The organism is Pseudomonas sp. RIT-To-2 (genome assembly GCF_029623465.1).
GTDB lineage: Bacteria > Pseudomonadota > Gammaproteobacteria > Pseudomonadales > Pseudomonadaceae > Aquipseudomonas > Aquipseudomonas silvicola.
The window spans coordinates 1-52,575 of the sequence record NZ_JAPYKM010000043.1; the positions used below are offsets into that span (position 1 = coordinate 1).

50 protein-coding genes and 1 pseudogene are annotated in these 52,575 nt (G+C 61.5%); 36 read left to right on the plus strand and 15 right to left on the minus strand.

Features of this window, described 5'->3' with window-relative positions:
• From QBK88_RS26785 to QBK88_RS26800, 4 genes are all read left to right on the plus strand, one after another.
• The coding region (locus QBK88_RS26785) for a hypothetical protein (protein ID WP_277964420.1) at nucleotides 1-372 on the plus strand (372 nt) is incomplete at its 5' end.
• A 10-nt stretch (nucleotides 373-382) separates the two neighbouring features.
• On the plus strand, nucleotides 383-829 hold the full coding sequence (locus tag QBK88_RS26790; RefSeq protein ID WP_277964421.1) for a hypothetical protein: 447 nt from the start codon (nucleotides 383-385) through the stop codon (nucleotides 827-829).
• Nucleotides 830-1,162: 333 nt separating this feature from the next.
• The gene (locus QBK88_RS26795) at nucleotides 1,163-1,408 is read left to right on the plus strand and encodes a hypothetical protein (protein WP_277964422.1); all 246 of its coding nucleotides are present in this window, start codon (nucleotides 1,163-1,165) and stop codon (nucleotides 1,406-1,408) included.
• Between the two features lie 234 nt (nucleotides 1,409-1,642).
• Nucleotides 1,643-2,074, plus strand: a complete 432-nt coding sequence (locus tag QBK88_RS26800) for a hypothetical protein (protein ID WP_277964423.1) — start codon at nucleotides 1,643-1,645, stop codon at nucleotides 2,072-2,074.
• A 632-nt stretch (nucleotides 2,075-2,706) separates the two neighbouring features.
• Here the strand turns inward: QBK88_RS26800 and QBK88_RS26805 are convergent.
• From QBK88_RS26805 to QBK88_RS26815, 3 genes are all read right to left on the minus strand, one after another.
• Nucleotides 2,707-3,264 carry an RNA 2'-phosphotransferase gene (locus QBK88_RS26805; RefSeq protein WP_277964424.1) on the minus strand — a complete coding sequence of 186 codons (558 nt, stop codon included), beginning with the start codon at nucleotides 3,262-3,264 and terminating at the stop codon, nucleotides 2,707-2,709.
• A 265-nt stretch (nucleotides 3,265-3,529) separates the two neighbouring features.
• Entirely contained in the window at nucleotides 3,530-3,901 is a 372-nt protein-coding gene (locus tag QBK88_RS26810) for a PilZ domain-containing protein (RefSeq protein WP_268148211.1), read from the minus strand.
• Nucleotides 3,902-3,943: 42 nt separating this feature from the next.
• Nucleotides 3,944-4,393: a methyltransferase family protein gene (locus QBK88_RS26815; protein WP_277964425.1), complete on the minus strand. Its 450-nt coding sequence runs from the start codon at nucleotides 4,391-4,393 to the stop codon at nucleotides 3,944-3,946.
• Between the two features lie 219 nt (nucleotides 4,394-4,612).
• Here QBK88_RS26815 and QBK88_RS26820 point away from each other — a divergent pair, with 219 nt between their 5' ends.
• The 3 genes from QBK88_RS26820 (at nucleotide 4,613) to yjiA (ending at nucleotide 7,993) form a co-directional block, all read left to right on the plus strand.
• A complete protein-coding gene (locus QBK88_RS26820; protein WP_277964426.1) occupies nucleotides 4,613-6,679 on the plus strand; it encodes a carbon starvation CstA family protein in 2,067 nt (688 codons plus the stop codon).
• 18 nt (nucleotides 6,680-6,697) lie between these two features.
• Nucleotides 6,698-6,895 carry a YbdD/YjiX family protein gene (locus QBK88_RS26825; protein ID WP_008371622.1) on the plus strand — a complete coding sequence of 66 codons (198 nt, stop codon included), beginning with the start codon at nucleotides 6,698-6,700 and terminating at the stop codon, nucleotides 6,893-6,895.
• A 141-nt stretch (nucleotides 6,896-7,036) separates the two neighbouring features.
• Nucleotides 7,037-7,993: a GTPase gene (gene yjiA / locus QBK88_RS26830; RefSeq protein ID WP_277964427.1), complete on the plus strand. Its 957-nt coding sequence runs from the start codon at nucleotides 7,037-7,039 to the stop codon at nucleotides 7,991-7,993.
• Nucleotides 7,994-8,052: 59 nt separating this feature from the next.
• Here the strand turns inward: yjiA and QBK88_RS26835 are convergent, their stop codons facing one another.
• Nucleotides 8,053-9,600: an alkaline phosphatase D family protein gene (locus QBK88_RS26835; RefSeq protein WP_277964428.1), complete on the minus strand. Its 1,548-nt coding sequence runs from the start codon at nucleotides 9,598-9,600 to the stop codon at nucleotides 8,053-8,055.
• Between the two features lie 193 nt (nucleotides 9,601-9,793).
• Between QBK88_RS26835 and QBK88_RS26840 the strand changes: the two genes are divergently transcribed.
• From QBK88_RS26840 to QBK88_RS26865, 6 genes are all read left to right on the plus strand, one after another.
• Nucleotides 9,794-10,201 (plus strand): ExbD/TolR family protein, encoded by a 408-nt coding sequence (locus tag QBK88_RS26840; protein WP_268148220.1) that lies wholly within the window; start codon nucleotides 9,794-9,796, stop codon nucleotides 10,199-10,201.
• 2 nt (nucleotides 10,202-10,203) lie between these two features.
• Entirely contained in the window at nucleotides 10,204-10,929 is a 726-nt protein-coding gene (locus QBK88_RS26845; protein ID WP_277964452.1) for an energy transducer TonB family protein, read from the plus strand.
• A 25-nt stretch (nucleotides 10,930-10,954) separates the two neighbouring features.
• Nucleotides 10,955-13,234 carry a TonB-dependent receptor gene (locus QBK88_RS26850; RefSeq protein ID WP_277964429.1) on the plus strand — a complete coding sequence of 760 codons (2,280 nt, stop codon included), beginning with the start codon at nucleotides 10,955-10,957 and terminating at the stop codon, nucleotides 13,232-13,234.
• A gap of 24 nt (nucleotides 13,235-13,258) precedes the next feature.
• On the plus strand, nucleotides 13,259-13,903 hold the full coding sequence (locus QBK88_RS26855; RefSeq protein ID WP_277964430.1) for a MotA/TolQ/ExbB proton channel family protein: 645 nt from the start codon (nucleotides 13,259-13,261) through the stop codon (nucleotides 13,901-13,903).
• A gap of 67 nt (nucleotides 13,904-13,970) precedes the next feature.
• Nucleotides 13,971-15,182, plus strand: coding sequence for a phospholipase D-like domain-containing protein (locus QBK88_RS26860; RefSeq protein ID WP_277964431.1), 1,212 nt, complete (start codon nucleotides 13,971-13,973; stop codon nucleotides 15,180-15,182).
• Nucleotides 15,183-15,262: 80 nt separating this feature from the next.
• Nucleotides 15,263-16,909, plus strand: coding sequence for a bifunctional metallophosphatase/5'-nucleotidase (locus QBK88_RS26865; protein WP_277964432.1), 1,647 nt, complete (start codon nucleotides 15,263-15,265; stop codon nucleotides 16,907-16,909).
• Between the two features lie 161 nt (nucleotides 16,910-17,070).
• On the opposite strand, the gene glyA is transcribed toward QBK88_RS26865, so the two are convergent.
• Complete coding sequence (gene glyA, locus QBK88_RS26870) at nucleotides 17,071-18,324, minus strand: serine hydroxymethyltransferase (RefSeq protein ID WP_158153836.1); 1,254 nt, start codon at nucleotides 18,322-18,324, stop codon at nucleotides 17,071-17,073.
• Nucleotides 18,325-18,460: 136 nt separating this feature from the next.
• Nucleotides 18,461-22,294: a bifunctional diguanylate cyclase/phosphodiesterase gene (locus QBK88_RS26875; protein ID WP_277964433.1), complete on the minus strand. Its 3,834-nt coding sequence runs from the start codon at nucleotides 22,292-22,294 to the stop codon at nucleotides 18,461-18,463.
• Between the two features lie 245 nt (nucleotides 22,295-22,539).
• Between QBK88_RS26875 and ettA the strand changes: the two genes are divergently transcribed.
• The gene (gene ettA / locus QBK88_RS26880) at nucleotides 22,540-24,204 is read left to right on the plus strand and encodes an energy-dependent translational throttle protein EttA (RefSeq protein ID WP_277964434.1); all 1,665 of its coding nucleotides are present in this window, start codon (nucleotides 22,540-22,542) and stop codon (nucleotides 24,202-24,204) included.
• A gap of 56 nt (nucleotides 24,205-24,260) precedes the next feature.
• Here the strand turns inward: ettA and QBK88_RS26885 are convergent, their stop codons facing one another.
• The 4 genes from QBK88_RS26885 to QBK88_RS26900 form a co-directional block, all read right to left on the minus strand.
• Complete coding sequence (locus tag QBK88_RS26885) at nucleotides 24,261-24,707, minus strand: GreA/GreB family elongation factor (RefSeq protein WP_277964435.1); 447 nt, start codon at nucleotides 24,705-24,707, stop codon at nucleotides 24,261-24,263.
• A gap of 103 nt (nucleotides 24,708-24,810) precedes the next feature.
• A complete protein-coding gene (locus tag QBK88_RS26890; RefSeq protein ID WP_277964436.1) occupies nucleotides 24,811-25,161 on the minus strand; it encodes a hypothetical protein in 351 nt (116 codons plus the stop codon).
• A gap of 124 nt (nucleotides 25,162-25,285) precedes the next feature.
• Complete coding sequence (locus QBK88_RS26895) at nucleotides 25,286-27,139, minus strand: Lnb N-terminal periplasmic domain-containing protein (protein ID WP_277964437.1); 1,854 nt, start codon at nucleotides 27,137-27,139, stop codon at nucleotides 25,286-25,288.
• Nucleotides 27,140-27,221: 82 nt separating this feature from the next.
• The gene (locus tag QBK88_RS26900; RefSeq protein ID WP_268148241.1) at nucleotides 27,222-27,710 is read right to left on the minus strand and encodes a DUF3015 domain-containing protein; all 489 of its coding nucleotides are present in this window, start codon (nucleotides 27,708-27,710) and stop codon (nucleotides 27,222-27,224) included.
• 244 nt (nucleotides 27,711-27,954) lie between these two features.
• Here QBK88_RS26900 and QBK88_RS26905 point away from each other — a divergent pair, with 244 nt between their 5' ends.
• From QBK88_RS26905 to QBK88_RS26925, 5 genes are all read left to right on the plus strand, one after another.
• Nucleotides 27,955-30,393: an AAA family ATPase gene (locus QBK88_RS26905; protein WP_277964438.1), complete on the plus strand. Its 2,439-nt coding sequence runs from the start codon at nucleotides 27,955-27,957 to the stop codon at nucleotides 30,391-30,393.
• Nucleotides 30,394-30,554: 161 nt separating this feature from the next.
• Nucleotides 30,555-30,875 (plus strand): PA4575 family protein, encoded by a 321-nt coding sequence (locus QBK88_RS26910; protein WP_268148245.1) that lies wholly within the window; start codon nucleotides 30,555-30,557, stop codon nucleotides 30,873-30,875.
• Nucleotides 30,876-30,965: 90 nt separating this feature from the next.
• On the plus strand, nucleotides 30,966-31,454 hold the full coding sequence (locus QBK88_RS26915; RefSeq protein WP_268148247.1) for a TIGR00645 family protein: 489 nt from the start codon (nucleotides 30,966-30,968) through the stop codon (nucleotides 31,452-31,454).
• A 104-nt stretch (nucleotides 31,455-31,558) separates the two neighbouring features.
• A complete protein-coding gene (locus QBK88_RS26920) occupies nucleotides 31,559-31,864 on the plus strand; it encodes a DUF6482 family protein (RefSeq protein WP_277964439.1) in 306 nt (101 codons plus the stop codon).
• 118 nt (nucleotides 31,865-31,982) lie between these two features.
• Nucleotides 31,983-32,600: an FKBP-type peptidyl-prolyl cis-trans isomerase gene (locus tag QBK88_RS26925; RefSeq protein ID WP_277964440.1), complete on the plus strand. Its 618-nt coding sequence runs from the start codon at nucleotides 31,983-31,985 to the stop codon at nucleotides 32,598-32,600.
• A gap of 104 nt (nucleotides 32,601-32,704) precedes the next feature.
• Here QBK88_RS26925 and QBK88_RS26930 read toward each other — a convergent pair whose 3' ends face one another.
• From QBK88_RS26930 to QBK88_RS26940, 3 genes are all read right to left on the minus strand, one after another.
• Nucleotides 32,705-32,947 carry a PA4570 family protein gene (locus QBK88_RS26930; protein ID WP_268148253.1) on the minus strand — a complete coding sequence of 81 codons (243 nt, stop codon included), beginning with the start codon at nucleotides 32,945-32,947 and terminating at the stop codon, nucleotides 32,705-32,707.
• A gap of 138 nt (nucleotides 32,948-33,085) precedes the next feature.
• Nucleotides 33,086-33,427: a zinc ribbon domain-containing protein YjdM gene (locus QBK88_RS26935; protein WP_277964441.1), complete on the minus strand. Its 342-nt coding sequence runs from the start codon at nucleotides 33,425-33,427 to the stop codon at nucleotides 33,086-33,088.
• 151 nt (nucleotides 33,428-33,578) lie between these two features.
• The gene (locus QBK88_RS26940; protein ID WP_277964442.1) at nucleotides 33,579-34,547 is read right to left on the minus strand and encodes a polyprenyl synthetase family protein; all 969 of its coding nucleotides are present in this window, start codon (nucleotides 34,545-34,547) and stop codon (nucleotides 33,579-33,581) included.
• Nucleotides 34,548-34,786: 239 nt separating this feature from the next.
• On the opposite strand from QBK88_RS26940, the gene rplU reads away from it, so the two are divergent.
• The 6 genes from rplU to QBK88_RS26970 all read left to right on the plus strand — a co-directional run bounded on the left by rplU (nucleotide 34,787) and on the right by QBK88_RS26970 (nucleotide 39,792).
• Nucleotides 34,787-35,101 (plus strand): 50S ribosomal protein L21, encoded by a 315-nt coding sequence (gene rplU / locus QBK88_RS26945; RefSeq protein ID WP_007950961.1) that lies wholly within the window; start codon nucleotides 34,787-34,789, stop codon nucleotides 35,099-35,101.
• Between the two features lie 34 nt (nucleotides 35,102-35,135).
• The gene (gene rpmA, locus QBK88_RS26950) at nucleotides 35,136-35,393 is read left to right on the plus strand and encodes a 50S ribosomal protein L27 (RefSeq protein WP_003281574.1); all 258 of its coding nucleotides are present in this window, start codon (nucleotides 35,136-35,138) and stop codon (nucleotides 35,391-35,393) included.
• A gap of 186 nt (nucleotides 35,394-35,579) precedes the next feature.
• Nucleotides 35,580-36,803, plus strand: coding sequence for an Obg family GTPase CgtA (cgtA, locus tag QBK88_RS26955; protein WP_268148260.1), 1,224 nt, complete (start codon nucleotides 35,580-35,582; stop codon nucleotides 36,801-36,803).
• Nucleotides 36,804-36,970: 167 nt separating this feature from the next.
• On the plus strand, nucleotides 36,971-38,089 hold the full coding sequence (proB, locus tag QBK88_RS26960) for a glutamate 5-kinase (protein ID WP_268148262.1): 1,119 nt from the start codon (nucleotides 36,971-36,973) through the stop codon (nucleotides 38,087-38,089).
• 9 nt (nucleotides 38,090-38,098) lie between these two features.
• Entirely contained in the window at nucleotides 38,099-38,560 is a 462-nt protein-coding gene (locus QBK88_RS26965; protein ID WP_268148264.1) for a CreA family protein, read from the plus strand.
• 470 nt (nucleotides 38,561-39,030) lie between these two features.
• Nucleotides 39,031-39,792, plus strand: coding sequence for a LuxR family transcriptional regulator (locus tag QBK88_RS26970; protein WP_277964443.1), 762 nt, complete (start codon nucleotides 39,031-39,033; stop codon nucleotides 39,790-39,792).
• 80 nt (nucleotides 39,793-39,872) lie between these two features.
• Here the strand turns inward: QBK88_RS26970 and rpsT are convergent, their stop codons facing one another.
• Nucleotides 39,873-40,148, minus strand: a complete 276-nt coding sequence (rpsT, locus tag QBK88_RS26975) for a 30S ribosomal protein S20 (protein WP_027981210.1) — start codon at nucleotides 40,146-40,148, stop codon at nucleotides 39,873-39,875.
• Between the two features lie 252 nt (nucleotides 40,149-40,400).
• Between rpsT and murJ the strand changes: the two genes are divergently transcribed.
• From murJ to ispH, 6 genes are all read left to right on the plus strand, one after another.
• Nucleotides 40,401-41,939, plus strand: a complete 1,539-nt coding sequence (gene murJ, locus QBK88_RS26980; RefSeq protein WP_277964444.1) for a murein biosynthesis integral membrane protein MurJ — start codon at nucleotides 40,401-40,403, stop codon at nucleotides 41,937-41,939.
• Between the two features lie 108 nt (nucleotides 41,940-42,047).
• A complete protein-coding gene (ribF, locus tag QBK88_RS26985) occupies nucleotides 42,048-43,001 on the plus strand; it encodes a bifunctional riboflavin kinase/FAD synthetase (RefSeq protein WP_158153817.1) in 954 nt (317 codons plus the stop codon).
• Between the two features lies 1 nt (nucleotide 43,002).
• Nucleotides 43,003-45,834, plus strand: coding sequence for an isoleucine--tRNA ligase (gene ileS, locus QBK88_RS26990; RefSeq protein ID WP_277964445.1), 2,832 nt, complete (start codon nucleotides 43,003-43,005; stop codon nucleotides 45,832-45,834).
• Nucleotides 45,827-46,342, plus strand: coding sequence for a signal peptidase II (lspA, locus tag QBK88_RS26995; RefSeq protein WP_277964446.1), 516 nt, complete (start codon nucleotides 45,827-45,829; stop codon nucleotides 46,340-46,342). The genes ileS and lspA overlap by 8 nt, the downstream gene beginning before the upstream one ends.
• On the plus strand, nucleotides 46,335-46,772 hold the full coding sequence (gene fkpB, locus QBK88_RS27000; RefSeq protein ID WP_008371575.1) for an FKBP-type peptidyl-prolyl cis-trans isomerase: 438 nt from the start codon (nucleotides 46,335-46,337) through the stop codon (nucleotides 46,770-46,772). The genes lspA and fkpB overlap by 8 nt, the downstream gene beginning before the upstream one ends.
• Nucleotides 46,773-46,805: 33 nt before the next feature.
• Nucleotides 46,806-47,750 (plus strand): 4-hydroxy-3-methylbut-2-enyl diphosphate reductase, encoded by a 945-nt coding sequence (ispH, locus tag QBK88_RS27005; RefSeq protein WP_268148274.1) that lies wholly within the window; start codon nucleotides 46,806-46,808, stop codon nucleotides 47,748-47,750.
• Here the strand turns inward: ispH and QBK88_RS27010 are convergent.
• The gene (locus QBK88_RS27010) at nucleotides 47,730-48,272 is read right to left on the minus strand and encodes a GspH/FimT family protein (protein ID WP_277964447.1); all 543 of its coding nucleotides are present in this window, start codon (nucleotides 48,270-48,272) and stop codon (nucleotides 47,730-47,732) included. The genes ispH and QBK88_RS27010 overlap by 21 nt on opposite strands.
• A gap of 143 nt (nucleotides 48,273-48,415) precedes the next feature.
• Between QBK88_RS27010 and QBK88_RS27015 the strand changes: the two genes are divergently transcribed.
• The 5 genes and pseudogenes from QBK88_RS27015 to QBK88_RS27035 form a co-directional block, all read left to right on the plus strand.
• Nucleotides 48,416-48,880: a GspH/FimT family pseudopilin gene (locus QBK88_RS27015; RefSeq protein ID WP_277964448.1), complete on the plus strand. Its 465-nt coding sequence runs from the start codon at nucleotides 48,416-48,418 to the stop codon at nucleotides 48,878-48,880.
• Complete coding sequence (gene pilV / locus QBK88_RS27020) at nucleotides 48,877-49,371, plus strand: type IV pilus modification protein PilV (protein ID WP_277964449.1); 495 nt, start codon at nucleotides 48,877-48,879, stop codon at nucleotides 49,369-49,371. The genes QBK88_RS27015 and pilV overlap by 4 nt, the downstream gene beginning before the upstream one ends.
• Complete coding sequence (locus QBK88_RS27025) at nucleotides 49,368-50,102, plus strand: PilW family protein (protein ID WP_277964450.1); 735 nt, start codon at nucleotides 49,368-49,370, stop codon at nucleotides 50,100-50,102. Before pilV ends, QBK88_RS27025 begins: the two co-directional genes overlap by 4 nt.
• A gap of 11 nt (nucleotides 50,103-50,113) precedes the next feature.
• Nucleotides 50,114-50,641 carry a PilX N-terminal domain-containing pilus assembly protein gene (locus tag QBK88_RS27030; protein WP_277964451.1) on the plus strand — a complete coding sequence of 176 codons (528 nt, stop codon included), beginning with the start codon at nucleotides 50,114-50,116 and terminating at the stop codon, nucleotides 50,639-50,641.
• Nucleotides 50,631-52,575, plus strand: a pseudogene (locus QBK88_RS27035) (pilus assembly protein); the annotation flags it as partial. The gene QBK88_RS27030 and the pseudogene QBK88_RS27035, both read left to right, overlap by 11 nt.

Sequence of the window (52,575 nt, forward strand, 5' to 3'; positions counted from 1 at the left end):
AAAAGGATTGCTAGTGCAAAAGCGACAGGCCAGATTGTACCTGACGTAATTAGTCCTACTTATCGAGAACTTCAGGGATTAAACAAAGGATTCCAAGCGCATCACACTTTGCCTCAATATTTGGGGAAGATGCTGGGGTATACGAAAAATGACATGCTGGATCACCCAGCGACTCTAATTACCCAGTACTCTCATACGGGAAAGGTGAATCCTGATGCTATGCATAAAGCGATAAGTAAGTATTTGCCTCCCATGGTAGGTGGTAAGCCGGCTACGTATACTTCTGGGCAAATAAGCTCGGGGTTGCAGAAAGCCTATGACGATATAGGGCGGCCCGAATTGTTTGACTCAATCAAGCACTTGATTAAATAGGTATGCAAGCATGAATGATAAGCAGATATATGATTTGGATGTTAATGATCTTGTTTGTTATGGCGTTTGGTACTTTCCTATGGATGAGTCTGCGGAAGATGAGCTAACAGTCCGCCCTCTCCTTGATAAGGAAACTTGTACTGACGCTCAAGTAATCGTTCGCGCTAGTTTTGTTGGGGGGGATGGTTCTAGTTACTTAGGCTATCTGTACTGGGATGGTGGTGGGGAAGTTGAGTATTTAAAGCCTGTCATTCTTCTTGAAGATGGCTCCTTTGTTACATTCTGGAATGGGATGGTTGAGCCGTCTTGGGCAGACTACTCTGCAAGAGCTCAACAGCTAAGGAATGGACTTCCTTTTTCATATGTTTCAGAATGTCTTCTCGAGCTGCCTGAAATTTCAGGGAGGCTTGAGGGACTATATTATTTAGATGAGGATCACATTTCCTGGGTAAGTTGATGGTGCAAAAGAGGCGACAGATAGCCTTTTAGTATCCGCTTTATCGCCGCTCAAAGACGGGCAGGCTATTGCCAGTGCAGGTAGAGCAGTTACTAAGCACCCGGAATATTTTGGATTTGATTCCAGGCAAGAGTTACGCCAAGTCTATCGCTCAGATACTCAGCTAAATGATTTGGCAGAAAAATCTGTTCAAGATATTTTGGAAAATGGAGTAAAAACGACTAGCGCTGGTGGTAGATACCCTAATAGGTGGGTAACCTACTCTTTACCAGACGGGAGGGCTGCTAGCTGGAGCGCTTCTGGTGATTTTATCGGCTTTAGAGGAGTGCAAAAATGATGCGTGAGTTAATCTTTGAAAAAGTTGGCGATGTTCATAGCACCTATCCATATCTTTGTGTATGCCTGCAAGGTGAAGTTGAACCGTTTTTGGAGATTGCAGTGACTGATGAACGAGACCTTGGTTTCACCGTCTACCCTAGAGAGTCCAATGTGGTTTTAGGTGTTCAAGACTTAACCGAAATATTAAATAGGGCGGGCATTTTTTTGCCGCAAGCATTGGAGAATAACGCTTCTGTCTAATTAAGTGGTGCGAAAGGCGCAAGCACTGCGCTGGAAACAACCAATCCCATTGCTGTAAATGGTAGTCGGGCAATCGATAAGGCACAGAGTTACGAAGGTGGTGTGAGTGGGATGTACCGTGCCGCTGCCTGATACACGTCATTTAGACGCGCATATGCCGGGAGGCTTTAGATATAATCCTGGCGGTCCTGGGTCAGCACTTCTAGCATACCCGCCGAAGAAAGGAACTGAGTAATGCATGTCACGCCGCTAGATCACGCGAAGCAGAAGTTAATCTTCTATGTGGCTCAGGATTTGGATCAATCAACTAAGTCTGATGTGCAGCAGCTTGTGAAAGATCTTGCTGCGTCAAGGGTATGGAGCATTGCGCCACCAAGCTTGATTGATGAGATAGACGAGAATGGCTTGGAGGTCGTAGGTGGGATGCTGGAAATTTATTCGGCTTTACCGCCGAGCATACTCCCTCTTGATGTGGACTCGAAGCATCTAGAGGAAGTAGAAGAGCTGATTGGTGCTGTTAGGTACTTATCTGAAAAAGCCAGCCTTTCCTTCCAGTTTCAATTGGATACTACCTATGTTGGTAGTATTGATGATGGCGTCGTTGATCGGGTTCTTCAGGAAGGCTTACTTGCGCCATGGAGAGAAAATCTCAGCGGGAAAAGTTGAATCAAGAGTACAAAGACAATATTCACCTGGCACCGATCTCGCGCCGGTGTTGTTTTACCTGCGGTCAGCACCAGGCGTAAATGCCTGTTGCTTTACGATTGTCAGGTGTTCTCTTTCTGTTGTCTCGTGTTGTTTTTCTGTTCTTTCTCAGTTGCTTATGTGTTTCTTTCGAGTTGCTTGATGGTGAATGTATGTCACGCCGTCTGAACTGCTAATTTTCTAGCTATCTTGCTGCTATCTGTTGCTATCTCTCTGCTATCGAGCTGATTTCTTTCTGCTATTTCCCGGCTACCGCTGCCAGCGGTCAGGCCGCTGGAAAAGGTTTTGACCCTCTGGCCGGTGCCTGTCCTTAAATTTGCGGTGTTTTCACGGTTGTATTCTGCCCTTAAACCCCAGAATTTTTGCGGGTAACGCTGAGTTGTACAAAATGTATTCCAGCCAAGGCCAAGCAGCGCGACATCTCAACATCCATATTATTGTCCGCATGCATACTCAGACGGCCACTCTGATCTATAGCGGAGATGAGGCTTAACGTAGTTGGCCCGCTCCTCAAGCTCTGCGTTAGAGAAGTGATCTAGATACGGACTGCGAAATTTGTTGGTAGCGCCGGCCAGCGCAGCCTTTGGCAGCGGCTACAGAGGGTTGTCCAGCCCCAAGAACCGAGCAGGAACGCTATCCACCAACCACACCCCATTCTCTGCTCGGAAAAACTTGAAGCCCTGCTGCCGCATCGCCTGTGTCTCGATACGCAGCACCACGGGTTTGCCATATCGCTGCCCCACTGCCGTCGCCGTGGCGGTGTCTTCCGCCAAATGCACATGGTGACGCGCGCCCGCGATCAGGCCTTGTTCGCGGATCGAGTCCAGAAAGCGGGTGGCGGTGCCGTGGTAAAGCAGGGCCGGTGGCTCTTGTTCCTGGTGTTGCAGATTGACGCTCGTGGTGGAGTGGCCTTGCACGGCGCGGATGCGCTGGCCGTTGCTGGAAAGGGCGAAGCGTTTTTTGTCGCTGCTGTCGACGACTGTACGAATCAGGTCTCGGTCCAGAGTGCGGCCTTGGCTGGCAGCGCCGGTGATCAGTTGATCGAGGTCGGCCCAGCCTTCGCTGTCCAGGGTCAAGCCGATGGTGTGGGGTTCGTGGCGCAGTACGTAACTGAGGAATTTGCTGAGGTCGTTGAGGGGCTTGCTGGTCACGGGTTGGTTTCCTGCCTTGAAATCGCTGCTCGTATTGGTGGGTCACCTACCAATCTGACGCTGAAAAATAAAGTTCGCGGATAATAAATCTGTGTTTGCTTCGTTCACGGTCGTTGTTGGTGGCCTAGGTTGCGCGACGCCAGTAAAACCCTTAGCCGCTGCGCTCGCGCATTATTGAGCCAATGCGACAACCCTGTCGACTAGCCGCAGCCTGGCTGCCGCGGCTACGGGGTCGCGGGGATGATCAAGGCATTGGCGCGCCGGCTCAAACCTCCACCAGCGCCCCCAACTCCCGCTCCAACTCCTCCATATCCCCCAGATTCAACTCAATGATCCGCCGCAAATGGCCAATATCCTCCAGCCCAATGTGCAGGCACGCAAACCCCAGATGCCCATGCTCTTCATGACGCAGCTCCGCATCCATGCGCACTTCGATCAGGTCGGTGAGGTGAATCTTGATCAGGAAATGCTTCTCGAGGTCGGCGGCTTCCCAATCCGCAGGGCGGTCGATCAGGGCGCCGCGCAGGGACAGGTCGATCAGTTTCGCCGGCCAGGTACGGTCGCCCTGGCTGATTTCGGTTTTGGCGTCGAAGGCGACGCGCTTGAAACGGCGGCGGTCGTCGTGGCTATCGGTCATGGGTGCGGCCCTCTGCGATTCCACTGACTATAGCCTAGTGTCTCAAAGCCATCTTCGAACCCGTCGACAATACTGACGATAGGCGTCGCCAAAGGTGCGCTCCAGTTGTGCCTCGTCAGGGCGGATGACCGCGCGGTTCATGATGGCGATCAGGGCGGGCAGTAACAACCAGGGCCAGATGCTGCTGAGCAACACGCCGATGCCGCAATAGCTCAGGGTATCGCCGAGGTTCACCGGGTTGCGGGACACCGCGAAGGGGCCGCTTTGCAGCAACTGGTCAGGCGTGTCGAAGTTGCTGGCGGTGGTGTGCTGGCGGCGAAAGCGCAGCATGGCCCAGAACGACAGGCCCTGGCCGAGAATGATCAGGGCCGCGCCCGTGGCTCGGGTCCAGCTGGTGTCCGGGATGGGCAAGGGCAGGGCGTAGCTCATGGCGATGGCCACGGCGATGAAGGTCAGGTACAGCAGCGGCGGTGGAAACGGAGCCTTGGGCATGGGGCGTTACCTGTGCGGTGGGCTTACTTATTGCGACCGGCTTTTGGCCGCGGTGTTCACTGGTCTGCTGGTACTTGCCAAGTGCCAGGCAAGGGCGGATAAAAATGACAGTCATCCTGTAAAAGAAGGCTCTAGACCAACGTGGGGGGTGGTCTTTCCCACGAGTGCCGCTAGACTCGCAGGGCTGACTTTCGTATCCACTTGGTTGGAATAAAAAAAATGAACAACAACAATAGTCTGCTGCGCCATCTGCCATGGCTCGTGGTGGCAGCATTAGGAGCGTGCGCCCTCGGCGTCGTGGCATTGCGCCGTGGCGAAGCGGTCAACGCACTGTGGATTGTGGTGGCTGCAGTGGCGATTTACCTCGTCGCTTATCGTTATTACAGCCTCTTCATCGCCAATACCGTGATGCAGCTGGACCCGCGCCGTGCCACGCCGGCCGTGGTCAACAACGACGGTCTGGACTATGTGCCGACCAACAAACATATTCTTTTCGGTCACCACTTTGCCGCCATCGCTGGCGCCGGCCCCTTGGTGGGCCCGGTACTGGCCGCGCAGATGGGTTACCTGCCGGGTACCCTGTGGCTGATCGCCGGCGTGGTGCTGGCCGGCGCCGTGCAGGACTTCCTGGTGCTGTTCATGTCCACCCGCCGCAACGGTCGTTCGCTGGGCGACATGGTGCGCGAGGAGATGGGCCGCATTCCGGGCACCATCGCCCTGTTCGGCTGCTTCCTGATCATGATCATCATCCTTGCCGTGCTGGCGCTGATCGTGGTCAAGGCCCTGGCCGACAGCCCATGGGGTATGTTCACGGTAATGGCGACCATCCCCATCGCGATGTTCATGGGCGTGTACATGCGCTATATCCGCCCGGGCCGCATTGGTGAGATCTCGATCATCGGCGTGCTGTTGCTGCTGGGCTCCATCTGGCTGGGGGGCCAGATCGCCGCAGACCCGCAGTGGAACAAAGCATTCAGCTTCACCGGTATCCAGATTACCTGGATGCTGATCGGTTATGGCGCGGTCTCGGCGGTACTGCCGGTATGGCTGGTGCTGGCGCCGCGTGACTACCTGTCGACCTTCCTGAAGATCGGTACCATCATCGCCCTGGCGATCGGCATTCTGATCACCACGCCGCTGCTGAAAATGCCGGCACTGACCCAGTTCATCGACGGCACCGGCCCGGTGTGGAAGGGCGGCCTGTTCCCGTTCCTGTTCATCACCATCGCCTGTGGCGCGGTGTCGGGTTTCCACGCGCTGATCTCCTCGGGCACCACGCCCAAGCTGCTGGATAACGAAGTCAACGCCCGCTACATCGGTTACGGCGGCATGCTGATGGAGTCGTTCGTGGCCATCATGGCCATGGTTGCCGCGTCGGTGATCGAGCCAGGTGTGTACTTCGCCATGAACAGCCCGCCCGCCGTGGTAGGGACTGATGTGGTGGCGGTAGCGACCGCGGTCAGCAACTGGGGCTTTGCCATTACCCCGGATGCCCTGCAGGCCGTGGCCCATGACATTGGTGAAAACACCATTCTGGCCCGCGCCGGTGGCGCGCCGACCCTGGCGGTAGGTATCGCGCAGATCCTGCACCATGTGCTGCCGGGCGAGAACACCATGGCGTTCTGGTACCACTTCGCGATCCTGTTCGAGGCGCTGTTCATCCTTACCGCGGTAGACGCCGGTACCCGTGCCGGGCGTTTCATGCTGCAGGACTTGCTGGGCTCGTTCGTGCCAGCGCTCAAGCGCACTGAATCGTGGACGGCCAACATCATCGGCACGGCGGGTTGCGTGGCGCTGTGGGGCTACCTGCTGTATCAGGGCGTGGTCGACCCGCTGGGCGGCATCAATACCCTGTGGCCGCTGTTCGGTATTTCCAACCAGATGCTGGCCGGCATCGCGCTGATGCTGGGCGTGGTGGTACTGATCAAGATGAAGCGCCAGCGCTACATCTGGGTGCCGTTGATTCCAGCAGTGTGGTTGCTGGTGTGCACCACGACGGCAGGCTTCATCAAGCTGTTCGACGCCAACCCGGCGGTGGGCTTCCTGGCCCTGGCCAAGAAATACAGTACCGCGCTGGACGCCGGGCAAGTGATTGCCCCGGCCAAGGACATCGACCAGATGCAACACGTGATCTTCAATGCCTACACCAACGCGACACTGACCGGGCTGTTCCTGTTCGTGGTGTTCGCGATCCTGGTGTACGCCATCAAGGTCAGCATCGCCGCGTGGGGCAAGAAGGAGCGTACCGACAAGGAAGCACCTTTCCAGGCGGTGCCTGGTGCATGACCAACGAGGTAGGCAGACATGTTCAATGACCTGAGCCGGCTTGGCAAATACCTGGGGCAGGCCGCCCGCCTGATGGTAGGCATGCCCGACTACGACAACTACGTAGAGCACATGCAGACCAAGCACCCGGACAAGCCGGTGATGGACTACGAGGCGTTCTTCCGCGAACGCCAGGAGGCCCGCTACGGCGGCAAGGGCGGGCCGAAGTGTTGTTGAGTTAAGGACTTTACCTGCTGACCCTTCTGGAACCGGGCGAAGCTCGGGAAACAGACGCTGCGATACCCTCTGGTACACCGCGTCGCCTGTTTCCCGAGCTTCGCCCGGTCCTGCATGTGTAGGCTGAAACCTGGAGAATCGATGTTGTCTTCCCCCATCCCCGTCACCATCCTCAGCGGCTTCCTGGGCGCTGGCAAGACCACCTTGCTGCGCCACCTGCTCAAGGCCGAACATGGCTTGAAAATCGCAGTCATCGAGAACGAATTCAGTGACGCCGGCATCGATACCCAGCTGCTGGGCGATGCGCCGGTGCAGGTCATGACCCTGGCCAACGGTTGTGTGTGCTGCACTATCCACACCGACCTGACCAAGGCGCTGTACCTATTGCTGGAGCGCGTGGACAGTGGCGAGATCGCGTTCGACCGCCTGGTGATCGAATGCACCGGCCTGGCGGACCCGGCCCCGGTGGCGCAGACCTTTTTCATCGATGAAGAACTGCGCGAGCGCTATATCCTGGACGGCATCATCACCCTGGTGGACGCCGCCAACGCCGACGTGCACCTGGCCGAGACCATCGCCCAGGCCCAGGTAGGCTTTGCCGACCGGCTGCTGGTGAGCAAGACAGACCTGGTCACGCCCCAAGCCTTCGAAGCCCTGAGCCAGCGCCTGACCCGCATCAACCGCCGCGCACCGGTACGCGTGGTGGAACACGGCCGTATCGACCTGGCCGAGCTGCTGGATGTGCGCGGTTTCAACCTCAATGGCAGCCTGAGCGTGCGGCCGGTGGTAGCTGCAGCCAGCGTCGACCGCATATCCAGCATGGTGTTGCGCACCGACAAGCCGCTGGATATCGACCGCCTCAGCGACTTCATGAACCAGTTGCTGGAGGACCACGGGCGGCAGTTGCTGCGCTACAAGGGCGTGCTGAGCATCGCCGGGGAAGATCGGCGCCTGGTGTTCCAGGGCGTGTTGAAGCTGTATGGCTTTGACTGGGATACCGAATGGGCCGAGGGCGAGGCGCGTGAGAGCGTGATGGTGTTCATCGCCGATGACCTGCCTGAGGCCAGGATTCGGGAAGGCTTCGAAGCCCTGACCTGACACCGTTGGCGTGTGGGAGCTGGCTTGCCAGTGAGCCAGCTTCCGCAGGTATTGCCACGTCAGGCGTCCTGCGCGCCAGTGCGCCCATCTTCGACGACGAAGCGCTTGAGCGTCGACACCGTCGCCGCCGGATCCCGACAATCCGACACTACCTGAAAGCGCGTCTCCATCTGCCGTTGGCCCAAGGTCACCGACACATAACCCCGTTGCCGACTGTCGAAGAACCGCACATGTGGGTTCAACGGCAGGATCGCTTTGAACGCCTCGTACGGCGGCCCATCCGACGTCACCGAGGTGCCCACGAACTCCGTGGCCACGGTCTTGTTCGCCACCTGCAGGTCGGTGGTCCAGAACGAATGAATATCCCCGCCAAAAAACACGGGGTTGCGTACCCGGCTTGCATCGATATGGTTGAGCAACCGCGTGCGCGTGGCGCTGTAGCCGTCCCAGCCATCGGTCCAGTGGCCCTGGGCGCCGGTCTGCAGGTCTTTCTGGACCAGCGGCGCCACCAGCAAGTCCTGGGCAATGACGTTCCAGCGCGCCGGTGACTGGCGCAAGCCGTCGCGCAGCCAGGCTTCCTGTTCCCAGCCCAGCAAGGTGCGCGTGGGATCATCCAGGTCCGCGCACGTCGCTACATGCCCGCCATGGCGGCCGTCGGGCTGTATGCACGGTTGCTCCGTGCGGTACTGGCGGCCATCCAGGACATGGAAACGCGCCAGCTGGCCGTAGTCCAGGCGGCGGTATACGCGCATATCAGGACCGCGGGGCTGGCTGGCGCGGCGCAGTGGCATGTGTTCGTAGAAGGCCTGGTAGGCCGCGGCGCGGCGCTTGAGGAACAGCGCCGGGTCGACACCAGGGTCCTGGGACCAGCGGTTGGCATAGTCATTCTGCACCTCATGGTCGTCCCAGGTGGCCACGCTGGGGGCCGCGGCGTGCAAGGCCTGCAGGTCGGGGTCGCGTTTGTACTGGGTGTAGCGGTTGCGGTAGCCGGCCAGGTCGCTGATGTCGGTGAGGGCGTGGGCGCGGATGATCTTGTTCGAGCCTGCCGGGTAGGAGCTGTCGTAGATGTAGTCACCCAGGAAGAACACCAGGTCGGGGCGTTCGTCGGCCAGGTGGCGGTAAGCGCTGAAGTACCCGCGCTCCCAGTGGGAGCAGGAAACAAAGCCCAGCGTGAGGGCCCGGTTGGTGGCCTGGTCCCTGGCAGGGGCCGTGCGGGATTCGCCCAGCGGGCTTTGCTCGCCCAGGGCTTCGAAGCGGTACCAGTAGGGCCGGCCCGGTTCCAGGCCTGTCACTTCTACATGCACGGAATGGGCGAAGTTTGTGTCAGCAAGTTTCTGCCCGCGACGCACCACGCGGGTCATGGCTGGGTCGCTGGCCACGCTCCAGCGCACGGGAACCGTGGCCTTCAACTGGCCGGCCAAAGGTGCCAGGCGGGTCCATATCACGAAACCGTCAGGCAGTGGGTCACCCGATGCCACGCCCAGCGTGAAGGGGTATTCCACCCCCGTGCTGCGGGCGAAGGGGCTCAGGATAGACAGTGCCATGCCGGCGCCGATAGCGGCTACCACACGGCGCCGGGGCAGGTCGATAACGCTTGGGTCTGTCATGGGAGATTCTGTCTCCTCGGTCAAAAAAACATGGATCCTGACGCCTGCGCATTGCGGTTCAGTGAACAGAAAATGAACAGTTGAATGGTCATGAAAATGCACTCTGTCCGCCGCGAACCCTTCAAATACGGGTAACCGATCAGTCATTTTCGGCTGCTAGCTTGGCGCCCCTAACTTAAAAGGAGGGGGCACCATGAGAACCTGGGACGAGCCAAAAAAGCGCAAGGCGCACATCGAACTCATACCCATGATCGATGTGATGATGTTCCTGCTGGTGTTTTTCGTGCTGGTCAGCCTGAACGTGATCCCGGCCCTGGGCATGAAGACCCAGCTACCCAGCGCGGCCCACGCGCAACCGCTCAAGCCACAGAACAAGTCGATCCTGACCCTGGGCATCGACGGCCAATTGCAGCTCGACGGCCAGGCCACCACGATCGACGCCCTGGTGCCGGCGCTCAAGGCGCTGGAGAAGCCGGACACCAAGACCACCATCATCGTCAACAGCGACAAGGGCGTGGAAGTGGCACGCCTGGTGGAAGTGATGGACACCCTGCGCGGCGGTGGTTTCACCTCCGTGTCGATCGCTACCCGCAAATCATGAGCCTGTACGCTTTTTACCGTGCGCGCCAGTGGCTGGGCGGGCTGCCCGCACTGGCGGCGCTGGTCATCATTGTGATTGGCGTGCGTACCGAGCCGTTGAAGATCGAGCCCACCTACGACGAGTCGGCCGTGGAGCTGGCGCTGGTCGAGCCTGAGCCCGAGAAGCCCGTGGAGCCGGTGGTGGAAACACCGCCGCCACCGCCGGTGGTCGAGGAAGAGGAAGCGGCCCTGCCACCGCCGCCCAAACCCGTGCCCAAACCGGTACCGCCCAAGCCTGTGCCACCCAAACCAACGCCCAAACCGGTGGTGAAGGCCACCCCGGTGGCCAAGCCGCAACCGGCCCCGGCCGCCACCAACGCGCCAGCGCCGGTGGTAGCCCAGGCAAAACCGGCACCGGCGCCCGTGCCACCCAAGGTCGACAGCCAGGCCCTGGAAGGCGGTTACCTGCAAGGTTTGCGCGGTGAGATCGACCGCTTCAAGCAGTACCCCACCAGCCGCCAGGCCGCCCTGGAACGCCCCACGGGAGAGGTGGTGGTGTGGCTGTTGGTAGACCGTGCCGGCAACGTCCTGGACTCCGGCATCCAGACGCAGGCCTCCAGCATGCTGCTCAACCGCGCGGCCAGCACCAGCCTGCGGCGTATCAAGCAAGTCAAGCCGTTCCCAGAGCAAGCCTTCGGCGGGCGCAGCCAACAGCGCTTTACCGCCACTTTCAACTACAGCGTGCAATAAGCACCGACCGCACAGGAAGCAAGCAATGAGGTATAGCAAGTTACGCCTGGCCTTGATCGCTGCCGGCATGGCCCACGGGGTCGCCATGGCCGACACCAACGAGTCGGACGTCGGCACCATTGGCGTCGAAGGAAAGGCCACGGTTGGCTCCGGCTACATGGTGCCCGAAGAGGCGGCCAAGTCGCGGTCCACGGTCACCAAGGAGGCACTGGACAAGCAGACCGCCACCGGCAATGCCATCGACAAGCTCAAGTATGTGCCTGGCCTGAACATTTCCAGCGAAGACAGCACCGGCCTGTCCGGCTTCAAGTTCACCATGCGGGGCATGAACTCCGACCAGGTGGGCATGTCGGTGGACGGCATGCCCATCAACGACTCGGGCAACTACGCGTTGTACTCCAACCTGCTGGGCGACCCGGAAAACATCGACCAGATATTCGTCACCCAGGGCGCTTCGGAAGCAGACGGCCCGCACATCGGCTCCAGCGGTGGCAACATCGGTATCGTGACCATTCGCCCCACCAAGGAAACCGGGGTGTTCGTCAAGCAGACCGTGGGCAGCAACAGCACCTACAAGACCTTCGCCCGGGTCAACACCGGTGAGGTCAACGGCCTGAGCAACTGGTTGTCGATGTCCCACGAGGAAGGCCAGAAATGGCGCGGCGACGGCGCCGTGCGGGCCGACAAGGTGGAGTGGAACAGCTTCTTCGACGCCGGTGACGGCAACACCGCCAACCTGATCCTCAAGTACCACAAGCAGGAAAACAACAGCTACAGCCAGTTGACCAAGTCGCAGTTCACCCAGTACGGCCGCGACTACGACCCGTACCCCTCGGTGGCCACCAAAAACAGCAGCGGCAAGATCACCAGCTACTACGGGCTGGCGCTGAACCCTTTCGAAACCTTCACGGCGGTGCTGAACACCAACTTCAAACTGGCCGACAACCTGTCGCTGTCCGTGATCCCGTATTACTACTACGGCAACGGTGGGGGTGTGGGCAGTTCCAGCTATGCGCTCAACAGCAGTTCCAGCACCAGTGGCGTATACGACCTGAGCAACCTGTCCACGGCAGCCCAGTACAACGCTGACGGTACCTCCAACAGCGGCGTGTACTACCGTTCTTCCCTGACGCAGACCTGGCGCCCGGGTATCACCACCAAGCTGAACTGGGACCTGGGCGACCACAGCCTGCAGTTTGGCTACTGGTTCGAAGACGCCCGCCAGCGCCAGACCCAGCCGTTCGTGAGCATCAACTCCGCCGGCAAGCCCGACGACATCTGGGCCGACAGCGACTACGTGGTGGATGCCAATGGCAACAAGGTGCAGGGCCGCAACCGCTTCACCGAAACCCCGGCGCAGAAGGTCTGGGCGCAGGATACCTGGTACCTGACCCCGGACTGGACGCTGATCGGCGGCCTGTCGTTCATGAACGTGGAACGCAAGGGCCACAACCTGGGCAGCATTACCGAGGCCGAGGAAAAGCGCGACCAGAGCTACAACAAGTTCCTGCCCAACGTGGGCATCAAGTACCAGTTGGACGAGAACAACCAGCTGTTCTACAGCCTGTCGCGCAATATGCGCATTCCGCAGAACTACGTGCTGTACGACGCCAACGAGACCTCCATCGACCTCAAGCCCGAGACCAGCTGGAACCACGAGCTGGGCTGGCGCTACCAGCAGCCGAACATGAGCCTGTCGGCGAGCCTGTTCTACATGAAGTTCCAGAACCGCCAGGTGTCGTCCAAGGATGAGAACGGCGACTACGCGGACATCAACGTGGGTGAAGTGGACAACTCCGGACTGGAACTGGCGTGGAGCGGCCTGCTGCCGCACAACTTCAATTACTACACCTCGTATACCTACACCAAGGCCGAGCAGAAAGATGACATGGTGGCCTACAACAACGGCGTGGCGGTGACCCTGCCCACCTCGGGCAAGCAGTTCGCCAACGTGCCGCGCAACATGCTGGCGGCCAACATCGGCTATGACGACGGCCACTACTACGGCACCTTCGGCGGCAAGTACACCAGCAAGATCTACGGTGACCTGACCAACGACGAAAGCATTCCCGGCCGTACCGTGTTCAACCTCGGTGCCGGTATCTACCTGCCTGTGGACCACCGCTTCTTCAAGGACGCCACCCTGCGCCTGAACGTCGACAACCTGTTCGACAAGAAGTACCTGGACGGCGTGTACACGGTGAAAACCAACTCGGCCACCTACGGCGGTTACCGCGACGGCGACCCTGCCTACATCGTCGGTGTCGAGCGCACCGTGACTGTGGCCCTCGAAGCCAATTTCTGATGGCAAACCACTGGAGCTGAACCCATGAATACCAACCTGATGCACGACGTCACGTTCTATGTGATGTACGGCGCCCTGGCCATTGCCGTGTTCATCATCATCGAGCGTTCACTGTACTTCGCCTACGTACGCCGCCAGGCCTCGCGCCTGCTCGGTGCTTTGGCCGACAGCCACGGAGTGCGCGAGCTACCCCCCGAGCTGACGGCGCGCAACAGCCTGCCCCTGGTGATGGTCAACGCCGTGCTCAAGCAAAAGGCGGCCATCGGCACCCGCAAGGACCTGGATGACGTGATCGACGGCCAGTACCTGCACACCCGTGCACCGCTGGCGCGCAGCCTGTGGATCATCGAAACCATCACCACGGCGGCACCGCTGCTGGGCCTGCTGGGGACCATCCTGGGCATCATCGACACCTTCAAGGCGCTGGCCAGCGCTGGCGTGTCCGACCCGGGGCAAATCTCGGCCGGTATCGGCACGGCGCTGTATGCCACGGGCCTGGGCATCGCCATCGCGTTGTTCTGCATTATCTTTCACAACCTGTTCCAGGACCGCCTTGAGCGCATCAACGAACAGCTGAAGATGCTGCTGATCCGCGCGGCCATGGGGGCTCGCACCGTCGCCGAAACCGACCTGCTGGAAGCCGACGCCCCCCGCTACCGTACTGCTTGAGTTAAAACGCCGCAGGCCCACGTGTGTCCCACAGGGGGCACGTGGGCCGCATCAGCCTGGAGTCACCATGTTCAACTACTATCTGGGCGCCCTGGCGCTCCTGCTTTCGGTCCCTCAGGCCCACGCCGATTTCAGCATCCCCGGCTTCGAACTGGTGCACACCGTGCCCACCGGCACTGCCCTGGCCACTCCAGACCTGCGCAGCCCCGGGCCGGTGTGGATGCAGCTGTTCGACAACGCCCGCCACAGCATCGACATCGAACAGTTCTATGCCGTTGACCACCCCGGCTCCGTCATGGCGCAAGTGCTCCAGCGCCTGGAAGCTGCCGGCAGACGCGGGGTGAAAATCCGTTTCCTGCTGGAAGACAAGGGCCAGAAACTCTCCGACCCCGGCACCCTCACACGGCTGCGCGCCATTCCCAACCTGACGTTCGCCGTACTGCCGTATGCCAAGCTGACCGGCAACGGCATCATCCACGCCAAGTTCATGGTGGTGGACGGTGCGCGGGCGTTTGTCGGCAGCCAGAACTTCGACTGGCGTTCGCTGGAGCATATCCACGAAACCGGCCTGCTGATCAGCGAACCGCAGATGGCTGCGCAGGTGCAGGCCATCTTCGACCAGGACTGGCGCGCCGAGCAGGCCTTGAGCCAGAACCAGCCGGCGCCACTGCCCGCACCCGCCCAGCCGACACCGCGTACCGGCAATTACCTGGTGGCCAGCCCCGCCCGTTACAACCCGCCCGGCGTGGGGGATTCCGAACAGGAGCTGCCGCGCCTGTTGGCCGAAGCGAAGAAAGAGATCCGCGTGCAACTGCTCGACTATGCGCCGCTGGCCTACGGGCCCGACAACACCCGGCCGTATTACCCGGTCATCGATAATGCCCTGCGCGCCGCTGCGGCACGCGGTGTGCTGGTGAAACTGATGGTCTCGGACTGGAACACCGCGCCACCGGAGCTGGTGTACCTCAAGAGCCTGGCGGTGTTGCCTAATGTGCAGGTGCGTATCGTGACCCTGCCCGAAGCCTCGGAAGGTTTTATCCCTTATGCTCGGGTGATTCATACCAAAACCCTGGAAGTGGACAGGCAGGTAGCCTGGGTGGGCACCAGCAACTGGCTGGGCGGCTACCTGGACAAGTCGCGCAACCTGGAAGTGGTGATGCGCAACCCGGCCATGGCGGCGCGGATCGAGCAGTTGCATGCGCAACTGTGGGATGGTCCCTATGCCCGGCCACTGGACATCAACCGCGATTACCCCAAGCCCCACCCGGGCACACAATAAAGGGCACCGCTATCGGTGCAGGTGCTGGCTTGCCAGCGAGCTATTGGTACCGAACAGCTGGAGAACTCAAGGAGAGTGCGATGTACCGAGTGTTTAAAACCGCGGCCCTGACACTGGCGCTGGCCATCGCTGGCTGTGCATCGGCCCCGCCCAAACCGGTGGCGGTGAACATCGTTGCCATCAATGACCTGCACGGGTACCTGCAGGCCAACGGCTATGCCTACAAGGACGCCAGCGGCAGCGTTCAACGGGTAGAGGCGGGCGGTATCGCCACCCTGGGGGGCATGCTGGACCAATTGCGCAAGCAAGACCCGCAACTGCTGTTCATCGGCGCCGGCGACCTGGTAGGCGCCAGCCCGCCGCTGTCGGCCATGTGGGCCGATGAGCCGACCTTGCTGGCCCTGCGCGGCATGGGCCTGAAGTTCAGCACCATCGGCAACCACGAACTGGACAACGGCAAGGCCGAGTTCCTGCGCCAGGCCAACGGTGGCTGCCAGTCTTCGCGGCCTGACAAGGCCTGTCGGTTCCAGGCCGATTTTCCCGGTGGCGGCTTCCCCTACCTGGCGGCCAATCTGATCGATACCGACACCGGCAAGCCGTTGCTGCCGGCTTACCACATAGAGACCGTGCACGGGGTGAAGGTAGCCTTCGTCGGGGCAGTGCTGCATGACGTGGCCAAGGTGGTCAGCGTCAAGGGCATGCAGGGCCTGAAGGCTACCGACGAAGCGGACGCCATCAATGCCGTGGTTCCCCAGCTCAAGGCCCAGGGCGTCAACGCCATCGTCGCCGTGGTGCACCAGGGCGGCGATACGCCGGAGCCCTACGACAAGCCGAACTGCAGCCACTTGCAAGGCGATATCGTCGACGTGGCCCAGCGCCTGGATCCGGCAGTGGATGTGTTGATCTCGGCGCACTCGCACCAGGGTTACCTGTGCAAGGTGGGCAACCTGCTGGTAACCCAGGGCAGTTCCTACGGCCACCTGCTGACCCATCTGACCCTTGAAGTGACCCCGGGTACCCACCAGGTCACCGCCATCGAGGCACAGAATCTGCTGGCCGACCCGCGCAAGTATTACCCGGACGCCAAGATGGCTGCCTTGCAGCAAGAAGTGGAGGCGCGCAGCAATACGGTGCTGCTGCGCCCTGTCGGCACGCCAGGTGCCCCTGCCATCAGTGCCGCGGCCGATGCCAACGGCGAGTCACCCCTGGGTGACCTGATCACCGATGCCCAGTTGGCCATGACCCGCACGTTTGGCGCACAGATCGCCTTCACCAACCAGGGCGGCATCCGCAACCACCTGATCCTGGTACCGGGGCAGACCCAGCTCACGTATGCCCAGGTCGCCAGCGTGCAGCCGTTCAACAACACCCTGGTGTTGATGAACCTGACGGGCGCGCAGTTGCAGCAGGTGCTGAACCAGCAGTGGCAGGGCAACGACTTCAACCCGTTGCAGGTGTCCAGGGGGTTCAGTTATCGCTGGGCGGATAACAGGGTGGTGCCGGGCAGCCTGATGCTGGATGGCAAGCCGGTGCGGCTGGAGCAAACCTACCGGGTGGTGATGAACAGCTTTCTGTCGGGCGGCGGCGACCGGTTTTCGGTGTTCCAGCAAGGTGCGCAGCGCGAGGATAGCCGCATGGTCGACCTTGATGCGCTGCTGGGGTACCTGGCGCAGCAGCCGAACGCGGGGGCTGGTTCGCCGGCGGGGCGCATCATCCGCGTTCGCTGATTACCGCATCGCTTGCTTCCCGAGCTTCGCCCGGTCCCACAGGGCAGTGCGGCGCGATCACCTGAGGGACCGGGCGAAGCTCGGGAAGCAGGCACTGCCTGTCCCCAGGCATAAAAAAACCCGGCTCACAGAGCCGGGCTTCTCACATCAAGGCTTTGCGATCAGTTGCCGTATACCGGCAGCTTGGCGCACACGGCCTTGACCTTCTCGCGAACGGCGTCGATCACCGCTTCGTTGTTCAGGTCGGCCAGGATGTCGCAGATCCAGCCAGCCAGTTCCTTGCACTCTGCTTCCTTGAAGCCACGAGTGGTGACGGCCGGGGTGCCGAAGCGCAGGCCCGAGGTCACGAACGGCGAACGTGGGTCGTTAGGCACCGAGTTCTTGTTCACGGTGATGAACGCTTTGCCCAGGGCGGCATCGGCGTCTTTACCGGAGATTTCCTGCTTGATCAGCGACAGCAGGAACAGGTGGTTCTGAGTACCGCCCGACACAACGTCGAAGCCGCGCTCGATGAACACGCTGGCCATGGCCTGGGCGTTTTTCACCACTTGTTGCTGGTAGGCCTTGAACTCAGGCTGCAGCGCTTCCTTGAAGCACACGGCCTTGGCGGCGATGACGTGCTCCAGCGGGCCGCCCTGGGCGCCCGGGAACACGGCCGAGTTCAGCTTCTTCTCGATGTCGGCGTTGGCGCGCGCCAGGATCAGGCCGCCACGTGGGCCGCGCAGGGTCTTGTGGGTAGTGGTGGTGACCACGTCGGCGAATGGCACCGGGTTCGGGTAGACGCCAGCGGCGACCAGACCGGCCACGTGGGCCATGTCGACGAACAGGTAGGCACCGACCTTGTCGGCGATTTCGCGGAAGCGGGCGAAGTCCAGGACTTGCGAGTAGGCAGAGAAACCGGCCACGACCATTTTCGGTTTGTGCTCGACCGCCAGGCGCTCGACTTCGTCGTAGTCGATCAGGCCGTTGGCGTCGATGCCGTATTGAACGGCGTTGTACAGCTTGCCCGACGAGGAAACGCTGGCGCCGTGGGTCAGGTGGCCGCCGTGGGCCAGGCTCATGCCCAGGATGGTGTCACCGGCTTGCAGCAGGGCCAGGTAGACCGCGGCGTTGGCCTGGGAACCGGCATGTGGCTGGACGTTGGCGTAGTCGGCACCGAACAGTTCCTTGGCACGGTCGATGGCCAGTTGCTCGACCACGTCGACGTACTCGCAGCCGCCATAGTAGCGCTTGCCCGGGTAGCCTTCGGCGTACTTGTTGGTCAGCACCGAGCCCTGGGCTTCCATGACGGCTGGGCTGGTGTAGTTCTCCGAGGCGATCAGCTCGATGTGCTCTTCCTGGCGCTGAGCTTCTTGCTCCATGGCGGCAAAGAGATCGGCGTCGTACTTGGCAAGGGTCAAATCACGGCTGAACATGGCGGTCCTCAAGGATCGGGCAGGGAAAAAGGTGATCAGGCGCGCATTCTACCCCATCGGGTTTTATCTGGCATATGAAAGGCAGTCATTGCGTTGACGAGCGGGCCTCATGCTGCGTGTGCAGAAGGGCCCGCGCTCAATCGAACATGAACAAGGCGTCGTTGCTGAACTGCGCTTCGAAGCGGCTGGCCTGCATGGGTCGGCCGAACAGGTAGCCCTGCACTTCGTCGCACCCGTGCTCGCGCAGGAAGTCCAGCTGCTCATGGGTTTCCACGCCCTCGGCGATCACCGCCAGGTTCAGGCTGTGGGCCATGGCGATGATGGCACGGGCGATCTGGGCGTCCTGCTCGCCCTCGGGCAGGCCGTCGACGAAGGTGCGGTCGATCTTCAGCACGTCGATGGGGAACTGCTTGAGGTAGTTGAGCGACGAATAGCCGGTGCCGAAGTCATCCACGGCGATGCTCAGCCCCAGGAATTTCAGGCTGTCGAGGATCTGCATGGCTTCGTTCACTTCGCGCATCAGGATACTTTCGGTCAGCTCGAGCTCCAGGCATGCCGGCGGTAGCCCGGTTTCCTTGAGGATATTGGCGATGCGCGTGCCCAACTGGCCGTCGGAGAATTGCCGTGCCGAGATGTTCACCGACACCTTGGGCACCCGCACCTTGGCCTGGTGCCAGGCGCGCAGTTGGCGGCACGCCTCGGTCAGCACCCAGTCGCCGACGTCCACCACCAGGCCCAGTTCTTCGAGCACCGGGATGAAGTCGCCCGGCGGCACCAGGCCACGGCGCGGGTGGCGCCAGCGCAATAATGCTTCGGCCCCGGTCAGGCGCTTGCCGTCGCCGCTGAACTGCGGCTGGTAGTAAAGGATGAACTCTTTCTGCTCCAGGGCGTGGCGCAGGTCGCTTTCCAGTTCCAGGCGCTCCAGGGCGCTGGCGTTCATGTCGGCCTGGTAGAACTGGAAGTTGTTCTTGCCGCGTTCCTTGGCGTGGTACATGGCCGTGTCGGCGTTCTTCATCAACTGGCTCAGTTCGTTGCCATCCTGGGGGCTGAGGGCGATACCAATACTGGCGGTGACGAAGAACTCACGGTTTTCCAGGACGAACGGCCGCACCAGGCTACCCAGGATCTGCTCGGCCACATGGATGGCACGGTTAAGGGCCGCCTCGCGGGTGTTGCGCGGTTGCAGCAGCAACGTGAATTCGTCGCCGCCCATGCGCGCCACGGTGTCTTCGTCGTCGACGCAGGCCAGCAGGCGCGTGGCCATGTCCTTGAGCATGCGGTCGCCGGCGGCATGGCCGAGGGAGTCGTTGATGGGCTTGAAACGGTCCAGGTCCAGGAACATCAGCACCACCCACGACTTTTGCCGCTCGGCGGTCTGCAGCGCGTTGAACAGGCGGTCCTGGAACAGCGTGCGGTTGGGCAGGTGGGTCAGGGCATCGTAATAGGCCAGGCGGTGAATGCGTTGTTCGCTGGCCTTGCGCTCGCTGATGTCGCTGAAGAAGCACACATAGCTGGCCAAGTCGCCTTCATCGTCGAACACGGCGGTAATGCCCACCCACGCCGGGTAATGTTCACCGTTGCGGCGCTTGAGCCACACTTCACCTTCCCAGGTGCCGCGGCTGTGCAACTGCTTGAGCACGTAGCTCAGGTGCGCCTGCTGTTCAGTGTCCACGGTGAGCATGGTGGGCAACTGGTCAAGCACCTCGGCCACCGCGTAGCCACTGACGCGGCTGAAAGCCTCGTTGGCCTGCACGATATAGCCGGCCGGGTCGGTGATCAGGATCGCCGACGTGGAGTGCTCGAATACCGTGGCGGCCATGCGCAGGTCTTTTTCGGCGCGGCGCTGCTGGCTGATGTCGCGGGCCACGCCCAGAATGCCTTCGAAGGTGTTGTTGTCGTCCCACACCAGCACCAGGCGCATCTCGATGGGCACCTTGCGGCCGTCACCGCGCAGGCAATCGAATACGTAGAGTTGGGTGGGCAATTCGTTACGCAGTTCGGCCAGCGCCTCGGGCTTGTCCAGCACCTGGCTGACCTGTTCGATCAACTGGTAGATACCGCTCAGTTGCTGGGGGTTGGCGATGGTGGACTGCCAGCCATTGTCGAAGATCCACTTCACATCGTAGCCCAGCACGGCCTGCACCGATGGGCTGACGTAGTTGAGCGCCAGTTGGCTGTCGGTGGAGAAGATCACGTCGCTGATGCTTTCGGCCAGCATGCGGTAGCGCTGCTCACTGTCGCGCAGTGATTCGCTGGCCTCGATCTGGTCGGTGATGTCCTTGGCCACACCGATGATGCGCGTCACCCGGCCTTCGCTGTCGCGGGCCAGGGCCTGCTCGCGAATGTCGAAGCGCAGCCAGTGGCCTTCCTTGTGCTTGAAGCGTAACTGGCATTGCTGCATTTCAAGTTCGGTGTCCTGGCGCCGGGCCAGGCGCATGCGCTGGTAGTCGCCGGCGTCTTCGGGGTGCAGCAGGATCTCCCAGAAGTACTCGCCCATCTGCGCCAGCTCGGCCTTGCTGAAGCCCAGGGTCTGGCCCAGGTGGTGGTTGCTGTAGATCATGCGCTGGCTGAGCACGTCCTGCACGTACAGGTGGTCGGGGACGGTGCGTACCACGTCCGACCAGAAGCCTTCGCGCTCCACCAGCGACAGCTCCACGCTTTTGCGACTGGTGATGTCGTTGATGCTCAGGATCACCGAGCCATGGTCGCCGGTGGCCTGGGGCAGGCGCAGGGTCAGCCACAGGTATTGGTCTTGGCCCAGGCGGTCGCTGATGCGCATCTCGGTTTCCAGCTCTTGCTGGTCGTCGAGCAAGGTGTCCAGCAACTGCCGGCCCACACTGTTGCCAGCCAGGTGGTCGCTGCCGAACAGGCGCTGCCAGGCGCCCTGGCTGTCGGCGACATTGAGCAGGCCCAGGGCCATCTGGTTCACTTCGGTGATGCGCAGTTGTTGCAGCAAGCGCGTATGCTCGCCGGGGTAGTTCGCCAGCCAGGCGTCGAGTGCTTCGCGGTTGCCGATGGCATTTTCGCCCAGCAGGTCCTGCAGGCCGCGCAGGTCGAGCACGCAGAGGGCCACGCCAGTGCCTTCGAAAATATCATGGTAGCGCCGGCGCCCCTCGTGCAGTTGGCGCTGGCGACGGCGCAGGTTGAACAGCGCCAGCATCGGTAGCAACGAGCAGGTGGCCAGCAGCAGGAATTTGCCGATCAGCGCCGGCAACAATTGCAACTGGGCGTCGTGCTGGTCGAACAGGGTACGCAACTGCCAGTCGGTATTGGGCAGTGGCACGGTGGCCACGCTCTGTTGTTGTTCCTGGCTGGTCAGCGCCGGGCCCGTGGCCGCGCAGCGTGGGTCGCGGCGCAGCACCTGGCCCTGGTCACGGCTTTCCAGCAACCAGCGGGGTGGGGCGCTGGGGTCGACCCGGTGGGTCAGGCTGGCGTAGACCGAGGTGTCCAGGCGCAACAACCAATACCCATCGCTGGACCGTTCGCTGGCGGACAACAACAGGTACACCTGCTGACCGTCGTCACTCTGGCTGAAATGAAAGACTTCACCCTGGCTGCGCTTGACCAGGGCCGGAAAATCGAAAGCGGTTAGCTGGGGCTGGGTGTCGGCCAGCAGGTTGCCCTGCCTGTCCAGCCGCGCCACGCTTCGCAGCGCCGGCAGGTGGGGCTGCATCAGTGCCACCATGGCCTGGGGTGTCTGGGCATCGCCACGGGTGGCGCGGTACAGGGCCTGCTGGCCGACCAGGGCCATGTTCAGCCCCAGGTGCTCGCCCAGCACGCTGGTGTACTCCACGGTGCGCTGCCTTTGGTCGGCTACGTTGTGTTTGAACTGGTCCAGCAACTGCCACACCAACAGCGTCAGCAAAAGCAGGGCAAGCAAGGCCAGGGCGCTCTTCAGCGTACCGCGCGTCGGCTCGCCAGCCGAGTTGACCGGGGAGCGCAGGGATGACGGTTGAGTGAGGTTGGTCAAGCTGTGATCCTGCGGTCTGGCTGGCTGTGGCATGTGGCCGGCAGGGGCCGTTGCAGTGGGGTGCAAACGGTGCCCGGGCCGTTAACAGCGCGCACTATAAGCCGGACGCCCGAAGGGCGGCTAGCATGCCTTGTTTTATGGCTATGTGCCAGCACTGCTTGTCGGTTGTTTGCCCTGCTTCGCGCATTCCGGTAGCTTTGGCCTTCTCGCGGATTCTTCATCTGTCTACTGTTACCAGGTTTCTCATGGCCCAATACGTCTACACCATGCATCGGCTGAGCAAAGTTGTTCCGCCGAAGCGGGAAATTCTCAAAAACATTTCCTTGTCGTTCTTCCCCGGCGCCAAGATCGGCGTGCTGGGCCTCAACGGCTCGGGTAAATCCACCCTGCTGAAAATCATGGCCGGCGTCGACAAGGAATTCGACGGCGAAGCGCGTCCGATGCCCGAACTCAACGTGGGTTATCTGCCGCAAGAACCACAACTTGACCCGGCCAAGACCGTGCGTGAAGTGGTGGAAGAGGCGGTCAGCGTGATCAAGGACGCCCAGGCGCGCCTTGATGAAGTGTATGCCGCCTACGCCGACCCGGACGCCGATTTCGACAAGCTGGCCGCCGAGCAGGCCAAGCTCGAGGCCATCCTGCAGGCCAGCGACGGCCACAACCTGGAGCGCCAGCTGGAAGTGGCGGCCGATGCCCTGCGCCTGCCGGCCTGGGACGCCAAGGTGGAACACCTGTCCGGTGGTGAAAAGCGCCGCGTGGCCCTGTGCCGCCTGCTGCTGTCGGCTCCTGACATGCTGTTGCTCGACGAACCCACCAACCACCTGGACGCCGATTCGGTCGCCTGGCTGGAGCACTTCCTGCACGACTTCCCGGGCACCGTGGTCGCGATCACGCACGACCGGTACTTCCTGGACAACGTCGCCGGCTGGATCCTGGAACTGGACCGCGGCGCTGGTATTCCTTACGAGGGCAACTACTCGGGTTGGCTGGAAGCCAAGTCCGACCGTCTGGCCCAGGAGTCCAAGCAGCAGTCGGCCCATGAAAAGGCCATGAAGGAAGAACTGGAGTGGGTGCGCAAAGGCGCCAAGGCCCGCCAGTCCAAATCCAAGGCTCGTCTGCAGCGCTTCGAGGAAATGCAGTCGCAGGAATTCCAGAAGCGTTCGGAAACCAACGAAATCTACATCCCGGCCGGTCCGCGCCTGGGTGACAAGGTCATCGAGTTCAAGAACGTCACCAAGGGCTACGGCGACCGTGTACTGATCGACAACCTGTCGTTCGCCATGCCCAAAGGCGCCATCGTCGGCGTCATCGGTGGTAACGGTGCCGGTAAGTCGACCCTGTTCCGCATGCTGATGGGCAAGGAACAACCGGACTCGGGTACCATCGAGGTCGGTGAAACCGTGCAACTGGCCTGTGTGGACCAGAGCCGTGATGACCTGGACGGCAGCAAGACTGTGTTCCAGCAGATCTCCGACGGTTCGGACAACATCCGCATCGGCAACTACGAGATCCCGTCGCGCACCTACGTTGGCCGTTTCAACTTCAAGGGCGGCGACCAGCAGAAGTTCGTCAAGGACCTGTCCGGTGGTGAGCGTGGCCGCTTGCACCTGGCCCTGACCCTGAAGGAGGGTGGCAACGTCCTGCTGCTCGACGAACCGTCCAACGACCTTGACGTTGAAACCTTGCGTTCCCTGGAAGAAGCCCTGCTGGACTTCCCGGGCGCCGCCATTGTGATTTCTCACGATCGGTGGTTCCTGGACCGTGTGGCGACCCACATCCTGGCGTACGAGGATGACTCGCAGGCGGTGTTCTTCGAAGGCAACTACACCGAGTATGAAGCCGACCGCAAAAAGCGCCTCGGCGAAGCTGCGGCCCAGCCGCACCGGGTACGCCACAAGAAACTGGCGTAACAGGGATGGGGCCTTCGGGCCCCGTTTTTTTGCGTGCGGTTCGTGGCAACGTGCGCTCAACCCATGTCGATTTCGACGATCTCGATGGTCAGGTCACCCACGGGCCTGCGCCACACCACCCCATCCCCCACGCGCGCTCCAAGCAATGCGCTTCCCAATGGCGAGCCCCAGTTGATCAGCCCCTGGGCCGCATCTGCTTCATCCTCGCCCACCAGGCACACCCGCTGTTCATCACCCTGGGTATCGGCAAAGGTCACCCAACTGCCAATCTGCACTTTGCCGTTATCCGTGGCGTTGACCACCTGGGCGCTCTGCACGCGCAGGGTGAAATAGTGCAGGTCGGCCAGGTGCTGGGGGTCATCGCCGGGGACTTGCAGGTCGCGCAGACGGGCCTTCAGCAATGCCAGGCCCTGGGGGGTGACGTAGTTGGGCTGGTCGCTGACTCGGCGCTCGGCAGCCTGGGTGGGCTGGGCGTGGTCCTCGTTGACGAAGGCTCGGCTCAAGGGGTACTCCTTTTGGTTCAGCGTTGCCCTTTCCCGAACCTTGCCCGGCCCCGCAGGGGAACACTGTGGGACCGGGCGAAGCTCGGGAAAAGAACGACGCGGTTCAAGGGTGATACGCGCGACCTTCACCCTGGGTTTTCTGCTGCTGCCAGGCGCGCTCTCGGTCATCACCGTGCTGCACGCTCCAGTCGCTCTGGTTCGGCTGCGCTGCCGCGCTGGTCTGGCACTGGCGGAAGCCGTCATCCCAGCCCGTGGAATACAGCTTCTCATGCAGATAGCGGGGCACGTTCTTCTCGAACTGGCCGTTCACCCCCGCCGCCTCGCGCCCACTGCCGCAGCCATCCTTGAACCCGTCGGCGTACGCGGGCGGGTAGCCCTGGCTGATCATCTGTTCATGGGTCGACTGGCAACCCACCAACACCACCATCACACTCACCAACGCCCAGCGCCACATGATTCGACTCCCGATCCATGCCCACCGCACCCGTCTGGAAACAGCGACGGTTAAAGGGTGGACCCATGAGTCAAGTCTAGGTTCGATTTAGTCGCGGCCCTGTCAAACCGTTGTGATGGATTTGTCAGTAGTGGTACCACTTCACCTCAAGCATCACTTCGTTACGCGGCCCGGTGAGCTCGCTGAAGTCGCGCTGGGCGCTCAGGCGCAGGCCCAGGTTGCGTGATAGCTCCCACTGCTGGTTGAGGCTCAGTGTGCGGCGTACTTCGCCGTTGAGGAAGTAGTCTCCCTGGGCTTCCAGGCGCAGGTTGCCCAGGCGGTTTTTCCACAACAGTCCGCTGTCGAAGCCGGCGGCGGGGGAGAGCATGGCCGAGAAGTCGTTGTTGTGTTCCACACGCACCGTGGCCAGGGCGAATGCCAGGGTATCGTCGCCCAGTTGCCAGGTGCCACCGCCACCGCCGTTGACATGGCTGACCAGGGTTTCGTCGCCGTGCTTGCCCAGCACGCGTTCCAGGCCGCCGGTGACTTGCCATGACCAGGGTTGCAGCAACGCGTTGCGCGGGGTCATGGAGCGGATGGTGGCCAGGTCCAGGCGCTGTACCTGCCAGTGGTTGCCCTCGTACTGGCGCAGCTTCATGTCGAGGATTTCGATCTGTGCGCCCAAAGGGAAGCCCTGGGCGTTGTCGTTGAGGTCATGGTAAGCCATGCGCAGGCCATACTCGCCGAAGGCCTTGCCATCACGGCTGCCCACGCCCACCTGCCAAGTGCGCGAGTCGTGGCCGTCTTCCGGCAGGCCGGGGCGCTCCACGTTCAGTGGCGGCGGCGGGTTCTGGCTGATGGCCCGCAGCAGTTGGTAGCTGCGCTGGGTGCGGCCCGCCTCGCGGTCCTGGCCGGTAGCGCGGTAGCGCTCCAGGCGGTAGGCAGCGTCCAGGATCAGGGCCCGGCGGTCAGTGGCCAGCGCCTTGAAACCGGGGCTTTGCAGTTGCTCGGTGTCTTCGGCCACCTTGAGTACCCAGTGTTGCTCGTCAGCACTCAATGGCTTGGCGCGGTCGAGCAATTCCCGCTCGCGGGAAGGCCGGTAGTCGATCTCGCCCACCATGCCGGCCTGCTTCACCGCCTTCACGGTATCAGTGGGGATCGCGGTCAGGGGAAACTGTGGCGTGAGGCGCAGGCTGGGGCGCGCCACTTGCAGCAACTCCAGCAAGCGGTACGAGCAGTTTTCGTCGAAGAAGAAATAGTCGAAACGCACCTGCTGCAGTTCCCACACATGCTCGACCATGCGCCCGGTTTCCTCGGGTGTCAGGTTCAGGTGGTATTCCCACAGGTCGCGGTTTTCCAGGCTGCGGTATTCAGCCAGTTTCTGTTGGTAGGGCACCAGCGAGAACATGCCCGGGTAGCCGCCGGCAAGGCCTTTCCAGGCATACAGGATGCTGTTGTCGTTGCCTTCGATGTAGGCCCCGAAGTTGATCGCGTAGCTCAGCAGCGAGGTCTTGTCCTGGCTGGCTTCAGCCTGGTCGATGCGCAGCAGCGTGTGGCCGAACATGGAAGAGGGGCTGTTCAGGTAGGCCGCCGGAAACACCAGCACGGTGTGGTGCGGCGAGATTTCCTTGTACCACTTGTGGAAGTCTGTGCACTCGGCGGCAGGCAAGTCGTTCAAGCCCAGTTGCGCGCGCAGCCAGCGCGTGCGCGCGGGGAACACGCATTGGGCCTGCTGGTCGTCCCTGCTGGCGGGGGCGTACAGCGCCTCGACGGTGGCCGCCAGTTCTCGGTCGGGGTGGTGAGCGCCGTCGGGTGCCAGGAAGAAGCGCTGGTCATCCACATAGCTGCGCCAGCCGCCGAACTTGGCCGGGGTGTAATGGCCCAGCGCAAGCCAATACGGGTCGGCTGCCAGGGTAGCGATTCGGGATGGATCCACGTGAGGTGCGGCATGCAACGGGGCGCACACACAGAGCGCCAGGTAAGCAAGGCGTTTGAGCATCGTTGGCAACTAGGTCAGGTGGACGAAAAGGCGTGCCGCGGTGGCGTGGAAAATCCCGCCCCGAGGGGCGGGCGGTTCGAGCTTAGGCCTCTGCTGCGTACTTGGCCAGGCGTGGGTCGGTCTTGAGCACGTTCATGGTGTTGGCGTGAACATCATCGGCCGTCACGTTGGCGGTCTTGAAGATGTCCTGGAAGTGCTGGTGGGTGACGGATTCAAAGTAGGCGCGGTCCTGAGGCGCAACGCCCAGCACCACCGCGTAGGTGGTCAGCGCTTCGCCTTGGCCCTTGGCCATGTCTTCGGAGAGTTCGTTCATCATGCCGTTCATGGCGATCCACGACTTGCCGCCGTAGGTCAGTGCCGCATTGGTGGAGCAACCGTTGGTGCCCGAGGTCATGCCGAAGGTGGCGTTACCCGAGGTGCCGTTGGTGGTGGACGCAAGGAAGTGAGCCGGTGTGCCGCGCTGGCCCTGGAACAGCATGTTCCCCCAACCGCAGTCCGGGCCGCCAGGGGCCTGGGCCATGGCGTTGAGCGAGACGACGGTGAACAGCGTACCCAGAAGAATCCGTTTCATAGCTTTGTTCTCTTTGTAAGGTGCAAAACCAAGGGTTCAGGATTGCCTGGGACTGCTTCGCTCCAGGACGCAGTTTGGAGTTTAGGCGGGGTTTACTGGTTCCACTGAAAAACTGGCTATTTGCATGCGCTGATTATCTGTGGGGCCCCTCCACCGGCAGCGATCAACTTCCGCAAGCGCTTGCAGCTTGAAGCTTTTCAGCGCCAGAATGCCGTCATCTGCCCCGCCGAAGTAAGGATGCCCGATGCCTGATCCTGTTGCTGCCAGCCTGCGTCTTGCGCCAGAAGCGCTGACCCGTCCGTTTTCCGCTGAACAGTTCAGCTTCTCCACCACCAATGATCTGGAGCCCTTTCGCGGTGTGCTTGGCCAGGAGCGCGCAGTCGAGGCGCTGCAATTCGGTGTGGCCATGCCACGCCCTGGCTACAACGTATTCGTCATGGGCGAGCCGGGCACCGGCCGCTTCTCGTTCGTCAAACGTTACCTCAAGGCCGAGGGCAAGCGCCTGCAGACGCCGCCCGACTGGGTGTACGTCAACAACTTCGACGAGCCTCGCGAGCCGCGCGCGCTGGAGCTGCCACCGGGCACCGCCGGGCACTTCATCGCTGATATCGGCGGGCTGATCGACAACCTGCTCTCGACCTTCCCGGCGGTGTTCGAGCACCCGTCCTACCAGCAGAAGAAGAGCGGCATCGACCGCGCCTTCAACCAGCGCTACGACCGCGCCCTGGACGTCATCGAACGCCTGTCCCTGGAAAAGGACGTGGCGCTGTACCGTGACAGCAGCAACATTGCCTTCACGCCCATGCTCGATGGGAAGGCCCTGGACGAGGCCGAATTCGCGCAACTGCCCGAAGCCGACCGTGATCGCTTTCACCAGGATATTTCCGACCTGGAAGAACGCCTCAACGAGGAGCTGGCCAGCCTGCCGCAATGGAAGCGCGAGTCCGGCAACCAACTGCGCCAGTTGAACGAAGAAACCATCACCCTGGCCCTGCAACCCCTGCTGGCGCCGCTGTCGGAAAAATACGCCGAGAACGCCGCGGTGTGCGCTTACCTGCAGGCCATGCAGGTGTACCTGCTCAAGACGGTGGTCGAGCAACTGGTGGACGACAGCAAGACCGACGCCCAGGCCCGCAAGCTGCTGGAAGAGCAATACGCCCCCAGCCTGGTAGTGGGCCACCCCAATAGCGGTGGCGCGCCGGTGGTGTTCGAGCCGCACCCGACCTATGACAACCTGTTCGGGCGCATCGAATACAGCACCGACCAGGGCGCGCTGTACACCACCTACCGGCAACTGCGCCCCGGGGCGTTGCACCGCGCCAACGGCGGTTTCCTGATTCTGGAAGCCGAGAAAATGCTCGGTGAGCCTTTCGTGTGGGACGCCCTGAAGCGCGCATTGCAATCGCGCAAGCTGAAGATGGAGTCGCCATTGGGCGAGTACGGCCGCCTGGCCACCGTCACCCTGACGCCGCAGATGATTCCCCTGCAGGTCAAGGTCGTCATCATCGGTTCGCGCCAGTTGTACTACGCCCTGCAGGACGCCGACCCGGACTTCCAGGAGATGTTCCGGGTGCTGGTGGACTTCGATGAAGACATCCCCATGGTGGACGAGAGCCTGGAGCAGTTCGCCCAGTTGCTCAAGACCCGCACCTCGGAAGAGGGCATGGCACCACTGACTGCTGATGCGGTGGCGCGCCTGGCCACCTACAGCGCGCGCCTGGCCGAGCACCAGGGGCGCTTGTCGGCGCGCATCGGCGACCTGTTCCAGCTGGTCAGCGAGGCGGATTTCATTCGCCACCTGGCCAATGACGAGATGACTGACGCCGGCCACATCGACCGAGCCCTGAAGGCCAAGGCCACGCGCACCGGCCGGGTGTCGGCGCGCATCCTGGACGACATGCTGGCCGGCATCATTCTGATCGACACCGATGGCGCCGCCGTGGGCAAGTGCAACGGCCTGACGGTGCTGGAAGTGGGTGATTCGGCCTTCGGCGTGCCAGCGCGCATTTCGGCCACGGTGTACCCGGGCGGCAGCGGCATCGTCGACATCGAGCGCGAGGTCAACCTGGGCCAGCCCATCCACTCCAAGGGGGTGATGATTCTCACCGGCTACCTGGGTAGCCGTTATGCCCAGGAGTTTCCGCTGGCGATTTCGGCGAGCATCGCCCTGGAACAGTCCTACGGCTATGTGGACGGTGACAGTGCGTCGCTGGGGGAGGCCTGCACGCTGATCTCGGCCCTGTCGCGCACCCCGCTCAAGCAGTGCTTCGCCATCACTGGCTCCATCAACCAGTTTGGTGAAGTACAGGCGGTGGGCGGCGTCAACGAGAAAATTGAAGGCTTCTTCCGCCTGTGCGAAGCGCGCGGCCTGACCGGTGAGCAGGGGGCGATCATTCCCCAGGCCAACGTCGCTACCCTGATGCTGGACGAGAAAGTGCTGCAGGCCGTCCGTGCCGGCCAGTTCCACGTGTACGCGGTGCGCCAGGCCGACGAGGCCCTGAGCTTGCTGGTAGGCGAGGACGCAGGTGCGCCGGACGCCGACGGCCAGTTCCCGGAAGGCAGCGTCAACGCCCGGGTGGTGGAGCGCTTGCGAGAAATCGCCGAGATGATCAGCGAGGAAGATCTCAAGGAAGCCGAGAAGGAACACGCCGAAGCGGAACTGGCTCAGGTCAAGCCAGCCTGAAACGGGGAGGGCGCCGGATGACCATTCGGCGCCTGACCAGGCAGTCGCACATTGCCAGCGGTGGTTTTCTTCTATCCTCAGGGCATGGATAGCCACGGGTCGCAGGATTGAAACAGTCTTCCATCGAAGGCTGAAGCAGTGTTTTATTGAGGAGCGACGTCATGCCGCGCAACCTCAGCCTTACGCGTCAATGCCTGGGTCTGGTGACCCGAATCGAATGCAGCATACGCCCACTGGCCGGTGATACCGGCATGTGGACTCTGCTTTTCGCCGCTGGCATGGCAGGCGAACAACCTTCCGCCATCAAGTCCCAGGGCCCGTTTCCGGGCCCCACCGTCGCCGAATCGGTGATGGACGCCATTGTCGACAGCCTTACCTTGCACGGCTACCAGGTAGCGGGTGACCCGCAGATCTGGTCGCTGCACCTGCAGGCGCAGTTGCGCAAGATCAATGGCGAGCGATGTCAGCGCTGTTCCTCCTGATGCGGATGTGGCGCAGTGTCGCAGGAGGCGGCGTCGCGACCTGGCAGGTATAATCGGCGCCCCGATTCCTACCCGCCAGGTGCTGTTTCAATGGAACGCTTTATCGAAAGAACCATGTACGCCTCCCGTTGGCTGCTGGCGCCCATTTACGTGGGCTTGTCGCTGGGCCTGCTGGCCCTGGCGCTGAAGTTCTTCCAGGAGGTGTTCCACGTCATTCCCAACGTTTTCTCCCTGGGCGAGGCCGATCTGATCCTGGTGCTGCTGTCGATGATCGACATGGCCCTGGTGGGTGGCCTGCTGGTCATGGTGATGCTGTCGGGCTACGAGAACTTCGTGTCCCAGCTGGACGTTGACGAGGGCCAGGAAAAACTCAGCTGGCTGGGCAAGATGGACTCCAGTTCGCTGAAAATGAAAGTGGCGGCCTCCATTGTCGCGATCTCTTCGATTCACCTGCTGCGCATGTTCATGGACGCGCGCAACATCGAGCCTGAATACCTGAAGTGGTATGTGATCATCCACATGACCTTCGTGGTGTCGGCCTTCGCCATGGGTTACCTGGACAGGCTGACCAAGCACTGACGGCTACCAATCGGACAGGCGGCGCGCCCGCCGCCTTGTGCTTTGCCTGCCGCTGTATGAAGAATGAAGCGTTGAAGTTCATTTGAACGATTCGAGGTGCAGTCATGAATTTTCAGGAACTGACCACCCACGCCAACGCCGGCCTGATCGACGAGCTGAACCTGATTTCGCTGGAAGGCGGTATCTACCTGCTCGAAGCGCGCATGCATGGCAAAGCCCACCCGCTCAACGACGCTACTGGCCACGCCATGCACCTGCGTTCGGTAGAGCATGCCCGCGACTTGCTGCATCTGTTGCCGGAAATGCCCTTCCACCTGATCCACGGCTCGGTGCATGACGAGATGTGCGGCCTGGGCGCCAGCGCCGAGGAAGATCTGCGCGTGCCTATCTCGTTCCGCTCGCGCCACTGACGCCATAAGCTGAACTGCCGTACTCAGTGTGCTAGTCTGCTTGCCCTTTTGGTTTGGGCCTGGAAAGGCAGGTGGCGTCATGGCTGCCCGCTGACGGGCCCTGCAGCGGAGCACCGAGATGTCCGAAGTAACCCTGTCCACCGACGAAACCCGCGTCAGCTATGGCATTGGCCGCCAACTGGGCGACCAGCTGCGCGACAACCCGCCACCGGGTGTCAGCCTGGACGCCATCCTGGCCGGCCTGACCGATGCCTTCAATGCCCTGCCTAGCCGCGTCAGCCAGGAAGACCTGTCTGCCAGCTTCAAGGTTATCCGTGACATCATGCAGGCCGAAGCGGCTGCCAAGGCCGAAGCGGCCGCTGGCGCTGGCCTGGCGTTCCTGGCTGAAAACGCCAAGCGTGACGGTATCACCACCCTGGCCTCGGGCCTGCAGTTCGAAGTGCTGACCGCCGGCGAAGGTGCCAAGCCATCGCGTGACGACAGCGTGCGCACTCACTACCACGGTACCCTGATCGACGGCACCGTGTTCGACAGCTCCTATGAGCGTGGCCAGCCGGCCGAATTCCCGGTCAGCGGCGTGATCGCAGGCTGGACCGAAGCGCTGCAACTGATGAACGCCGGCAGCAAATGGCGCCTGTACGTGCCAAGCGAACTGGCCTACGGTGCCCAGGGCGTTGGCAGCATCCCGCCGCACAGCGTGCTGGTGTTCGACGTAGAGCTGCTGGACGTACTGTAATCATTCCGTAGCCGCTGCCGTCGCGCTGGCCCTGGGTACACTGGAAACTTCCAGCCAGGCGCAGGGCCGGCACAGCCTGGCGGCAGCGGCTACGGGAGTACGGTTCAATGCAGGCTGCTTACCGGGCGCAAGGCTCGGGCATAGCAGAACAGAAACAGGTTTCGCACCAGCTCCTTGAGCACGATCGGCTCGCTTGAACTCAACCCGGACAGGTCCAGGTCACCTTGGTCGCGCAGTTCATCCAGTGCCTCTTCCTCCAGCACCGCACACACTTCCCCGGTTTCGCGGTGCAGAATGCGCAGGTAGGGTTGAGGGCGGTCCAGCCAGGCATCGATCAAATAAGTCATGTCAGTTCTCCTTGAAAGCGTTCAATGAGAATAATTCTTATTCAAGGAATAGCAAGGCTCTATTGGATGATTTTTTCCATTCGGGGAAAGATCAGGGGCCGGAGGCCGCGTCAGCCAGCCTCGCGACCATTCGTCAGGTCAGACCTTGCGGACGAATTCGGACTTCAGTTTCATCGGGCCGATGCCGTCGATCTTGCAGTCGATGTCGTGGTCACCGTCGCACAGGCGGATGTTCTTGACCTTCGTACCAACCTTGACCACCAGGGAGGTGCCCTTGACCTTCAGGTCCTTGATCACGGTGATGGTGTCGCCGTCCTGCAGCACATTGCCTACCGCATCCTTTTTCACCGCGTCATCGCTGCCCGTCTCGGCTTCGCCGCTGGCCGACCACTCGTGGGCGCATTCAGGGCAGACCAGCTGGGTGCCGTCTTCGTAGGTGTATTCGGAATTGCATTTGGGGCAGGCAGGCAGAGTGCTCACGCGGGTTCCTCGGCGGGTGGGCAAAATAAAGGCGCAGATTATATAGGGTTTTTAGGGCAGGCGGGGAATTGCGGGGAGGCTGTCCCGAGCTTCGCCCGGCCCACACGGGAATGTGGGGCCGGGCGAAGCTCGGGAAGCAGGCGACTCGGTATCAGTGGGTGCGCGCTACGGCGAATTCGCTCAGCTCAACCAGCGCGTCGCGGTACTCGCTGGCCGGCAGGGCATCGAGGCAGGCGATGGCGCGCTTGACGTAGTCGCGCGCCAGCTGGGCGGTATAGTCCAGGGCGCCGGAGGCTTCCACGGCGATGCGGATGCTCTCCAGGTCTTCGATGCCGCCTTTCTGGATTGCCTTGCGTACCAGGGCAGCCTGCTCGGCGGTACCTTCACGCATGGTGTAGATCAGCGGCAGGGTCGGCTTGCCTTCGGCGAGGTCGTCGCCGACGTTCTTGCCCAGGGTCTCGGCGTCGCCCTTGTAGTCCAGCAGGTCGTCGACCAGTTGGAAGGCCACACCCAGGTGGTCCCCGAAGGTGCGCAGGGCCTCGGCCTGTTCCGGCGTCGCTTCGGCCAGGGCCGCGGCGCTGTGGGTGGAGGCTTCGAAGAGCATCGCGGTCTTGCCCCGGATGACTTCCATGTACACTTCTTCGGTAGTGCTGGCGTCGCGCACCTTGGACAGTTGCAGCACTTCGCCTTCTGCGATGACGCGGGTAGCCTCGGAGAGGATGCGCATCACGGGCATGGAGCCCAGTTCCACCATCATCTCGAAGGAGCGCGAGTACAGGAAGTCGCCTACCAGAACGCTGGGGGCGTTGCCCCACATGGCGTTGGCGGTGGAGCGGCCGCGGCGCATGCCCGACATGTCGACCACGTCGTCATGCAGCAGGGTGGCGGTGTGCAGGAATTCGATGGTGGCAGCCAGCAGGCGCAGTTCGTCGCCTTCACGGCCCAGGGCCTTGCCGCACAGCAGCACCAGCAGCGGGCGCAGACGCTTGCCCCCGGCTGACGTAATATAGTCACCGATTTTCGACACCAGCGGTACGCGCGAAGTCAGTTGCTTCTTGATGATGACGTCGACGGCGTTGAAATCGTCCGCCACCGCGCGGTAGAAAGCTTGGGGTTGCATCAGCGACAGGTGCTCCAGAAGGGATGCGCGGCATGCTAGGTCGCGGGTCCCGCGCTGTCAAGGCACGATGGACGGCCACTTGCAAGCGGGGCGGGCCTTGCGTACAATCGCGCACCCTGAACTTCCTGGGCAGCACCTGCCTTACGCAATTGCATTTGGGTCGTTCCACCCCATGCAGCCATGCCAGCCGACACTCTACTTATAAAGAGCTGGGTGAGCAGGATTATCGGAGAAATACCATGTCTTACGCAGTAATTGTTACCGGTGGCAAGCAGTACAAAGTCGCCCCGGGTGAGTACCTGAAGATCGAGAAACTGGAAGTCGCCACTGGCGAATCCGTTACCTTTGATCGCGTTCTGCTGGTCGCCAATGGCGACGACGTCAACATCGGCGCACCAGTTGTTGCTGGCGCTACCGTTGTGGCTGAAGTGATCTCCCAAGGTCGTCACGACAAGGTTCGTATCATCAAGTTCCGTCGTCGTAAGCACCACATGAAGCGCATGGGCCACCGCCAGTGGTACACCGAGATCAAAATCACCGGTATTCAGGCTTAATTTCAGCCTAATTCCTCACTAGGAGAATTGACTCATGGCACACAAAAAAGCTGGTGGTAGTACCCGTAACGGTCGCGACTCAGAAGCCAAACGCCTTGGCGTGAAGATGTATGGCGGCCAGGCTATCAAAGCAGGCAACATCATCGTGCGTCAGCGCGGCACCCAATTCCACGCTGGCTACGGCGTTGGCATGGGTAAGGATCACACTCTGTTCGCTAAAGTCGAAGGCGTGATCAAGTTTGAAGTAAAAGGCGCCTTCGGTCGTCGTTACGTGAGCGTAGTCGCGGCCTAATCGCGAGTTCGCTGGGAAAGCCCTGTCTTGCGACGGGGCTTTTTCGTTTGTGGGGTGAGTCTCTTGCAAAGCTGTTGCCTGGGCCGCTGGCGCGAGTATCGTTAATGGGGTCCGCCATGCTCATTTTTGCAAGAGCCTTATGTCTTTGCTTTTTTTGGCTCGTCCGTAAGGCGAGAGGCGTTTTTCATGAAATTTGTTGATGAAGTATCCATCCGTGTGAAAGCGGGCGACGGCGGCAATGGCTGCATGAGCTTCCGCCGCGAAAAGTTCATCGAGAACGGTGGCCCCAACGGCGGTGATGGTGGTGACGGCGGTTCGATCTACATGGTCGCCGACGAAAACCTCAACACCCTGGTGGACTACCGTTACACCCGCCACTTCGACGCCGAGCGCGGTTCGAACGGCGGCAGCACCGACTGCACCGGCAAGAAGGGTGAAGACCTGGAGCTGCGCGTACCGGTCGGCACCACGGTGATCGACTCCGCTACCCAGGAAGTCATCGGTGACCTGGTCAAGGCTGGCCAGCGCCTGCTGGTTGCCCATGGCGGCTGGCACGGCCTGGGCAACACCCGTTTCAAATCCAGCACCAACCGTGCGCCCCGCCAGACCACGCCGGGCAAGCCGGGCGAGCAGCGCGACCTGAAGCTGGAAATGAAGGTGCTGGCCGACGTTGGCCTGCTGGGCTTGCCGAACGCCGGCAAGAGCACTTTCATTCGTTCGGTATCGGCCGCCAAGCCGAAGGTTGCCGACTACCCGTTCACCACCCTGGTGCCAAACCTGGGTGTGGTCAGTGTCGACCGCTGGAAGAGCTTCGTCATCGCCGACATTCCCGGCCTGATCGAAGGTGCCTCCGATGGCGCTGGCCTGGGTATTCGCTTCCTCAAGCACTTGGCCCGTACCCGTGTGCTGCTGCACCTGGTGGACATGGCGCCGCTGGACGAAACCAGCCCGGCCGATGCGGCTGAAGTCATCGTCAACGAGCTGACCAAGTTCAGCCCGTCGCTGGTGGAGCGTGAGCGCTGGCTGGTACTGAACAAGTGCGACCAGATCCTGGAAGAAGAGCACGAAGAGCGGGTCAAGGAAATCGTCGACCGCCTGGAGTGGGAAGGCCCGGTCTATGTGATTTCGGCCATCGCCAAAGACGGCACCGAGCGCCTGACTCGTGACCTGATGCGCTACCTTGAAGACCGCGCCGACCGCCTGGCCAACGACCCGGCCTACGCGGCCGAGCTGGCCGACCTGGACCAGCGCATCGAAGACGAGGCGCGTGCTCAGTTGCAAGCCCTGGACGATGCCCGCGCCCTGCGCCGCACCGGCGTCAAGAGCGTGCACGACATCGGCGAAGACGACGGCTTCTGGGATGAAGAAGACGCCGAAGACGGCCCAGAGGTCATCTACGTTCGCGATTGACCGGTGGGGCGTTTTCCCAAGCTTCGCCCTGCGGTCTCTTGCGGGGCCGGGCGAAGCTCGGGAAGCAGGCGCCGCCGATCTGCCCGTAGTAAACTACAGCGCCGCTCCCCAGGGAGCGGCGTTTTGGTTTCTACGAATAATTTCTCCCGGGCATAGGTTGGAAGAACATGCGGAGCAAGGTGACAGGTGCGCAGCGCTGGGTCGTGAAAATCGGCAGCGCGTTGCTGACAGCAGACGGCAAGGGCCTGGACCGTGCCGCCATGGGCGTGTGGGTCGAGCAGATGGTGGCGCTGCACGAGGCGGGCGTTGAGCTGGTGCTGGTGTCCTCGGGCGCCGTGGCGGCCGGTATGAGCCGCCTGGGCTGGGCCAAGCGCCCCAGTGGCATGCACGAACTGCAGGCCGCTGCCGCCATTGGCCAGATGGGCCTGGTGCAGGCCTGGGAGTCGAGTTTTGCCGAGCATGGCCGGCATACGGCGCAGATCCTGCTGACCCATGACGACCTGTCCGACCGCAAGCGTTACCTCAATGCACGCAGTACCCTGCGTACCCTGGTGCAGTTGGGCGTGATCCCGGTCATCAACGAAAACGACACCGTGGTCACCGACGAGATTCGTTTCGGCGATAACGACACCCTGGCGGCCCTGGTGGCCAACCTGGTGGAGGCCGACCTGCTGGTGATTCTCACCGACCGTGACGGCATGTTCGACGCCGACCCGCGTAACAATCCGGAAGCGCAGTTGATCTACGAAGCCCGTGCCGATGATCCGGCCCTGGATGCCGTGGCTGGCGGTACCGGCGGCGCCCTGGGCCGCGGCGGCATGCAGACCAAGCTGCGCGCCGCGCGCCTGGCGGCCCGCTCCGGTGCCCATACCATCATCGTCGGCGGGCGCCTGGAGCGCGTGCTGGACCGCCTCAAGGCCGGTGAGCGCCTGGGCACCCTGTTGTCACCCGAGCGCGGCATGCTGGCTGCGCGCAAGCAGTGGCTGGCCGGCCACCTGCAGACCCGCGGCACCCTGACCCTTGATGCGGGTGCCGTCCAGGCGCTGCTGGAAGGGCACAAGAGCCTGCTGCCGGTGGGTGTGAAGGGCGTGCTGGGCGCGTTCCGTCGTGGTGAAATGGTGGTGTGTGTGGGGCCGGACGGCAAGGAAGTGGCCCGCGGCCTGGCCAACTACAGTGCAGCCGAGGCACAGAAAATCATCGGCCAATCTTCCGAGGCCATCGAGAACCTGCTGGGCTACATTGCCGAGCCGGAACTGGTGCACCGCGACAATCTGATTCTGGTCTGAGGGTTAACCATGCGTGTGATCAAAGGAATGCTGGGCCTGCTGCTTGCCCTGCCGCTGCTGGCTTCGGCCGAAGAGATTGGCCAGGTATCGACGGTGTTCAAATTCGTCGGCCCCAACGACCGTATCGTTGTCGAGGCATTCGACGACCCGAAGGTGCCGGGTGTGACCTGCTACCTGTCCCGCGCCAAGACGGGTGGCATCAAGGGGGGTCTGGGTCTGGCCGAGGACCGCGCCGAGTCGTCGATCGCCTGTCGTCAGGTGGGGCCGATTCACCTGCCTGATGACTTGAAGGATGGCGAGGAGGTGTTCAAGGAGCGCACCTCGTTGGTGTTCAAGACCATGCAGGTGGTGCGATTCTTCGACAAGAAGCGCAATACCCTGGTGTACCTGGTGTATAGCGACCGGGTTATCGAGGGTAGCCCGCAGAACGCGGTCACGGCGATTCCGATTTTGCCCTGGGCGCAGCCATGACCTAGTGCAACTAGGGTTGTATGAAAAACGGCGAGCCTGGCTCGCCGTTTTTTATTGCCCGTCATTCCTGCAGGCAGGGCAGTGTTTCCTGTTGAAACTTTTGTTGGGGTTCTGCGTTTCCTGGAAGTCGCTTCCTTGGGGAAAGTGCAGTTGCGGCGGATAATCAATTTATATATGTGGGTAGTTGCATCGAGTTAAGTTGGCACTTTCGGAAAAGTACCTGGATCCTTTGTAAATGCGGGCTGGGCCTGGATTTAGTTGTCTGAACGGCTGGGTCGCGCCAGCCTTCGCGGGTGAGGTTTTCCCTGGCTTTGGAAAGTGTTTCGGTGGATTGACACGTTTTGCGACCATGCGTACTGTCCCGCCCTGTCGCTAGCCGGCGCGATGGCGGGGGCTCTGGTTTCAGAGCTGCCAGTGAGGTGGATAGCGCTGTCCTCCTCGTGATTGTATATACCGAGTGCAGGAATGTTATGGAAAGCCGGATGTTGAATCGGACGGTCGCTCGCGGCCGTCTGTTGGAAAGTTCATTGTTGGCCGATTTTGCGTTATTGGCAGGGCGTGCACACCAGCGCGGATGGGAGTTGCGCTTGCGCGCTATTATGAAGCGCATGAGCTACCGTTATTATTCGTTGTCCTTTGGCCCGATCAAGGGCGGTGCGCCTGCGCGGCCAGTGAATAACTTTCCGCGAAGTTGGCAGGAATATTATGATGCGCAGCATTATCAAGAGGTGGATCCTATTGTTCGCCATTGTCGGCAACATTTGAAGCCATTGTTCTGGGAGCGGGCGCAACGAAGGGCGCGTGGGCGCTCTCGAGAGTTCTGGGAGGCGTTCGGGGTTCATGGCATGCGCGGTGGTGTCAGCATTCCGCTGCGTGACAGGGCGTGGGTAGGGTCGTTGAGCGTGGCGCATTCGGTCGAGGACGGCGAATTGCCGCTCGGGCGGGCTGACGATGACCTGGGGGTGTTGTTCATGCTGGTGCCCTATCTGATCGAGGGCTTGCAGCGCAGGGTGGCGATCGAGCGTTCGCCTGAGTCATGCCTGACCCACAAGGAGGCTGAGTGCCTTGGGTGGGCGAGCGTGGGCAAGACCAGTTGGGAAATCGGCCGTATCATCGGCTGTGCCGAGCGCACGGTGGATTTTCATATTGCCAACGCGGGCCACAAGCTGGGGTCCACGAACCGGGGGCATGCCATTGGTATAGCGGTGTCCCAGGGGTTGATCTCTTTCTAGGCGCTACCAGCCTTTTCAAAAAGCGCAGGCAACAAAAAACCGACCCTGGGGTCGGTTTTTTGGTACATCAAGCAATCAGCTTAGGCGGCAGCCTGAACCAGTGCTTTGATGTGGCCATTCAGACGGCCTTTATGGCGAGCAGCCTTGTTCTTGTGGATGATGCCTTTATCGGCCATACGGTCGATAACTGGCACGGCCAGAACGTAAGCAGCTTGTGCTTTTTCGGCGTCTTTTGCGTCAATGGCTTTGACTACATTCTTGATGTAGGTGCGGACCATGGAACGCAGGCTGGCGTTGTGGCTGCGACGCTTCTCAGCCTGTTTTGCACGTTTTTTGGCGGAAGGTGAGTTGGCCACCGTCGAGCTCCTCGAAAGACTTTTTTAAATAGCAAACAAAATAGGCCGCGAATCATGCCGATGACTGGATCTGTTGTCAAGGGTGCTTGAGACGTTCCGCTGAGTGGTCATTGCCGAAGTGAGAGATTCCCTTCTGGCGCCTGACCTGTAAACTCGCGAGTTTTGGCTCTGCCTGCTGATGCGGCGCGGAGTATCGCACAGTTGCGCGCAATCTCGCGCTGCTCTTTGTCCAGAAGGCAGAAAAATCTTTCGATGAATCTTCTCAAGTCACTGTTCGCGGTCAGCTCCATCACCATGATCTCGCGGGTGCTGGGCTTCGTGCGCGACACCCTGATCGCCCGTATCTTCGGTGCCGGCATGGCCACCGACGCCTTCTTCATTGCCTTCAAGCTGCCCAACCTGCTGCGGCGCATTTTTGCCGAAGGCGCGTTTTCCCAGGCATTCGTGCCCATCCTGGCCGAATACAAAAGCCAGCAGGGCGAGGAAGCAACACGCACCTTCATCGCCTATGTGGCCGGGATGCTGACCCTGGTGCTGGCGCTGGTGACGGTAGCGGGGATGATCGCCGCGCCCTTCGTCATCTGGGTCACGGCACCGGGCTTCGCCGACACACCGGAAAAATTTCAGCTCACCGCTGACCTGCTGCGGGTCACGTTCCCCTATATATTGCTCATCTCGCTGTCGTCCTTCGTCGGCGCCATCCTCAATACCTGGAACCGCTTTTCGGTACCGGCCTTCACGCCGACGCTGCTGAACATCGCCCAGATTCTCTTCGCGCTGTTCCTGACCCCCTATTTCCACCCGCCCATCATGGTGCTGGCCTGGGGCGTGCTGGCCGGCGGCCTGGCGCAACTGCTGTACCAGCTGCCACACCTGAAAAAGATCGGCATGCTGGTGCTGCCGCGCCTGAGCTGGCGCGACACCGGCGCCCTGCGCGTGATGAAACAGATGGGGCCGGCCATTCTCGGGGTGTCGGTGAGCCAGATCTCGCTGATCATCAATACCATCTTCGCGTCGTTCCTGGCCGCAGGCTCGGTATCGTGGATGTACTACGCCGACCGCCTGATGGAGCTGCCTTCCGGGGTGTTGGGCGTGGCTCTGGGCACCATTTTGCTGCCGACCCTGGCCAAGACCTATGCCAACAAGGACCGCCACGAGTATTCGCGCATCCTGGACTGGGGCCTGCGCCTGTGTTTCATCCTGGTGCTGCCCTGTGCCGTGGCCCTGGCCCTGCTGTCCGAGCCATTGACCGTGGCGCTGTTCCAGTACGGCAAGTTCGACGCCTTCGACGCCTCAATGACCCAGCGCGCCCTGATTGCCTACGCGGTGGGCCTGCTGGGCATCATTCTGATCAAGGTGCTTGCCCCGGGCTTTTATGCCCAGCAGAACATTCGCACCCCGGTGAAGATCGCCATTTTCACCCTGGCCGCCACGCAACTGATGAACCTGGCCTTCATCGGCTCCCTGGCCCACGCCGGGCTGGCGCTGGCCATCAGCGGTGGCGCCTGCCTGAACGCCGGCCTGCTGTACTGGCAACTGCGCAAGCAGGACATGTTCCAGCCGCAGCCCGGCTGGCTGGCTTTTTTCACCAAGCTGTTGCTGGCGGTGGTGGCCATGGCGGCCGTGCTGCTGGGCATGATGCAGTTCATGCCGGCCTGGTCCGATGGCCAGATGCTGGCCCGCTTTGTACGCCTGGGCGCCTTGGTATTGACAGGCGTGGTAGTGTATTTCGGTGTGCTGTTCGCTTTCGGCTTCCGGCTGCGGGACTTCGCCCGTCGCGGGCTGGCCTGAGCGTCAGTTGTCGGTTTTCCGGTTTAGTCACCCGCACGAGGCAGCGGCGCCTGTCGCTAGCGCCCGTGTGTGGTTATAATCGGCCACTTTATGAGCAAGAAGCGCGTTATGCAGCTGGTTCGAGGCCTCCACAACCTGCGGCCCCAACATCGGGGCTGTGTCGCCACTATTGGCAACTTTGACGGTGTTCACCGTGGCCACCAGGCTATCCTGGCGCGGCTGCGCGAACGTGCACGGGAGTTGGGCGTGCCCAGCTGCGTGGTGATATTCGAACCGCAGCCGCGCGAGTATTTCGCCCCCGACACCGCCCCGGCTCGCCTGGCGCGCCTGCGCGACAAGCTCGCACTGCTGGCCGAGGAGGGCGTGGACCGGGTGTTGTGCCTGGCGTTCAACCAGCGCCTGTGCAAGCTCAGCGCCGCCGAGTTCGTCGATACCATCCTGGTCGACGGCCTGGGCGTGCAGCACCTGGAAGTGGGCGATGACTTCCGCTTTGGCTGCGACCGCCTGGGCGACTTCGACTTCCTGTTGCAGGCGGGCGTGGTCCAGGGCTTCACCGTGGAAGCGGCGCAAACCGTCGAGCTCAATGGCGTGCGGGTCAGCAGCACGCAAGTGCGCAAGGCCCTGGCTGCCGCCGATTTTTCCCTGGCCGAGCAGCTGCTCGGCCGCCCGTACCGCATTGCCGGGCGGGTGCTGCACGGCCAGAAGCTGGCCCGTCAACTGGGTTGGCCGACCGCCAACGTGCAGCTCAAGCGCCGTCGCGTGCCGTTCACCGGGGTGTACCAGGTGAGCGCCGAGATCGATGGCACAACCTGGCCGGGAGTCGCCAACATAGGCGTGCGGCCAACGGTTGCGGGTGATGGCAGTGCCCACCTGGAAGTACATTTGCTGGACTTTGCCGGTGACCTCTATGGCCGGCGTTTGACGGTGGTGTTCCACCACAAGCTGCGTGATGAGCAGCGTTTCGCCTCCCTTGAGGCGCTGAAGTCGGCGATCGATGCGGACGTCGCCGCCGCCCGAGCCCATGCCCTTGAGCATCGGCCAACTGCTAACCCAAGAGCCTGAAATGACCGACTACAAAGCCACGCTAAACCTTCCGGACACCGCCTTCCCAATGAAGGCCGGCCTGCCCCAGCGCGAGCCGCAAACTCTGCAGCGCTGGGACAGCATTGGCCTGTACCAGAAGCTGCGTGAAATTGGCAAGGACCGTCCCAAGTTCGTGCTGCACGACGGCCCTCCGTACGCCAACGGCAGTATTCACATCGGTCATGCGGTCAACAAGATCCTCAAGGACATGATCATCCGTTCCAAGACCCTGGCCGGCTTCGATGCGCCGTATGTGCCGGGCTGGGACTGCCATGGCCTGCCGATCGAGCACAAGGTGGAAGTCACCCACGGCAAGAACCTGGGCGCCGACAAGACCCGCGAACTGTGCCGCGCCTACGCCAGCGAGCAGATCGAGGGCCAGAAGGCCGAATTCATCCGCCTGGGCGTGCTGGGTGACTGGGCCAACCCCTACAAGACCATGAACTTCACCAACGAGGCCGGCGAAATCCGTGCCCTGGCGGAAATGGTCAAGAACGGTTTCGTGTTCAAGGGCCTCAAGCCCGTGAACTGGTGCTTTGACTGCGGTTCGGCCCTGGCCGAAGCGGAAGTGGAATACCAGGACAAGAAATCCGACACCATCGACGTGGCCTTCAATGTCGCCGACCAGCAAAGCCTGGCCGACGCCTTTGGCTTGCCGGGCCTGGACAAGACCGCGGCCATCGTGATCTGGACCACCACCGCGTGGACCATCCCGGCCAACCAGGCGCTGAACGTGCACCCGGACTTCACCTATGCCCTGGTGGACGTCGGTGACCGCCTGCTGATCCTGGCCGAAGAGCTGGTCGAAGCCTGCCTGAGCCGTTACGGCCTGACGGGCAACACCATCGCCACCGCCAAGGGCTCGGCCCTGGAAAACATTCACTTCCAGCACCCGTTCTACCACCGTACCTCGCCGGTCTACCTGGCCGAGTACGTGGAGCTGGGCGCTGGTACCGGCGTGGTTCACTCGGCACCTGCCTACGGTGAAGACGACTTCGTGACCTGCAAGAAATACGGCATGGTCAACGACGACATCCTCAACCCGGTGCAGAGCAACGGCGTGTACGTGGATTCGCTGGAGTTCTTCGGTGGCCAGTTCATCTGGAAGGCCAACCCGAACATCATCGCCAAGCTGGCCGAGGTCGGCGCGCTGATGAACACCGAAACCATCAGCCACAGCTACATGCACTGCTGGCGCCACAAGACCCCGCTGATCTACCGCGCCACCGCGCAGTGGTTCGTGGGCATGGACAAGCAACCGACCGAAGGCGCCACCCTGCGCAACCGTGCGGTGAAAGCCATCGAAGAAACCAGGTTCGTGCCGGCCTGGGGCCAGGCGCGCCTGCATTCGATGATCGCCAACCGTCCGGACTGGTGCATCTCGCGTCAGCGCAACTGGGGCGTGCCGATCCCGTTCTTCCTGCACAAGGAAAGCGGTGAGCTGCACCCACGCACCGTCGAACTGATGGAAGAAGTGGCCAAGCGCGTTGAAGTCGAAGGCATCGAAGTCTGGTTCAAGCTCGACGCCACCGAGCTGCTGGGCGCCGAAGCGGCCCAGTACGACAAGATCAGCGACACCCTGGACGTGTGGTTCGACTCCGGCACCACCCACTGGCACGTGCTGCGCGGTTCGCACCCCATGGGCCACGAGACCGGCCCGCGCGCCGACCTGTACCTGGAAGGCTCCGACCAGCACCGCGGCTGGTTCCACTCTTCCTTGCTGACGGGTTGCGCCATCGACAACCACGCGCCGTATCGTGAACTGCTGACCCACGGCTTCACCGTGGATGAGAACGGCCGCAAGATGTCCAAGTCGCTGGGCAACGTCATCGCCCCGCAGAAGGTCAACGACACCCTGGGCGCCGACATCATGCGCCTGTGGGTTTCGGCCACCGACTATTCGGGCGAAATGGCCGTGTCGGACACCATCCTGCAGCGCAGCGCCGACGCCTACCGCCGTATCCGTAACACCGCGCGCTTCCTGCTCTCGAACCTGAGCGGCTTCAACCCGGCCACCGACCTGTTGCCGGCCGACGAGATGATCGCCCTGGACCGCTGGGCCGTTGACCGCGCGCTGCTGCTGCAACGTGAGCTGGAAGAGCACTACAGCGAATACCGCTTCTGGAACGTGTACTCCAAGGTCCACAACTTCTGCGTGCAGGAGCTGGGTGGTTTCTACCTGGACATCATCAAGGACCGCCAGTACACCACCGGCGCCAACAGCACCGCACGCCGTTCGTGCCAGACCGCGCTGTTCCACATCTCCGAAGCGCTGGTGCGCTGGATCGCGCCAATCCTGGCCTTCACCGCCGACGAGCTGTGGCAGTACCTGCCGGGCGAGCGCAACGAGTCGGTGATGCTCAACACCTGGTACCAGGGCCTCACCGAACTGCCGGAAGGCTTCGAGCTGGGCCGCGAGTACTGGGAAGGCGTGATGGCGGTGAAGACCGCGGTCAACAAGGAACTGGAGAACCAGCGCGCGGCGAAAGCCATCGGTGGCAACCTGCAGGCCGAAGTGACACTGTATGCCGACGAAGCCGTGAGCACCGACCTTGCCAAGCTGGGCAACGAGCTGCGCTTCGTGCTGATCACCTCCAAGGCCAGCGTCGCGCCGTTCGTCGATGCCCCGGCCGATGCCGTGGTCACTGAAGTAGCGGGCTTGAAGCTGAAAGTGGTCAAGTCCGGCTACACCAAGTGCGCCCGTTGCTGGCACTTCCGCGATGACGTCGGCGTGAACGCCGAGCATCCGGAAATCTGCGGCCGTTGCGTGGACAACATCAGTGGTGCGGGCGAGGTGCGTCACTATGCCTAAGGCCGACGCCGGGCGCTTCGGGCGCCTGGGCTGGCTCTGGTTGAGCGTGCTGGTCGTGGTCCTTGACCAGGCCAGCAAGTTCTACTTCCAGAGCAACCTGAGCCTGTACCAGCAGATGGTGGTCATTCCCGACTACTTCAGCTGGACCCTGGCCTACAACACGGGCGCGGCCTTCAGCTTCCTGGCCGACAGCTCGGGCTGGCAGCGCTGGCTGTTCGCCCTGATCGCCGTGGTGGTCAGTGCGGTGCTGCTGGTGTGGCTCAAGCGCCTGGGCCGCCATGAAAACTGGTTGGCCGTGGCGTTGGTGCTGGTACTGGGCGGCGCACTGGGCAACCTGTACGACCGCATCGTGCTGGGCCACGTGATCGACTTCGTGCTGGTGCACTGGCAGAACCGCTGGTACTTCCCGGCGTTCAACCTGGCCGACAGCGCCATTACCATTGGCGCGGTGATGCTGGCCCTGGACATGTTCAAGAGCAAGAAAACCGGAGACGCGGTCCATGACTGAGCAGCGTATCGCTCAAAACACCGAAGTGACCCTGCACTTCGCCCTGCACCTGGAAAACGGTGACACCGTCGACAGCACCTTCGACAAGGCCCCGGCCGTGTTCAAGGTGGGTGACGGCAACCTGTTGCCCGGTTTCGAGGCGGCGATCTTCGGTTTCAAGGCCGGTGACAAGCGCACCGTGGTGGTCCCGCCGGAGAACGCCTTTGGTCAGCCCAACCCGCAGAACGTGCAGATCATGCCACGCTCGCAGTTCCAGGACATGGAGCTGTCGGAAGGCCTGCTGGTGATCTTCAACGACGCGGCCAACACTGAACTGCCCGGCGTGGTGAAGGCGTTCGACGACGCGCAAGTGACCGTCGATTTCAACCACCCGCTGGCTGGCAAGACCCTGAACTTCGAAGTGGACATCATCGAGGTCAAGGCTCTCTGAGCCTTGCCCCAGCGCGCAAGCACGAGGCACAGCATGCAAATCAAACTCGCCAACCCCCGTGGCTTCTGCGCCGGCGTGGACCGCGCGATCGAAATCGTCAACCGCGCCCTGGAAGTCTTCGGCCCGCCGATCTACGTGCGCCATGAAGTGGTGCACAACAAGTTCGTGGTCGAAGACTTGCGCAACCGCGGCGCCATCTTCGTCGAAGAACTGGACCAGGTGCCGGACGACGTCATTGTCATCTTCAGTGCCCACGGTGTTTCCCAGGCTGTGCGCAAGGAAGCGGCCGGCCGCGGCCTGAAGGTGTTCGACGCCACATGCCCGCTGGTGACCAAGGTGCACATCGAGGTGGCGCGCTACAGCCGCGACGGCCGCGAGTGCATCCTGATCGGCCACGCCGGCCACCCGGAAGTGGAAGGTACCATGGGCCAGTATGATTCGAGCAATGGTGGCTCGATCTACCTGGTCGAAGACGAGAAAGACGTGGCCACCCTGGCGGTGCGCAACCCCGACAACGTCGCCTTCGTCACGCAGACCACCTTGTCGATGGACGACACCAGCCGCGTCATCGACGCCCTGCGCTCGCGTTTCCCCAACATCGGCGGGCCGCGCAAGGACGACATCTGCTATGCCACGCAAAACCGCCAGGACGCGGTCAAGCAACTGGCCGACGAGTGCGACGTAGTCCTGGTGGTGGGCAGCCCCAACAGCTCCAACTCCAACCGCTTGCGTGAGCTGGCCGAGCGCATGGCCACCCCGGCTTACCTGATCGACGGCGCCGAAGACATGCAGCAAAGCTGGTTCGACGGCGTGCAGCGCATCGGTATCACCGCCGGTGCCTCGGCACCGGAAGTACTGGTGCGCGGTGTGATCGAGCAGTTGCGCGCCTGGGGCGCGGTCGGCGCCGAAGAGCTGGACGGGCGGCCGGAGAACATCACGTTCTCGATGCCCAAGGAACTACGCGTCAAGGCCATCTGAAGGCTGCACTGAACAAAGGGCCTGCTGGGCCCTTTTGTTTGTCAGGTGCACGCGGCCGCTCTTGGCCACCACCACCTGGTAATGGCTCTCGCCCGTTTGGCCATCACAGACATGCACCGTGCCGGCCTGAAACGCACCGTTGTCCTGCAACGCCCAACCCTGGCCCGTGAACCGCACTTGTTCGCGTACCGGTGTGTTGCCCTTCACCACGACCCGAGACATACCCTGATGCACCCGCAACACCGGGTTGTCCGCGTCATTGGCGCCCTTGCCGCTGTGGTCGGCGATGATCCGCCAGCCGTTGGCCCAATCACCTTCCAGGGCATGCATGAGCACATCGCGGTGCCCCAGCACCGCCTCGGTACGTGCCGCCCGCAGGCTGGCCAGCAACTCCTGGGCGATGACCTGGCGTTGATGGCTGGCGACCATCTGCTGATACACGGGCGTAGCCATGTGCAGCAAGACCCCAGCGATGGCGAGGGCCACCAGCAGTTGTAGCAGTGTGAAACCTTGTTGGTGCATGCCGATGCTCCTTGCGTGGCAACGCGGTGACGAGTTCGTACAGATGAACGCTGATCCCTCTGGAACAACCGTATATCCTGTGCGCTGCTTTAGCGCGGGCACTGCTGGTTTATAGTCCAAGCGCATTCGGGGGAGTGGGGTAAATGGATTCAAGACGTAATGGGTTCACCATGGTGGAAATGGTGGTGACGGTGGCGATTCTGGCCATCATGGCTGCCATCGCGCTGCCGTCGTACACCAAGCTGATCGCCAACAACCGGGCGGACTCGGAAACCAATGACCTTTACCAAGCCCTCAATTACACCCGCATCGAAGCCATCAACCGCGGCCTGAGCGTGCGTATCACTCCCGCCACGGCAGGTGCCTGGACCGGCGTCCTCAATATCGCCCTGAGCTCGGGCGGCACGCCGTTGCGGATCATTCCCGGCATGTCCAGCCAGGCGACGCTGGGGTTCAGCACCACGGCGGCCTACATCGAATTCAACAACCTGGGCGGGCTGACCTTCCCGACGTCCGCGCTCAACCTGACTTACACCCAGGGCACCGTCAGCCGCAGCCTGGGTGTGTGCCTCAATGGTCGTATCGTCTTGAGCGGAACCTGCACATGAGCCTGAAAAACACCCAGCGGGGCTTTTCGTTGATCGAAGTGCTGGTGGCCTTGCTGATTCTGGCCATCGGCCTGCTGGGCGCGGCCGCCATCCAGGTGAACGCCTTGAAATACACCGACAGCTCGGCCATGCGCACCCAGGCCAGTTTCATCGCCTATGACATGCTCGACCGCATCCGCGCCAACAACGGCGCCAACTACACGTTGGCCTCGGCGCAGGCCGCGACCACCACCACCGCCACCTCCGACCCGCGGGCGCTGGACTGGTCGGACTTCAAGACCAACATCAATACCGGGCTGGGTGGCAGTAGCAATGCTGACGGCTCCATCGCCATCGCCAACAACGTCATTACCATCACGATCAAATGGGGGGATGCGCGGGCGGGCAACAGCGTGAACGCGATCAACGCCACGACGGCCAATCAGAACACCAATACCCAGACGTTCACGTTGGTGTCCAGGGCTATTAATGACGGGGCGGTAAGCCCATGAGAAAGCGCGCATCTGGTTTCGGGCTTATCGAGTTGATGGTGGCGATTCTGCTAGGCCTGATCATCCTGTTGGGTGTCTTGCAGATATTCATTTCCGCCAAGAACACCTACCTGGCGCAAAATGCTTCGGCGGCCATGCAGGAAGATGCGCGGTATGCGTTGAGCAAGATGGTGCAGGAAATCCGCATGGTGGGGATGTTCGGGTACGTCACGCCTTCGCCCGATAGTACGGCCACAGATTTCACGCTTGCTTCCCAGACACCGATCTCCTATGTCACCACGACCGTGGGTACGGTTACGACAGGGGTATTGACCCTGCTGACTGCCGATGTCGGCGCCAATGGCGGAACACCGACATGGACCATACTTACCGATCCGGTGAATTACCTCGCGACGGTTTCGGCTGGCGCAAAGTCCGCTACCGGGATGTTTGCCATGCCGATCCGCCGAGTGATCTACACCTATGACAGTACCAACCAGCGGCTGCTGACTACCGTCGCCGGTACGCAGTCGGTGCTGGTCAGCAACGTCACGGCCATGGGTGTCTTGTTCGGTATAGGCGAAACCGGTACTACTTCGATTTCCTCGTACACCACGACGCCAGGTACATCAATAACTGACCTGGCCAAGATTCGCAGTGTGCGTATCACGCTGACATTGTCAGACCCCAACGGACGCGTAGCGCCCCAGACGTTCAACGTCGTAGCCGCGATCCGGAATCGCCTGCCATGAGGAATATATCGATGCCTGCATTGCGCTCCCTGTCTCAGGCGCCGGGAAGCGCCCGGCAGGATGGTATGGTCCTGCTGGTTGCCCTTGTGATGCTGCTTCTCATCACAATGATAGGGGTGTCTTCCATGCATAACGCGACATTGCAGGAAAAGATGGCCAGCAGTGTGCAGACCCGTAATACCACCTTCCAGGCTGCCGAAGCAGCGTTGCGCGTGGGCGAAAATGCCGTGGCCGCCACCAGCTACACGATTGCCCAATGCACCAGCACCGCGACCTGCTCGCCGCCACCGGCGGCGGACTACAACGGTGTGACGGCAGCGGGCACCTACGGTTCAGCCGGCATTACCTGGGTAGCGGTGGGTACCACAGGATTCTACGGGGTGCAGTTCCTTGGAATACCTGCACCAGGCGCCTTGTTGGCTAACTCCAGTGCAGTTGCGGGCGGCTCCAAATTCTACCGTATTACCGCTATCGGCTTTACCGCAGCGACGCCGTCGACCAACCCACGCACGGTTCTGGAGAGCGTGTATGTCAAGTAACAGGTGGCGGCGTACGCCCAGGTTGATTAAAGGCCTGATAGGGTTGTTGATGGGGTTGTATGTCAGTGTCCCGGCGTTCGGTTTCACGCCAATTACCGCGCCGCTATTGAGCGCTGCCGCGGTGACACCTAACGTCATGTTGCTGGTGGATAACTCCGGCAGCATGGACAGCATCATCATGGACTCGGGGTTTGACTCAACGCTGAACTGGCCGGCGGTCTATGCCGTGACGCGAAATTGCTTGCTGTTCATCTGCGGCGGCTACAGTGCCGATAGCCAGATTGGGGGGGGAGCTGACTATGTGCTGGTGGGCAACCTCAGTCAGAGCTACTGCAGCAGTGGGCAATACTCGTTTTACAAGAACAGCACATCAGTCGTCTGCCTGACGCTGCCTGACCCGAGGGGAAGTGGTCAAACACGCTACCCCGTGGACTACATTTCGTATCTGGTCAGTCAGGCCAATGCCGGTAAAACCATTACCGTCACCAATAGTACGCGAATGCAGACAGCTATCAGCGTGGCAACTTCGCTGGTCACAGCAAACCGCAACCTGCGTATCGGGCTGTCATCGTTCAATGCCCCTACGAACGCCGATAGAGGCCCCGGGGGAAATATCACTCAAGCGATCAGCGACCTGTCACCCGTCACGGCATATGGCTCAACTGGCCTGGTACCTGCGGTTACGCAGACTACAGCGGACAAGAATTTTACCAACCTGAAGAACTCCATTGCTGCGTTGACCGCCAGTGCGAATACGCCACTGGCTGAAACCTATTATGAGATCACGCGCTACATGCGTGGGATGAAGCCGAACTACAATTCCTCGCCGTCTATCTATACCAGCCCTATCCAGTACCGTTGCCAAAAGAATTTTGGCGTAGTGATCACGGATGGGCTGCCAACCTATGACCGAACTTTTCCCACCGATGACCCACTCGGTGGGAAGAACCTGCCGAATTGGGACGGGATCAACAACGATGGCAACAACCTGAACGGCGACAGTGAGGGCGACACCCTCTATCTCGATGACATCGCAAAATTTGCCTACGACATTGATATGCGCAATGCGCTGACCACCACCGATGCAACGGGAAAAAGCTGGGACGCGGTGGATTTTCCAAAACAGAACATGTTTACGTATGCCATCGGTTTTACCGCCAACAATCAGATGTTGATCGATACCGCCAGCTATGGTCACGGCAAATACTATCTGGCTAGCGATAATGCGACATTGACCAGCGCGTTGTCCTCCGCGCTCAGCGATATCACTTCGAAGGCCGGGTCAGGCGGTACAGGTACTGTCAGTTCCACCACGTTGACCTCCAGCTCGTTCTATTACCAGACGTTATACGACCCGGCAGACTGGCGTGGTCAGATCGAAGCTTTTCCTATCGGCACCACGGGTACCGTCAGTACGACGCCCAGCTGGAACACTAACACCACCATGGCTGTGGGTACGACTGCACCGACGTTTGAGTCCTGGAACACCGTATCGGCAGCGCCGATTACGATGAACTATGCCAACTATGCGCCCGCGCAGCAGACGATACTCAGCGCCAATCTTCCGACCGGTATCACGGGCACAAACCTGGTGAACTGGAGCAAGGGCACGAATATAAGCGGGTTGCGTACTCGTGCCGTTTTGCTGGGAGATATCATCAACTCGCCGCTGGTGCAGGCTGCGAAGACAGACCAGACTGCCTCCAGCCTGGTGGGTGACTCAAGCTACACCACGTATCTGGCGGCGAAGGCTCTGGGTATGACTAATAGCCTGGTCGTCAACGCCAATGACGGTTTCACCAATGTCATCAATGCCACCACTGGGGTACGTAGTTATGCCTATATGCCCTCCACGGCACTGGCGTCGCTCTATAAGGTATCGGATACCGGCTATATAAACGGTAATTCACATGCATTTCTCAATGATGGCCCTA

Bases quoted from the DNA above. Each gene is read 5' to 3' on its own strand.
- rpmA (WP_003281574.1), top strand. From the start codon at position 35,136: ATGGCACACAAAAAAGCTGGTGGTAGTACCCGTAACGGTCGCGACTCA.
- QBK88_RS26865 (WP_277964432.1), top strand. From the start codon at position 15,263: ATGTACCGAGTGTTTAAAACCGCGGCCCTGACACTGGCGCTGGCCATC.
- QBK88_RS26910 (WP_268148245.1), top strand. From the start codon at position 30,555: ATGCCGCGCAACCTCAGCCTTACGCGTCAATGCCTGGGTCTGGTGACC.
- proB (WP_268148262.1), top strand. From the start codon at position 36,971: ATGCGGAGCAAGGTGACAGGTGCGCAGCGCTGGGTCGTGAAAATCGGC.
- QBK88_RS27025 (WP_277964450.1), top strand. From the start codon at position 49,368: ATGAGAAAGCGCGCATCTGGTTTCGGGCTTATCGAGTTGATGGTGGCG.
- QBK88_RS27030 (WP_277964451.1), top strand. From the start codon at position 50,114: ATGCCTGCATTGCGCTCCCTGTCTCAGGCGCCGGGAAGCGCCCGGCAG.
- QBK88_RS26925 (WP_277964440.1), top strand. From the start codon at position 31,983: ATGTCCGAAGTAACCCTGTCCACCGACGAAACCCGCGTCAGCTATGGC.
- ribF (WP_158153817.1), top strand. From the start codon at position 42,048: ATGCAGCTGGTTCGAGGCCTCCACAACCTGCGGCCCCAACATCGGGGC.
- QBK88_RS26915 (WP_268148247.1), top strand. From the start codon at position 30,966: ATGGAACGCTTTATCGAAAGAACCATGTACGCCTCCCGTTGGCTGCTG.
- QBK88_RS26900 (WP_268148241.1), bottom strand. From the start codon at position 27,710: ATGAAACGGATTCTTCTGGGTACGCTGTTCACCGTCGTCTCGCTCAAC.
- QBK88_RS26895 (WP_277964437.1), bottom strand. From the start codon at position 27,139: ATGCTCAAACGCCTTGCTTACCTGGCGCTCTGTGTGTGCGCCCCGTTG.
- glyA (WP_158153836.1), bottom strand. From the start codon at position 18,324: ATGTTCAGCCGTGATTTGACCCTTGCCAAGTACGACGCCGATCTCTTT.
- QBK88_RS26850 (WP_277964429.1), top strand. From the start codon at position 10,955: ATGAGGTATAGCAAGTTACGCCTGGCCTTGATCGCTGCCGGCATGGCC.
- QBK88_RS26840 (WP_268148220.1), top strand. From the start codon at position 9,794: ATGAGAACCTGGGACGAGCCAAAAAAGCGCAAGGCGCACATCGAACTC.
- QBK88_RS26825 (WP_008371622.1), top strand. From the start codon at position 6,698: ATGTTCAATGACCTGAGCCGGCTTGGCAAATACCTGGGGCAGGCCGCC.
- QBK88_RS26860 (WP_277964431.1), top strand. From the start codon at position 13,971: ATGTTCAACTACTATCTGGGCGCCCTGGCGCTCCTGCTTTCGGTCCCT.
- ispH (WP_268148274.1), top strand. From the start codon at position 46,806: ATGCAAATCAAACTCGCCAACCCCCGTGGCTTCTGCGCCGGCGTGGAC.
- QBK88_RS26940 (WP_277964442.1), bottom strand. From the start codon at position 34,547: ATGCAACCCCAAGCTTTCTACCGCGCGGTGGCGGACGATTTCAACGCC.
- QBK88_RS27015 (WP_277964448.1), top strand. From the start codon at position 48,416: ATGGATTCAAGACGTAATGGGTTCACCATGGTGGAAATGGTGGTGACG.
- QBK88_RS26855 (WP_277964430.1), top strand. From the start codon at position 13,259: ATGAATACCAACCTGATGCACGACGTCACGTTCTATGTGATGTACGGC.
- lspA (WP_277964446.1), top strand. From the start codon at position 45,827: ATGCCTAAGGCCGACGCCGGGCGCTTCGGGCGCCTGGGCTGGCTCTGG.
- yjiA (WP_277964427.1), top strand. From the start codon at position 7,037: ATGTTGTCTTCCCCCATCCCCGTCACCATCCTCAGCGGCTTCCTGGGC.
- rplU (WP_007950961.1), top strand. From the start codon at position 34,787: ATGTCTTACGCAGTAATTGTTACCGGTGGCAAGCAGTACAAAGTCGCC.
- ileS (WP_277964445.1), top strand. From the start codon at position 43,003: ATGACCGACTACAAAGCCACGCTAAACCTTCCGGACACCGCCTTCCCA.
- ettA (WP_277964434.1), top strand. From the start codon at position 22,540: ATGGCCCAATACGTCTACACCATGCATCGGCTGAGCAAAGTTGTTCCG.
- QBK88_RS26905 (WP_277964438.1), top strand. From the start codon at position 27,955: ATGCCTGATCCTGTTGCTGCCAGCCTGCGTCTTGCGCCAGAAGCGCTG.
- QBK88_RS26815 (WP_277964425.1), bottom strand. From the start codon at position 4,393: ATGCCCAAGGCTCCGTTTCCACCGCCGCTGCTGTACCTGACCTTCATC.
- QBK88_RS26965 (WP_268148264.1), top strand. From the start codon at position 38,099: ATGCGTGTGATCAAAGGAATGCTGGGCCTGCTGCTTGCCCTGCCGCTG.
- murJ (WP_277964444.1), top strand. From the start codon at position 40,401: ATGAATCTTCTCAAGTCACTGTTCGCGGTCAGCTCCATCACCATGATC.
- QBK88_RS26810 (WP_268148211.1), bottom strand. From the start codon at position 3,901: ATGACCGATAGCCACGACGACCGCCGCCGTTTCAAGCGCGTCGCCTTC.
- pilV (WP_277964449.1), top strand. From the start codon at position 48,877: ATGAGCCTGAAAAACACCCAGCGGGGCTTTTCGTTGATCGAAGTGCTG.
- fkpB (WP_008371575.1), top strand. From the start codon at position 46,335: ATGACTGAGCAGCGTATCGCTCAAAACACCGAAGTGACCCTGCACTTC.
- QBK88_RS26820 (WP_277964426.1), top strand. From the start codon at position 4,613: ATGAACAACAACAATAGTCTGCTGCGCCATCTGCCATGGCTCGTGGTG.
- QBK88_RS26930 (WP_268148253.1), bottom strand. From the start codon at position 32,947: ATGACTTATTTGATCGATGCCTGGCTGGACCGCCCTCAACCCTACCTG.
- QBK88_RS26800 (WP_277964423.1), top strand. From the start codon at position 1,643: ATGCATGTCACGCCGCTAGATCACGCGAAGCAGAAGTTAATCTTCTAT.
- cgtA (WP_268148260.1), top strand. From the start codon at position 35,580: ATGAAATTTGTTGATGAAGTATCCATCCGTGTGAAAGCGGGCGACGGC.
- QBK88_RS26795 (WP_277964422.1), top strand. From the start codon at position 1,163: ATGATGCGTGAGTTAATCTTTGAAAAAGTTGGCGATGTTCATAGCACC.
- QBK88_RS27010 (WP_277964447.1), bottom strand. From the start codon at position 48,272: ATGCACCAACAAGGTTTCACACTGCTACAACTGCTGGTGGCCCTCGCC.
- QBK88_RS26790 (WP_277964421.1), top strand. From the start codon at position 383: ATGAATGATAAGCAGATATATGATTTGGATGTTAATGATCTTGTTTGT.
- QBK88_RS26970 (WP_277964443.1), top strand. From the start codon at position 39,031: ATGGAAAGCCGGATGTTGAATCGGACGGTCGCTCGCGGCCGTCTGTTG.
- QBK88_RS26890 (WP_277964436.1), bottom strand. From the start codon at position 25,161: ATGTGGCGCTGGGCGTTGGTGAGTGTGATGGTGGTGTTGGTGGGTTGC.
- QBK88_RS26835 (WP_277964428.1), bottom strand. From the start codon at position 9,600: ATGACAGACCCAAGCGTTATCGACCTGCCCCGGCGCCGTGTGGTAGCC.
- QBK88_RS26920 (WP_277964439.1), top strand. From the start codon at position 31,559: ATGAATTTTCAGGAACTGACCACCCACGCCAACGCCGGCCTGATCGAC.